At 52.9% G+C, this 56,602-nt stretch carries 59 protein-coding genes (2 of these 59 running past the window's edge); 45 read left to right on the top strand and 14 right to left on the bottom strand.

The window, feature by feature from the left end; translation table 11 throughout:
- Together EVJ29_RS07890 and EVJ29_RS07885 are read left to right on the top strand one after the other, a co-directional pair.
- Positions 1-724, top strand: partial view of a dicarboxylate/amino acid:cation symporter gene (locus tag EVJ29_RS07890; RefSeq protein ID WP_071398414.1) — the 3' portion only. The gene continues 539 nt to the left of window position 1, outside the view; only the last 724 of its 1,263 coding nucleotides appear in the window; its start codon lies beyond the left edge, outside the window; it ends in the stop codon at positions 722-724.
- Positions 725-773: 49 nt separating this feature from the next.
- On the top strand, positions 774-1,307 hold the full coding sequence (locus tag EVJ29_RS07885) for a TVP38/TMEM64 family protein (RefSeq protein WP_236633460.1): 534 nt from the start codon (positions 774-776) through the stop codon (positions 1,305-1,307).
- Here EVJ29_RS07885 and cls read toward each other — a convergent pair.
- From cls to EVJ29_RS07865, 4 genes are all read right to left on the bottom strand, one after another.
- Positions 1,283-2,776, bottom strand: a complete 1,494-nt coding sequence (cls, locus tag EVJ29_RS07880; protein WP_236633458.1) for a cardiolipin synthase — start codon at positions 2,774-2,776, stop codon at positions 1,283-1,285. The two genes, EVJ29_RS07885 and cls, sit on opposite strands and share 25 nt — an antisense overlap.
- A gap of 77 nt (positions 2,777-2,853) precedes the next feature.
- Positions 2,854-3,204, bottom strand: coding sequence for a hypothetical protein (locus tag EVJ29_RS07875; RefSeq protein ID WP_131439249.1), 351 nt, complete (start codon positions 3,202-3,204; stop codon positions 2,854-2,856).
- A gap of 65 nt (positions 3,205-3,269) precedes the next feature.
- Positions 3,270-4,454, bottom strand: a complete 1,185-nt coding sequence (locus tag EVJ29_RS07870; RefSeq protein ID WP_161567341.1) for a chloride channel protein — start codon at positions 4,452-4,454, stop codon at positions 3,270-3,272.
- Between the two features lie 97 nt (positions 4,455-4,551).
- Positions 4,552-5,502, bottom strand: a complete 951-nt coding sequence (locus EVJ29_RS07865; protein ID WP_201738999.1) for an EAL domain-containing protein — start codon at positions 5,500-5,502, stop codon at positions 4,552-4,554.
- 205 nt (positions 5,503-5,707) lie between these two features.
- Here EVJ29_RS07865 and speE point away from each other — a divergent pair, with 205 nt between their 5' ends.
- The 4 genes from speE to EVJ29_RS07845 all read left to right on the top strand — a co-directional run bounded on the left by speE (position 5,708) and on the right by EVJ29_RS07845 (position 8,945).
- Positions 5,708-6,547 (top strand): spermidine synthase, encoded by an 840-nt coding sequence (gene speE, locus EVJ29_RS07860; protein ID WP_070328241.1) that lies wholly within the window; start codon positions 5,708-5,710, stop codon positions 6,545-6,547.
- Positions 6,544-7,425, top strand: a complete 882-nt coding sequence (speB, locus tag EVJ29_RS07855; protein ID WP_131464648.1) for an agmatinase — start codon at positions 6,544-6,546, stop codon at positions 7,423-7,425. The genes speE and speB overlap by 4 nt, the downstream gene beginning before the upstream one ends.
- A 2-nt stretch (positions 7,426-7,427) precedes the next feature.
- Positions 7,428-7,796: a DUF2294 domain-containing protein gene (locus EVJ29_RS07850; RefSeq protein ID WP_131464646.1), complete on the top strand. Its 369-nt coding sequence runs from the start codon at positions 7,428-7,430 to the stop codon at positions 7,794-7,796.
- 198 nt (positions 7,797-7,994) lie between these two features.
- Positions 7,995-8,945, top strand: a complete 951-nt coding sequence (locus EVJ29_RS07845) for a sodium-dependent bicarbonate transport family permease (protein ID WP_131464644.1) — start codon at positions 7,995-7,997, stop codon at positions 8,943-8,945.
- A gap of 35 nt (positions 8,946-8,980) precedes the next feature.
- Here the strand turns inward: EVJ29_RS07845 and EVJ29_RS07840 are convergent, their stop codons facing one another.
- A complete protein-coding gene (locus EVJ29_RS07840) occupies positions 8,981-9,733 on the bottom strand; it encodes a homing endonuclease associated repeat-containing protein (RefSeq protein ID WP_131457752.1) in 753 nt (250 codons plus the stop codon).
- Positions 9,734-10,181: 448 nt separating this feature from the next.
- Here EVJ29_RS07840 and EVJ29_RS07835 point away from each other — a divergent pair, with 448 nt between their 5' ends.
- The 8 genes from EVJ29_RS07835 (at position 10,182) to EVJ29_RS07800 (ending at position 19,775) form a co-directional block, all read left to right on the top strand.
- Positions 10,182-12,095 (top strand): polysaccharide biosynthesis protein, encoded by a 1,914-nt coding sequence (locus tag EVJ29_RS07835; protein WP_131464642.1) that lies wholly within the window; start codon positions 10,182-10,184, stop codon positions 12,093-12,095.
- On the top strand, positions 12,092-13,120 hold the full coding sequence (locus EVJ29_RS07830; protein ID WP_131464640.1) for an NAD-dependent epimerase: 1,029 nt from the start codon (positions 12,092-12,094) through the stop codon (positions 13,118-13,120). The genes EVJ29_RS07835 and EVJ29_RS07830 overlap by 4 nt, the downstream gene beginning before the upstream one ends.
- A complete protein-coding gene (locus EVJ29_RS07825; RefSeq protein WP_131464638.1) occupies positions 13,120-14,463 on the top strand; it encodes a phenylacetate--CoA ligase family protein in 1,344 nt (447 codons plus the stop codon). Before EVJ29_RS07830 ends, EVJ29_RS07825 begins: the two co-directional genes overlap by 1 nt.
- A 24-nt stretch (positions 14,464-14,487) precedes the next feature.
- Positions 14,488-15,855 carry a phenylacetate--CoA ligase family protein gene (locus EVJ29_RS07820; protein WP_131490250.1) on the top strand — a complete coding sequence of 456 codons (1,368 nt, stop codon included), beginning with the start codon at positions 14,488-14,490 and terminating at the stop codon, positions 15,853-15,855.
- A 10-nt stretch (positions 15,856-15,865) separates the two neighbouring features.
- Positions 15,866-17,197 carry a nucleotide sugar dehydrogenase gene (locus EVJ29_RS07815; RefSeq protein WP_131490249.1) on the top strand — a complete coding sequence of 444 codons (1,332 nt, stop codon included), beginning with the start codon at positions 15,866-15,868 and terminating at the stop codon, positions 17,195-17,197.
- Positions 17,185-18,315, top strand: a complete 1,131-nt coding sequence (locus tag EVJ29_RS07810; protein ID WP_071398401.1) for a glycosyltransferase family 4 protein — start codon at positions 17,185-17,187, stop codon at positions 18,313-18,315. Before EVJ29_RS07815 ends, EVJ29_RS07810 begins: the two co-directional genes overlap by 13 nt.
- A 28-nt stretch (positions 18,316-18,343) precedes the next feature.
- A complete protein-coding gene (locus EVJ29_RS07805) occupies positions 18,344-19,045 on the top strand; it encodes a hypothetical protein (protein ID WP_131504946.1) in 702 nt (233 codons plus the stop codon).
- Positions 19,046-19,121: 76 nt separating this feature from the next.
- Positions 19,122-19,775, top strand: a complete 654-nt coding sequence (locus tag EVJ29_RS07800; RefSeq protein ID WP_131504945.1) for a hypothetical protein — start codon at positions 19,122-19,124, stop codon at positions 19,773-19,775.
- Positions 19,776-19,802: 27 nt separating this feature from the next.
- Here the strand turns inward: EVJ29_RS07800 and EVJ29_RS07795 are convergent, their stop codons facing one another.
- Positions 19,803-20,567 (bottom strand): MerR family transcriptional regulator, encoded by a 765-nt coding sequence (locus EVJ29_RS07795; RefSeq protein WP_131504944.1) that lies wholly within the window; start codon positions 20,565-20,567, stop codon positions 19,803-19,805.
- 48 nt (positions 20,568-20,615) lie between these two features.
- A complete protein-coding gene (locus EVJ29_RS07790) occupies positions 20,616-21,077 on the bottom strand; it encodes a GNAT family N-acetyltransferase (RefSeq protein ID WP_236633456.1) in 462 nt (153 codons plus the stop codon).
- Positions 21,078-21,297: 220 nt separating this feature from the next.
- Between EVJ29_RS07790 and EVJ29_RS07785 the strand changes: the two genes are divergently transcribed.
- The 6 genes from EVJ29_RS07785 (at position 21,298) to EVJ29_RS07760 (ending at position 27,481) form a co-directional block, all read left to right on the top strand.
- On the top strand, positions 21,298-23,001 hold the full coding sequence (locus EVJ29_RS07785) for a glycoside hydrolase family 13 protein (protein WP_131464630.1): 1,704 nt from the start codon (positions 21,298-21,300) through the stop codon (positions 22,999-23,001).
- A 127-nt stretch (positions 23,002-23,128) separates the two neighbouring features.
- A complete protein-coding gene (locus EVJ29_RS07780; protein ID WP_070328227.1) occupies positions 23,129-23,548 on the top strand; it encodes a DUF1934 domain-containing protein in 420 nt (139 codons plus the stop codon).
- Entirely contained in the window at positions 23,545-23,973 is a 429-nt protein-coding gene (locus EVJ29_RS07775; RefSeq protein WP_131464628.1) for a hypothetical protein, read from the top strand. Before EVJ29_RS07780 ends, EVJ29_RS07775 begins: the two co-directional genes overlap by 4 nt.
- A gap of 47 nt (positions 23,974-24,020) precedes the next feature.
- Positions 24,021-24,539: a GNAT family N-acetyltransferase gene (locus EVJ29_RS07770; protein ID WP_070328225.1), complete on the top strand. Its 519-nt coding sequence runs from the start codon at positions 24,021-24,023 to the stop codon at positions 24,537-24,539.
- Between the two features lie 6 nt (positions 24,540-24,545).
- Positions 24,546-25,262, top strand: coding sequence for a hypothetical protein (locus tag EVJ29_RS07765; protein ID WP_131464626.1), 717 nt, complete (start codon positions 24,546-24,548; stop codon positions 25,260-25,262).
- 89 nt (positions 25,263-25,351) lie between these two features.
- The gene (locus EVJ29_RS07760) at positions 25,352-27,481 is read left to right on the top strand and encodes a (Fe-S)-binding protein (RefSeq protein ID WP_131464624.1); all 2,130 of its coding nucleotides are present in this window, start codon (positions 25,352-25,354) and stop codon (positions 27,479-27,481) included.
- 45 nt (positions 27,482-27,526) lie between these two features.
- On the opposite strand, the gene EVJ29_RS07755 is transcribed toward EVJ29_RS07760, so the two are convergent.
- Positions 27,527-28,822 carry a protoglobin domain-containing protein gene (locus EVJ29_RS07755; RefSeq protein ID WP_070328221.1) on the bottom strand — a complete coding sequence of 432 codons (1,296 nt, stop codon included), beginning with the start codon at positions 28,820-28,822 and terminating at the stop codon, positions 27,527-27,529.
- A 214-nt stretch (positions 28,823-29,036) separates the two neighbouring features.
- On the opposite strand from EVJ29_RS07755, the gene EVJ29_RS07750 reads away from it, so the two are divergent.
- The 5 genes from EVJ29_RS07750 (at position 29,037) to EVJ29_RS07730 (ending at position 34,311) form a co-directional block, all read left to right on the top strand.
- Positions 29,037-30,347 (top strand): hypothetical protein, encoded by a 1,311-nt coding sequence (locus tag EVJ29_RS07750; protein WP_131490245.1) that lies wholly within the window; start codon positions 29,037-29,039, stop codon positions 30,345-30,347.
- Positions 30,348-30,436: 89 nt separating this feature from the next.
- Complete coding sequence (gene rpoE / locus EVJ29_RS07745; RefSeq protein ID WP_070328219.1) at positions 30,437-30,916, top strand: DNA-directed RNA polymerase subunit delta; 480 nt, start codon at positions 30,437-30,439, stop codon at positions 30,914-30,916.
- Between the two features lie 235 nt (positions 30,917-31,151).
- Positions 31,152-32,747 (top strand): CTP synthase, encoded by a 1,596-nt coding sequence (locus EVJ29_RS07740; protein ID WP_070328303.1) that lies wholly within the window; start codon positions 31,152-31,154, stop codon positions 32,745-32,747.
- Positions 32,748-32,898: 151 nt separating this feature from the next.
- Entirely contained in the window at positions 32,899-33,714 is an 816-nt protein-coding gene (locus EVJ29_RS07735; RefSeq protein WP_236633442.1) for a TVP38/TMEM64 family protein, read from the top strand.
- A gap of 42 nt (positions 33,715-33,756) precedes the next feature.
- A complete protein-coding gene (locus tag EVJ29_RS07730) occupies positions 33,757-34,311 on the top strand; it encodes a GNAT family N-acetyltransferase (protein WP_131464618.1) in 555 nt (184 codons plus the stop codon).
- Here the strand turns inward: EVJ29_RS07730 and EVJ29_RS07725 are convergent.
- The 3 genes from EVJ29_RS07725 to EVJ29_RS07715 form a co-directional block, all read right to left on the bottom strand.
- A complete protein-coding gene (locus EVJ29_RS07725; RefSeq protein ID WP_070328216.1) occupies positions 34,303-35,070 on the bottom strand; it encodes a helix-turn-helix transcriptional regulator in 768 nt (255 codons plus the stop codon). The genes EVJ29_RS07730 and EVJ29_RS07725 overlap by 9 nt on opposite strands.
- A 39-nt stretch (positions 35,071-35,109) precedes the next feature.
- The gene (locus EVJ29_RS07720; protein ID WP_070328215.1) at positions 35,110-35,322 is read right to left on the bottom strand and encodes a hypothetical protein; all 213 of its coding nucleotides are present in this window, start codon (positions 35,320-35,322) and stop codon (positions 35,110-35,112) included.
- Positions 35,323-35,586: 264 nt separating this feature from the next.
- Complete coding sequence (locus EVJ29_RS07715) at positions 35,587-36,702, bottom strand: NADH-dependent flavin oxidoreductase (RefSeq protein ID WP_070328214.1); 1,116 nt, start codon at positions 36,700-36,702, stop codon at positions 35,587-35,589.
- Positions 36,703-36,959: 257 nt separating this feature from the next.
- Between EVJ29_RS07715 and EVJ29_RS07710 the strand changes: the two genes are divergently transcribed.
- Positions 36,960-38,615 carry a glycerol-3-phosphate dehydrogenase/oxidase gene (locus tag EVJ29_RS07710; protein ID WP_070328213.1) on the top strand — a complete coding sequence of 552 codons (1,656 nt, stop codon included), beginning with the start codon at positions 36,960-36,962 and terminating at the stop codon, positions 38,613-38,615.
- Between the two features lie 44 nt (positions 38,616-38,659).
- On the opposite strand, the gene EVJ29_RS07705 is transcribed toward EVJ29_RS07710, so the two are convergent.
- Positions 38,660-39,112 (bottom strand): hypothetical protein, encoded by a 453-nt coding sequence (locus EVJ29_RS07705; protein ID WP_131468501.1) that lies wholly within the window; start codon positions 39,110-39,112, stop codon positions 38,660-38,662.
- 111 nt (positions 39,113-39,223) lie between these two features.
- Here EVJ29_RS07705 and EVJ29_RS07700 point away from each other — a divergent pair, with 111 nt between their 5' ends.
- The 9 genes from EVJ29_RS07700 (at position 39,224) to EVJ29_RS07660 (ending at position 46,512) form a co-directional block, all read left to right on the top strand.
- Entirely contained in the window at positions 39,224-39,568 is a 345-nt protein-coding gene (locus EVJ29_RS07700) for a YxeA family protein (protein ID WP_070328211.1), read from the top strand.
- A gap of 107 nt (positions 39,569-39,675) precedes the next feature.
- Complete coding sequence (locus tag EVJ29_RS07695) at positions 39,676-40,038, top strand: response regulator (protein WP_070328210.1); 363 nt, start codon at positions 39,676-39,678, stop codon at positions 40,036-40,038.
- A 155-nt stretch (positions 40,039-40,193) separates the two neighbouring features.
- A complete protein-coding gene (gene fba, locus EVJ29_RS07690; RefSeq protein ID WP_131464610.1) occupies positions 40,194-41,048 on the top strand; it encodes a class II fructose-1,6-bisphosphate aldolase in 855 nt (284 codons plus the stop codon).
- 218 nt (positions 41,049-41,266) lie between these two features.
- The gene (fsa, locus tag EVJ29_RS07685) at positions 41,267-41,917 is read left to right on the top strand and encodes a fructose-6-phosphate aldolase (RefSeq protein WP_070328208.1); all 651 of its coding nucleotides are present in this window, start codon (positions 41,267-41,269) and stop codon (positions 41,915-41,917) included.
- A gap of 26 nt (positions 41,918-41,943) precedes the next feature.
- Positions 41,944-43,197 carry a UDP-N-acetylglucosamine 1-carboxyvinyltransferase gene (gene murA / locus EVJ29_RS07680; protein WP_070328207.1) on the top strand — a complete coding sequence of 418 codons (1,254 nt, stop codon included), beginning with the start codon at positions 41,944-41,946 and terminating at the stop codon, positions 43,195-43,197.
- A 17-nt stretch (positions 43,198-43,214) separates the two neighbouring features.
- On the top strand, positions 43,215-44,183 hold the full coding sequence (gene glpX / locus EVJ29_RS07675; protein ID WP_070328206.1) for a class II fructose-bisphosphatase: 969 nt from the start codon (positions 43,215-43,217) through the stop codon (positions 44,181-44,183).
- 100 nt (positions 44,184-44,283) lie between these two features.
- Positions 44,284-45,210, top strand: a complete 927-nt coding sequence (locus EVJ29_RS07670; protein WP_131504943.1) for an ATP-binding cassette domain-containing protein — start codon at positions 44,284-44,286, stop codon at positions 45,208-45,210.
- The gene (locus EVJ29_RS07665) at positions 45,200-45,970 is read left to right on the top strand and encodes an ABC transporter permease (protein ID WP_070328204.1); all 771 of its coding nucleotides are present in this window, start codon (positions 45,200-45,202) and stop codon (positions 45,968-45,970) included. Before EVJ29_RS07670 ends, EVJ29_RS07665 begins: the two co-directional genes overlap by 11 nt.
- A gap of 56 nt (positions 45,971-46,026) precedes the next feature.
- Positions 46,027-46,512, top strand: coding sequence for a DUF421 domain-containing protein (locus EVJ29_RS07660; protein WP_070328203.1), 486 nt, complete (start codon positions 46,027-46,029; stop codon positions 46,510-46,512).
- A 47-nt stretch (positions 46,513-46,559) separates the two neighbouring features.
- Here the strand turns inward: EVJ29_RS07660 and EVJ29_RS07655 are convergent, their stop codons facing one another.
- On the bottom strand, positions 46,560-47,255 hold the full coding sequence (locus EVJ29_RS07655; protein ID WP_070328202.1) for a C40 family peptidase: 696 nt from the start codon (positions 47,253-47,255) through the stop codon (positions 46,560-46,562).
- A 378-nt stretch (positions 47,256-47,633) separates the two neighbouring features.
- On the opposite strand from EVJ29_RS07655, the gene rho reads away from it, so the two are divergent.
- From rho to EVJ29_RS07605, 10 genes are all read left to right on the top strand, one after another.
- Positions 47,634-48,974: a transcription termination factor Rho gene (gene rho / locus EVJ29_RS07650; RefSeq protein ID WP_070328201.1), complete on the top strand. Its 1,341-nt coding sequence runs from the start codon at positions 47,634-47,636 to the stop codon at positions 48,972-48,974.
- An 82-nt stretch (positions 48,975-49,056) separates the two neighbouring features.
- On the top strand, positions 49,057-49,299 hold the full coding sequence (locus tag EVJ29_RS07645; protein ID WP_021066109.1) for a type B 50S ribosomal protein L31: 243 nt from the start codon (positions 49,057-49,059) through the stop codon (positions 49,297-49,299).
- A gap of 99 nt (positions 49,300-49,398) precedes the next feature.
- On the top strand, positions 49,399-50,622 hold the full coding sequence (locus tag EVJ29_RS07640; protein WP_070328200.1) for a cation:proton antiporter: 1,224 nt from the start codon (positions 49,399-49,401) through the stop codon (positions 50,620-50,622).
- Between the two features lie 116 nt (positions 50,623-50,738).
- Positions 50,739-51,350 carry a thymidine kinase gene (locus tag EVJ29_RS07635; protein WP_070328199.1) on the top strand — a complete coding sequence of 204 codons (612 nt, stop codon included), beginning with the start codon at positions 50,739-50,741 and terminating at the stop codon, positions 51,348-51,350.
- A 112-nt stretch (positions 51,351-51,462) separates the two neighbouring features.
- Entirely contained in the window at positions 51,463-52,533 is a 1,071-nt protein-coding gene (gene prfA / locus EVJ29_RS07630) for a peptide chain release factor 1 (RefSeq protein WP_070328198.1), read from the top strand.
- Positions 52,533-53,405: a peptide chain release factor N(5)-glutamine methyltransferase gene (gene prmC, locus EVJ29_RS07625; RefSeq protein WP_131504995.1), complete on the top strand. Its 873-nt coding sequence runs from the start codon at positions 52,533-52,535 to the stop codon at positions 53,403-53,405. The genes prfA and prmC overlap by 1 nt, the downstream gene beginning before the upstream one ends.
- A complete protein-coding gene (locus tag EVJ29_RS07620; RefSeq protein ID WP_131504942.1) occupies positions 53,371-54,381 on the top strand; it encodes an L-threonylcarbamoyladenylate synthase in 1,011 nt (336 codons plus the stop codon). Before prmC ends, EVJ29_RS07620 begins: the two co-directional genes overlap by 35 nt.
- Before the next feature lie 21 nt (positions 54,382-54,402).
- Positions 54,403-54,903 carry a low molecular weight protein arginine phosphatase gene (locus EVJ29_RS07615; RefSeq protein ID WP_083274052.1) on the top strand — a complete coding sequence of 167 codons (501 nt, stop codon included), beginning with the start codon at positions 54,403-54,405 and terminating at the stop codon, positions 54,901-54,903.
- 4 nt (positions 54,904-54,907) lie between these two features.
- Positions 54,908-55,348, top strand: coding sequence for a ribose 5-phosphate isomerase B (gene rpiB, locus EVJ29_RS07610; RefSeq protein WP_070328195.1), 441 nt, complete (start codon positions 54,908-54,910; stop codon positions 55,346-55,348).
- A complete protein-coding gene (locus EVJ29_RS07605; protein WP_370252014.1) occupies positions 55,345-55,887 on the top strand; it encodes a TIGR01440 family protein in 543 nt (180 codons plus the stop codon). Before rpiB ends, EVJ29_RS07605 begins: the two co-directional genes overlap by 4 nt.
- A gap of 38 nt (positions 55,888-55,925) precedes the next feature.
- Here the strand turns inward: EVJ29_RS07605 and EVJ29_RS07600 are convergent, their stop codons facing one another.
- Positions 55,926-56,602, bottom strand: partial view of an alpha/beta hydrolase gene (locus EVJ29_RS07600; protein ID WP_131504941.1) — the 3' portion only. It continues 109 nt past the right edge of the window; 677 of the gene's 786 nt are visible here — the last part of the coding sequence; its start codon lies off the right edge, out of view; its stop codon occupies positions 55,926-55,928.

Below are 56,602 nucleotides of genomic sequence, written 5' to 3'. Positions count from 1 at the left end.
GGATCGCATCATGATGCATCTCATTCACTTGGTCATGAAGCTCGCCCCATACGGTGCCTTCGCGTTGATCGCCTCGGCCATCGGCGGTATCGGACTTGATGCTGTTGTCGCTATGGCATGGTACATGTTTGCCGTCGTCTTGACGTTGTTCTTACATGCGACCATCGTCTACGGCGGAGCGCTCATCTTGCTCGGTAAGATGAGTCCGGTCTTCTTCTTTAAAAACTTCTATGAAGCGATCACGCTCGCGTTCTCGACGTCGTCTTCAAACGCGACGCTCCCTGTGTCGATGGAGCTCGCCCAGACGAAGCTCGGCGTCCCGCGTTCGATCTCGTCATTCGTCCAACCGCTCGGTGCGACGGTGAACATGGACGGAACGGCCATCATGCAAGGGGTCGCGACCATCTTTATCGCCCAAGTGTTCGCCGCTGACTTGACGATCACTGAGCTCGTGACGGTCGTCATCACGGCGGTGCTCGCCTCGATCGGGACGGCTGGCGTGCCGGGTGTCGGGCTCATCATGCTCGCGCTCGTCTTACAGTCGGTCAACTTGCCGGTCGAAGGGATCGCCCTCATCATCGGGGTCGACCGTATCCTCGACATGCTCCGTACATCCGTCAACATCACGGGTGATGCGACATGTGCGGTCGTTGTAGCGAAGCTTGAAGAGAAACACCTTCCACCTGTCGACGAAGACGCGTGGGATGAAGTCGAAGCGAAATAAAACAAAGGCTGACCTCGCGGGGTCAGCCTTTTGAAATGGGGTTTGAATGATGGAATGGGAACTGCTCCCGATCCCGCTGTTTGTCGTCATCAGCATCGTCTTAAACAGTGCCATCGCCGTCGCTGGCGTGTTACCGAGCGCGTTTTTGACGGCGCTGAACGTAAAGGTTCTCGGTTTCGGTCTCGGCGTCACTGTCTCGATCATCGGTGAGGCGGTCGGAGCGGTCATCAGTTTCGTACTGTACCGACGTGCGCTACAAACGTATACGTCACCGAACGGAAAGCGCTTCAAGCGTCTCCGCGAGGCGAGCGGGGTTGAGGCGTGGTTCCTCGTCCTCGGGATGCGACTCATGCCGTTCGTCCCGTCCGGACTCGTCACGTTATCGGCCGCGTTCAGTCGGATGACGCTAACGTCGTTCGCCACGGCGAGCACGATTGGGAAAGTGCCGGCGCTCCTCATCGAGGCGCTCGCGGTCACGGCCGTGATGCGTATTGCGACCGGTTGGCAATTCGTGTTGATCGCGCTCCTCGTGCTCATCTATCTCCTCTGGCGTGTGTTTCAAAGCAACGGCGAGAAGATATGACAGAACGCCTCGATGAACCGTTTGCCGTTCGATTTTTTTCGGAGCATCGACCAGTCGACGAGAATCGACTCGTCGAAGTCTTTCAAAAACGCGTCATGCAGTTGACCGATTGATGACGTCTCGAACTGGGCGATCGTCATCTCATGATTCAAATACATGCTGCGGAAATCAAAGTTAGCCGTCCCAACGAGCGCAATCTTGCCGTCGATGAGGACGGTTTTTGCATGGATGAAATGACGATTGTATTTATAAATGCGGATGTTCCGTTTCAGCAGCTGCTCGAAATAATATTCGGTCGCATGGAAACTGAACCATTCGTCGCCTTGTCCTGGGACGACGATGCGAACGTCGATGCCGCTCTTCCCTGCTACTTCGAGCACGGCGAGCAGTTCGGGCGGTGGGATCAAGTAAGGGGTCGTGATCCAAATCGACTCTTTCGCTTCCATCAACAGACGCATCATCCCATCCCGGATCGTGACGTCCTTACCGGGAGACGTCACAAGTAGTTGTGTCGCCCCGTTCGCGTCTTGCGGTTCGTTAATGAAGTATTCCGGAAGATGTTTAGCGTCGGCGAACAGGTCCCACGTCTCGCTCTCTTCTTCGTGACCGGCGTAAAGCCAATTCTCGATGAACAGACGCTGAAGCTCCCGGACGAGCGGTCCTTCGACACGCAAATGCGTATCTCGCCAAAAACCGAGCTTCTTATGTCTGCCGAGATATTCATCGCCGACATTAAGCCCACCAGTGTAGGCGATCCGTCCGTCGAGCACGATGAGTTTTTGATGATTTCGGAAGTTGGCGTTAAAGACGAGCAGCGGATGCAGGACCGGATCGAACGCTTCGACGTGCACCCGCGACTTGCGGAGCGGCTCGAGGAAATCTTCGCTGATCTCTTGGCTGCCGAGACCGTCATAAAGAAAACGGACGGTGACGTTTTCATTGGCTCTTTTGATTAAGGCGTCGCGAATCTTCAGGGAGATCTCATCGGTCCGGAACAAATAATATTGGACGTGGATATGGTGCGTCGCTTGCTCGATGTCTTTGAGCACAGCGTCGTACTTTTCATCTCCGTTGACGAGCAGTTTCGTCGCCGTATGGCCGTCGGCACCGGTCGCGCCCATTTTTTCGAGCGCTCTCGTGAGAGGGAACCGGTCGGATACTTCATTCGTCGTCTCGACGCGGTCGGCTTCGATCGCTTGCCGGAACATGCGAATCTCGGACGATGTTCGTTTGATCCGGCGGTGGCGTTTCGGTGTCCGGCCGAACAGCACCCAGGCGAGAGCGCCGAGAAACGGGATGAACAAGACGGTGAGCAGCCAAGCGAGCTTCGCTTGCGGTTGAACTTGGTCAAATAAAATATTCCAACCGACGATGAGCGGGGCGAAAACCCCGATTAAAATTAAAAACGGAGTGAGCGTGTCAACCCAAAACAAAAAAACTAATAGTAAAACGAGACTGACTATCATCATGATCAGTTGAATGACTCGTCGCTTCAACAAAGGCACCTACTTTCTAAAACGTTTAAAACGAGGGGAGTCCCCTCGTCTTAATACAAGCTGTTTAATACGGCGTTGATCTCATTCGCGTAGCGTATGAAGAAGTACAGGTTGACAACGAGTGAGAACAAAACGAGGAAGAGAGCGAATTGTGCTTTCGTTCGATTACGGTTCCAGTAGTAAAAGACGGAAAATAAAACGGCGATACCAACGAATAGAGCGACAATTTCAACAATTCCCCAAAGGATGTCTTTCGATAAAAACATATCGACGATTGTCATGACGACAAAAAAGAATACGACAATCCCCATGAGGACCACCAAAATGGCTAAGATGATACTAATCCAATCTGAACTGACTGCATCAACTAAATTTTCAATTGCGACGTTGTATTCGTTCATAAACGATCCTCCTTTCCAGGCACTGCATAACTATTCATCCAATACCCTTTTTTTTCATACTGAAATCAATTGTGTACATTAGGATGGATGAACGCGGGAAGGGGGATTTTTGATACAATCGCCACGACTCCAAATACATAAACCCAGCTGTTCGGAGGAAAGAACAAGACGAGCAGGACGATAATCGCCAACGGTTGGCGCATAGTAGTCGCAAGCAGGGTACTCGTCGCTAAAACGACGGCAAAAGTTGGATCGAGGTCGAATGATCCGCTGAAAAAGTAGCCGAGGGTGAAAGCAGAGAAAAGCAATGGATAAATATGTCCACCACGCCAGCCGGTGGCGAGACAAAAGGCGGTAAAAAATAGCTTTAAAAAGCTAAACCATAATAGTGTATACAGCGGAATACGCTCCCAATCATTAAAATACTCTAAAATGGTCTCTTCCCCAGAGAATAAGAGGTCTGGATAAATGAGAGCCATCGTACCGATTCCGATTCCACCTGTGATTGTCAAAAACAAGATAGGTACTTGAGAGGTTAGACTCATCAAAGCATGCTCTGCTAGTAAATAAAGCCAACCAAAAACCATGCCAATCAGGATGATGAATAAAATCGACCAGTCAAGCTGAATTGACTCGATGGCGGGGAACTTGACGACAAAAGGTGGACGTTCGTCCAATCGGTTGAGGAGATAAAACGTCCCGACTCCAGCAAGAGTTGCCAGTAAGTTCAGCATCGATTGCTTTTTATGTTCAGTTTCTTCGGCTGCGAGCGCTCCAAACAATGGTGCGTTGAAAACAATCCCGAGAACGACCGCGTGCCCGACTTCTTGCAATTCACTCAGCTCGTGCCGGACATAACGGAGTCGTTCGGCAAACCAAGTCGTAAGCCCGCCGACGATTCCGATGAGAGCCGCCTCGGGACCGAGACTAGCACCACCAATCAAGACGAGAAGAGCGGTGAGCGTCGTGAATCCGATGTAGCGGTAGGTAATCCGTCCTGAGGTCTTCCTGTCTTCTAAAATTTCTGGCATCAGGCGCGGCATCGGCCCGTATCGCCGTTGTAATAGTCCGATCAAGACTCCGGCTACGAGCGGTACGAAAAAGATGTAAAAAGGGCTTTCGACTCGTTCGGGTACGGTATGCCAGACAAAGTGAATTCCTTTATAGACGACTGATAAAAAAATCCAGCTAATGAATCCAATCAATATACCGAGTATGCCTGCATAGACACTTACGATGATGGATTTCACTGATCTCCCACCTTTTTGCCCGTATCGATAAAAACTTCTGTTAGTTATCCTATCTCCCGAACGTTCTTCTCTAAAACCTAAAAAAGATGCTACTCTGTTATAAGAGTGGCATCGATTTAAGCGAAGTAACATCATCTGGTGCAGCTGGTTTTCCGAAAAAGTAGCCTTGGCCGAGATCATAACCGAGTTCGCGACAGACGTCGACCTCTTCGGCGCGTTCGATCCCTTCGGCGAGGATTGTAATGCCCATCGAGCGCGTCAATTGACGGACGTTCTTCAAGAAGGCCCGCTTCTCAGCATCTTGGTCACAGAACGAAATATACGACCGATCGATTTTGACGTAATCGGGCTCGAGCCGCTGTAACATGTCAAGCGTCGAGAAGCCGGCACCGACATCGTCGAGCGCGACTTTCATGCCGCGTTTTTTATATGTCGCGAACACGTGCTGCAAATGAGCGACGTCTTGGACTTTCTCCGTCTCGACGACTTCAAAGATGAACCGGTCGGCACTAAGCCCGTAGCGGTCGATGACTTCGAACGTGTGTTGCAGACAGTAGTCCGGGTTGTAGATCGTCGACGGCAAGAAGTTGATGAACGTCTTCTCGTGAGGTGCGACGGCGTGATACGTCGCTTTGATCGCCTCGGACCGGGCGCGTTGGTCGAGCTTCGAATGAAGTCCGAACCGGTTGGCGGCGCGGAACAGCTCTCCAGGCGAGATATTGTTCTGACTGCGGAGGAGCGCCTCGTAACCGAACCGTTCACCTGTGTCGAGATGGATGATCGGTTGCAGGTGACTTTCGAACTCCCCGTGTTGGATCAGCTCGATCGTGTCACGGTTGGCGATCTGTTCGAGCAAATCGACTGCTGGTAGAATCGGTGTTTGCTGTTTCGTGGCAGGGTTGACACAATATACATTGTCCTCGACCGAAGATAGCTTAGTCTTGAGTTCATCAAATGATTCGTATGGCTGAGGTTGGTCGTTGACGACCAACAAGCCCCGTTCAAAGAGCGGGATTGTCGTGGAGCAGGCCACGCAAGGAGACCACATAGGATCCCTCCTTTCCTGTTATAAAATACATCTATATCCAGTTTATCGGCTAAACCTCATGGAAAACTCACACATCTGGACGAATAAATAAAAAAATCGTGCAAAATGCGGACAGTTTTTGTATACTTCCTATCGTATGAATAAGAAGCGCCTCAAAACGCCACTCGCATACGAACAACTTTTTGAACAGAAAGGGGTTCTATCGATGGACCAAAAATTAAAGTTATGGTTTACGGAGCACCAGACAGAAGATTACGGGATCACGTTCCGGGTTAACCACGTTTATGAGAGCGAACAAACGGAGTTTCAACGACTAGAGATGGTCGAAACGGACGAGTTCGGTACAATGTTGTTGCTTGACGGAATGGTCATGACGACGGATAAAGACGAATTCGTCTATCACGAGATGGTGGCGCACGTGCCACTGTTCACGCACCCTAACCCGAAACACGTTCTCGTGGTCGGCGGCGGCGACGGTGGTGTCATCCGTGAGATTATGAAACACCCAACAGTCGAGAAAGCGGTTCTTGTCGACATCGACGGGAAAGTCATTGAATATTCGAAGAAATACTTGCCAAATATTGCGGGTGAGCTCGACAACCCACGCGTCGAAGTCATCGTCGGAGACGGCTTCATGCACATCGCGAAATCGGAAAACGAGTACGACGTCATCATGGTCGATTCGACTGAACCGGTCGGACCGGCAGCGAACTTGTTCACGAAAGGGTTCTACGCAGGAATCTCGAAAGCGCTCAAAGACGATGGAATTTTCGTCGCGCAGTCGGATAACCCGTGGTTCACACCAGAACTCATCCAAACGGTACAGCGTGACGTGAAAGAGATCTTCCCGATCACGAAGCTGTACACAGCCAACGTGCCGACGTACCCGAGCGGCTTGTGGACGTTCACGATCGGCTCGAAGAAGTACGACCCGCTTCAAGTACCGGCTGAGCGGTTCCACGATATCGAGACGAAATACTACACGCCAGCGCTTCACTCGGCGGCGTTCGTACTTCCTAAATTCGTGGAGGACTTGACGAAATGATCAAACGATTCGATGAAGCCTACTCAGGAAAAGTGTTTATCGCGAGCCTACCGGAAGTGACGGATGCGAAGACGGTCCTTTACGGCATGCCGATGGACTGGACGGTCAGTTTCCGTCCGGGCTCACGTTTCGGTCCGAACCGCATCCGTGAAGTCTCGATCGGACTCGAAGAATACAGCCCGTACCTTGACGGGGACTTGAACGAAGCGGCCGTCTATGACGCAGGGGACATCCCGCTTCCGTTCGGCAACGCCCAAAAGTCGCTCGACATGATCGAGTCGTTCGTCAAAGACGTCATCAAAGAAGGGAAGTTCCCGCTCGGTATGGGTGGTGAACACCTCGTCACGTGGCCGGTCATCAAGGCGATGCATGACGCGTACGGGGACGACTTCGTCATCTTGCACCTCGACGCGCACACCGACCTTCGTGACGATTACGAAGGCGAGCCGCTCTCGCACTCGACACCGCTCAAAAAAGCGGCCAACTTGATTGGGCCGTCGAACTGCTACTCGTTCGGGATTCGTTCGGGGATGAAAGAAGAGTTCGACTGGGCAAAAGAAGTCGGCTACAACTTGTACAAGTATGAAGTGCTCGAACCGCTCAAGCGCGTCCTACCGACGCTCGCCGGCAAAAAAGTGTACGTCACGATCGACATCGACGTCCTTGACCCGTCGGCCGCACCAGGAACCGGCACGCAAGAGATCGGCGGCATCACGACGAAAGAGTTGCTCGAGTCGGTCCATGCCATCGCCAACGCTGACCTCGATATCATCGGTGCCGACCTCGTCGAAGTGTCACCGGCGTATGATCAGTCAGACATGACGGCGATCGCCGCCGCGAAGATCCTTCGCGAGATGATGATCGGGTTCGTGAAGTAACGATGCCGAAAAAAGGTCAGCTCGAGATGGAACTGAGCGCCCGGATCACCCAATGGGAGAAAGAGTATCTCGGGCGCGGTTCATTAACGTGTAAGAGTGACCTGCTCCGCGATTTGGCCATCGTGACGCTGCAAGGCGTCTTGACCCCGGCCGAATATGAACTCGCCGCGAAGTCGAGTGGTCGCGAACAGTTAAAGAAATACCGCAACAACCTCGTCGAATCCGGCCGGGTCCAACTCGAGACGATCATTCATGACGTGCTCGGGAGACGGCTCGTGTCGCTCCATACGGACATCAGCACGAAGACAGGCGAACGCCTCATCGTCTTTCGGTTGGATGCACCGTGGGACGATGTGATTGACAAGGCGTGACGACATTTTTACACTAGAAGCAGAGACGCGTCAGGATTGGTGGAGAATGCCTACGGGAACTTTCCACCGCCGTCCTGAAACGGAGCTGTCAAAAACTACCCCGACAGTTGTCGGCTAGACGGAACGACCGTGTTCGAGCCGTCGGCATGCAGCGCACACCTTTCTTTGGTGTGCGCTTTTGTCGTCTAGGAGGAAACAATGGAACTATTGACGTTTTTATTGACGAGCGCCCCGGTGCTCCTGTTCGTGACGGGCGTGATTGCCGCCCTCGGAAAGTCGAATTTAAGAATCCCCGAATCGCTCAGTGTGACGCTTAACATTTATCTGCTACTCGCCATCGGGTTAAAAGGCGGCATGGGGCTCGCCGCTGTCTCGCTTGACGAGCTTGCGGCACCGCTCGCCGTGACACTCGTCCTCGGGATGGTTTTACCGCTCGTCGCTTTTGGACTCGGTCGTCTGCTCAAGTTCAGCTTTCACGAACGGATCGCCATGGCGGCGACGTTCGGTTCGGTCTCGCTCGTGACGTATGTCGCTGCGACCGCCCAGCTCGAGCGGATCGGTATCAGCTATGAACCGTTTATGACGACGCTCGTCGTCGTCCTCGAGATTCCCGGTCTCGTCGTCGCGCTCTTACTGTACAACCAGACGCGTGTGCTCGGTATCACGGCCGCCCCGAGTCAGTCGTTCACCGTCATCCGGGACAGTATGCTTTCAAAGAGCATCCTCTTGCTCATCGCCGGCCTTGTCGTCGGATTCGTCACGCCGGACACGTCGGCGCTGACACCATTCTTCGTCGACTTGTTCCCGGGCGTCTTACTCTTATTCTTACTGAGCCTTGGGGTCAAGGTCGGCCATCAGCTGAAAGACGTCCCGGCGTACGGCATGAAGTTTTTGATTGTCGGGACGATGTTCCCGCTCATCGGGGCCGTTGTCGGCTATTTTGCCGCCGGACTGGCCGGTTTGTCTGACGGGGGTACGATCTTGCTCATGACGCTCGCGGCAAGCGGCTCTTACATCGCGGCGCCGGCGATGCTCCAGGCGTCCGTCCCGGAAGCCGAGCCGTCGTTTTATTTGACGCTCGCCCTCGCTGTCACGTTCCCGTTCAATTTGCTCGTCGGTATCCCGCTGTTCATCACGATCGTCACATGACAAAAGCGCCGTCTCATCGAGAGACGGCGCTTTTGTCATGTGATGACTTGCTGTTGTTCCATACATTTCAAAGCGGCGGTCCAGCTGCCGAACAAGGCGTTGATCGTCGACGTGCTCGGCACGTTTCGTCCTTCGGCCCATTTGCGGTAGTGAAGGATGCTGAAATGGTTTAATTCATCTTTAGCGACCCGGAGCGCCTCGATGACGTCCTCCTCGTCCCATTTCCGTTTCGGTGGGGCGATATCGAGGACGAACAAGGCGTAGCTCCAGGAGCCGTACTTCCGGGCAATCGTTGCCACGGTCGGATATCCCTTCTCCTGCGCCCAGACAGCGTAGTGCTGTGAAGTGAGACGTGTCAGTTCGGCGGACGCCTCGATGAGTGCCTGAATGATGCGCTCCTCGTTATTGCGGGCCGTCGTCGTCTGCAATTTCGCTTCGCGAAGTGCGTTCGACCACGAGCCGAACCGACTGCTGATCAGCGTGAGCGACGGGGCTTGTGCGACTTTGGCCCACTCCCGATACGTTTGGCTCGTAAAGATGTCGAGCTCTTCGGCGGCCTCGTTTAACGCGGTTAAAATATCTTCGTCCGAATAATAGCGGTACATCATTTTGATTTCAGCGGCCTGAACGGCTTCGCGCCAAGAACCGAATTTGTAAATCACGGTCGAGAGGGAAGGAACGTCTTTGCTGCGGGCCCAGAGTGTGTATTGTTTCGTATCGAATTCTTTGAGTTCATTCGCTGCTTGTTGTAGGCATGAGATGATTTGCTGCTCTGTCCATCTTTTCATCGTGATGTCTCTCCTTTTTAGAAGCGCTTGATTGCTTCAAAGGTCATGGTGTGGTTGAACGATGATGGTCCTCAAGGAAAGCCCAAACGGTCGAGGGCGCGACTGCGGTTGACAACGAACATAAAAGACTCGTGACTGACGGTGTAAGCAAGTCGTGAAGAGGTCATGTGACGAGCATGCATATTTACTTACTTCTAAATTCCCCTCCTTATTGACAATTTACACCTAATTCACGACTCATATACTTTCAATATTACCCATTTAGTGCGGAAATATTCACAAACAAAAAGAAATGGCCATCATACATTCGTAAAACTGTTTGATGGCTAAATTTCGTTGCTATGAAAAAGCTATGGTTTTCTTTCAGATTGTGAATCTCGAACGGGTACTAATCTAGCATCAGCGAATAACCCGTTTACATTCGGCAATCTTTAAAGGTGGTGACAGGATGACTATTCGATTCAATCATTATCCGATGGACCGAAAAAACACGATGCTTATGATGCTCGACGTGACGATCGCGGCGGCGGCCATCTTTCTCACGTTCAAACTGTTGTTCGCTCATGACACGACCGTCTCCGGGGACACGACGAAGTTGATGACGATTTTAGCGCTGAAGAGTACAGCTCTGCTCGTCCTCGGGTGGATGACACGCGTTTATCGGATTGACTGGCGTTACGGTTCGATGCGTGAGCTACAATTGCTCGCCCTCGTGTTGCTCACGAGTGATTTAATTGTTCTCGGTGCTGCCTTGATCGTGTTAGAGAACATGTCGTATCAAGCGCTGTTCGTCCAGAGCCTGCTCGCGTTCAACGGGATGCTGTTCATCCGGATCGTGGCGAGAACCCGGTCTTTCTTCCGATTCCGGAACGCACCGCCGAGCGGGAAAGCGACACTCATCATCGGCGGTGGGGACTCAGGACAAAAGATCACGAAAGAGTTGAAAGAACATCGGACGAACGTGTTAAACGTCGTCGGTATTTTAGACGACAATCCGTTCCTGCAACGGCTCTATATCCATGGGACACCGGTCATCGGCCCGATTGATGCGCTCGAGCGGAAAATTGAAGAGCTCGGGATCGAAGTCGTTGTTCTCGCAATCCCGTCCCTGCCTTACAGCAAACGGCTGCAACTGCTCAAGCGAATCGAGAAGACGGGCGTCGAATCACACGCGTTACCGATGCTCTCAGAGCTTGCGTCCGGAAAAGTATCGATGAATGAGATCAGGGAAGTGGCGATCGAGGACTTGCTCGGACGAGAGCCGGTCCAACTCGACGTATCCGAGATCTCACATAAGCTAAAAGGCACGACCATTTTGATTTCAGGCGCTGGCGGATCGATTGGGTCTGAGCTATGCCGGCAGTTAATCAAATTCGAACCCGGTCGTCTCGTCTTGTTCGGGCATGGCGAGAACAGCATTTATTCGATTGACCGTGAACTTAAAGACTTACAAACGGAAACGGAGATTTGTCCGATCATTGGGGACGTCCAAGACCGGGCGCGGTTGATGGAAGTGTTCGAACAGTTCGAGCCTGAGATCGTCTATCATGCGGCGGCCCATAAACACGTCCCGCTCATGGAAGGGAACCCGAAAGAGGCCGTGAAGAACAACATCTATGGTACGAAAAATATGGTCGAAACCGCTGATTTGTTCAACGTCGAACGTTTCGTCATGATCTCGACAGACAAGGCGGTCAATCCGACGAACGTGATGGGCGCGACGAAACGGGTCGCCGAGATGATTGTTCAGCAACAAGCGCGTCATAGTGCGACGACGTTCTCGGTCGTTCGGTTCGGTAACGTCCTCGGCAGTCGCGGCTCGGTCGTCCCGTTGTTCAAAGAACAGATTGAACGCGGTGGTCCGATCACGGTGACACATCCCGAGATGACGCGTTACTTTATGACCATCCCCGAGGCGAGTCGGCTCGTCGTTCAAGCAAGTGTTCGCGCGAATGGCGGTGAGGTGTTCGTCCTTGATATGGGACAGCCGGTCAAAATCGTCGACTTGGCCCGACGGATGATCACGCTCAGCGGCTTCACGCTTGAGCAAATTTCGATTGAATACAGCGGAATCCGGCCGGGCGAGAAATTGTATGAGGAGCTGCTTGCCACGAGCGAACGCAGCGAAAATCAAGTGTACGACAAAATTTTTGTCGGCTGTACGCGACCGTTCAAATCGGTCGAACCAATTTTACGTACGATTGAACATCTGCTTGACCAACAAAGCGCATTGACGTCCTTCCTCTTGTTCGTCGCCAATAGCGAAATCCCGGAAGAAGTGATGGCAGATATGTTCGCGCCTCAGATCGAGCCCGTTCGGATTCGTTCGAGCGACCCCACCCAAAGGAGGAAGACGTTATGAAAAAGACTGTGCTCGTCACAGGTGTCGCAGGGTTCATCGGCTTTCATTTGGCGCGCCGGCTGTTGCGAGAAGGGCACCACGTCGTCGGCATTGATGAAGTGAATGATTACTATGATCCTCATTTGAAAGAGGCGCGTCTCTACGTCTTGACGCACCCGAACTTCAAACTGTATCGGGACTCGCTCGAGAACAAAATGGCCGTCACACGGGTGTTTGAGAAACGGAGTCCTGATATCGTTGTCAACTTGGCTGCGCAAGCAGGCGTCCGCTACAGTCTTGAAAATCCGGACGCTTATATCCAATCGAATATCGTCGGATTTTTAAACATCCTTGAGGCGTGCCGGAACTTCCCGGTCGAGCAATTGATTTATGCATCATCAAGTTCCGTGTACGGCTCGAACCAAAAGATGCCGTTCTCTGAACAGCATCCGGTCGATCATCCGCTCTCGTTATATGCGGCTTCGAAGAAAGCGAATGAACTGATGGCCCACACGTATAGCCATCTGTTCGGTCTAAAGACGACCGGACTACGATTTTTTAGCGTCTACGGACCGTGGGGAAGACCAGATATGGCGCTGTACAAATTTACAGAAGCCATCATTAAAGGTGAACCGATCGACGTCTATAACTATGGGCAAATGGCCCGTGACTTCACTTATGTCGACGACGTGATTGAGTCGATCGTCCGCTTGATGGACATTCAACCGTTCGCTGACGAAGAGTTTGACTATCACGACCCGCTCCCGGACCGAAGCGACGTCCCGTTCCGTGTTTACAACGTCGGGAATCATAGCCCCGTCCAACTGATGGATTTTATTCGGATCATCGAGAAAAAACTAGGGAAGCGAGCAATCGTGAACGAACTCCCGCTGCAGCCGGGTGACGTACCGGAAAGTTTTGCCGATTCATCGGAATTGTATGGAGCGATTGATTTTCAACCACAGACCCCGATTGAACAAGGGGTGCATGAGTTTATCGATTGGTATATCGCGTATCACCATGCATTGAAGGAGGGAATCGAGTGATGATGTCACTTCAAGACAAAATCTATGCCAACTCTCCGTTGCCGGTTCAAAACTGGCTCATCTCGCTATACGGGTTGAAGTTATACCATGAGCGTTACGGTCCCTATTACGAAAAAGAGTTGACCAAGCTTCGAAGTCGACGGCTCGTCGATCCGCAAACAGCCCAACTGAATCGGCTCAATCGGTTCCTCAAGTTCTGTCAGACGCATAATAGCTACTATCGGGACTTGTTTGACCGCCATCACGTGGAGCTGCCGCTTCTGCAACTGAGCGATTTGAAACAAATTCCAGTGCTTGAGAAAGAGACACTCCGTACCGAACCGACTATTTTCTCGGATGTTAAAGCACCAATCGTCGGGTGTACGGGTGGAACGACCGGGACGGCACTCCAAGTCCGGTTCACGGTCGAAGATTACCAAGCCCGCATGGCCCATTTGGATTACTTTAAAGAGCAGCACGGCTTTACAAAAGGGATGAAACGAGCAAGTTTCACCGATCGGATGATTTGTCCGCGCGGCCAGGAAGAGCCGGTCTATTGGCGTTATAACGCTCCGATGAAACAGATGCTCTACTCGGTCGTTCACTTTCATCCGAAAACGATCCCGGCCTACGTCGAATCATTGAACGACTTTCAACCTGACGCCCTCGACGGTTCGCCGTCCGCGATGATCGAAGTCGCCAAGTATTTAAAAGACACGGATATGCGCTTAACGTTCAAGCCAATCGCCATCTTTCCGACGTCGGAAACGTTGTCGCCATGGGGACGCGCATTGCTCGAGGAGGTTTTTGACGCCCCGGTATACGACCAATACGCTTCTTCAGAAGGCGCACCGCTCGTCACCGAATGTCAGCATGGACGGATGCACCTCCATCCGGAGACCGGCATCATTGAGGCCGGAGAGAACGGAGAAGTGCTCGTCACGAGCTTCACGACCCATGGCACGCCGCTCGTCCGTTATCGAATCGGAGATCGGATGACACTCAGCGATGAGACGTGTCCGTGCGGCCAGACCGGTACGGTCATCTCGTCGATCGATGGCCGTCAAATGAATTACGTCGAGACACCGGAAGGTTATAAAGTGTTCGAAGGCGACTTGACGGCGACCGTCGCCGTGCTGCCGAACTCGGTACTTCAAGTCCAAGTGCTCCAACATGAGATCGACCAGATTGAAATGTTGTATGTCAAAGATGAGGACCGGTTCGAAAACGAACATGAGACGATATTAAAGCAAGAAGTGGAACGACTGTTCACACCGAATATGCGAATCCGTCTTAAAAATGTGCCGGCCATCAAAAAAGAACCAAACGGAAAAATTCGGGTCGTGAAGAGACTTCACGTCTGACCCATACAAAAGGGGAGTTCGATCATGGCGATCTTCGCGTTGCGGGACGTATATTTTAAGGCGCCGATCCGCCTTCAAAACTGGATGACGTCACTTTATGGCTTGAAGTTGTCACAAGAGCGTTACGGGAAAGCGTACGAGCAGGAGCTTGCCGCACTACGCAACCGTCCGACGGATGACGCGGCCGTTCGAGCAGACCAGCTTCGACGACTCAATGACTTTTTAGCATTTTGCGAAGCGAACAATGACTATTACCGTCAGTTATTCGACGAGGCCGGCGTATCGCTCCCGCTCCACTCGATTGAAGATCTAAAACAGATTCCGATACTCGAGAAGGAAACGGTCCGCTCGACCCCGGCCATCTACTCGCACGTGAAGACAGACATTATCGGCAAGACAGGCGGGACGACCGGTGCGTCGCTCCAAGTGAAATTCACAGCAGAAGATTATCAGATCCGGATGGCCCATTTGGATTATTTTAAAGAACAACACGGCTTTAAAAAAGGGATGAAACGAGCCAGTTTCACGGGACGCGTCATTTGTGAACCGGATCAAGCGGCACCCGTGTTTTGGCGGTATAATCGTCCGATGAATCAACTACTGCTGTCGTTGTTCCATCTGACCGAGGAGAATATCCCGCACTATATCGCAGAACTGAATCGGTTCAAACCAAGCGTTCTCGATAGCGCCCCGTCCGCCATGATCGACCTGGCCTCATACATTAAAGCGCACAACATCAAACTCGACTTCCAACTGATCGCCTTGTTCCCGACGTCAGAGACGATCACGGCGTTTGGACGGTCGTTGCTTGAAGAAGCGTTCAACGCGCCCGTATTCGACCAATACGCCTCGTCCGAAGGGGCACCGATTTTGAGCGAATGCAGTCATGGACGGATGCACCTTCATCACGAGACAGGGGTCATCGAGCCTTATGGGGAGGACGGCGAAATTCTCGTCACGTGCTTTACGACCCACGGCACACCGCTCGTCCGCTACCGGATCGGGGACCGGATGAAGTTTGGGGGAGGGACTTGTCCGTGCGGTCAAGGCGGGACGTATGTCGAGTCGATCGAGGGACGGCAATCGAATTTCATCGTCACGCCAAAAGGACTCAAAGTCTATGAAGGGGATTTGACGACGATCGTCAGCGAGCTCCCGAACTCGGTCATTCAAGTCCAGTTTCGGCAGTTCGATTTGCATCACATCGAGATGCGCTACATCAAAGACCCAAATCGCTTTACCTCGTCGCATGAACAAGTGCTTCGACGGGGGTTGAAAGAGCTCGTCGGAGACGGCGTCGAGATTACGTTGACGCCGGTCAAACAAATTCCTCGAGGCCCGAACGGAAAAGTCATCGTCGTCGAAAAGTTGATGAATCAAATTTCACAATAACTGGAGGCAGATGGACATGGACAAACTCATCTCAGAATCACGGACAGCACGAAGAACCATTGCCAATCGCCATATCGCCGTCGTCGGACTCGGGTACGTCGGTCTCCCGGTCGCGGTCGCGCTCGGAGAAGTCGGAGACGTCATCGGATTTGATATTAATGAGGCCCGCATCAACGAACTGAACGGTCATCTCGACAGCACGCGAGAAGTCGAGCGGGAATCGCTTGAAATCGCCTCAGTCGCATATACGACCGACGCGTCACAGCTTGAAGAGACGGATTTTATCATCATCGCCGTACCGACGCCGATCAACGAACAAAATCAGCCGGACCTCGGTCCGATCTGTAGCGCGACGCGAACCGTCGGCAAGCACCTACGGCCGGGGGCGATTGTCGTCTACGAGTCGACCGTTTACCCTGGACTGACGGAAGAAGAATGCATCCCGCTGCTCGAACGAGAGTCGGGTCTACGGGCCGGGATCGATTTTAAAGTCGGCTATTCGCCAGAGCGTATCAATCCAGGGGACCGGGTCAACACATTCCGGACGATCAAGAAAGTCGTCGCCGCCGAGGATGAGGAGACGCTTGATATCGTCGCAGCCGTATATGAGACGGTCGTCGATGCCGGTGTGCATCGCGCTTCGTCCATCAAAGTCGCCGAAGCCGCGAAAGTGATCGAGAATACGCAGCGGGACTTGAACATCGCATTGATGAATGAACTCGCGATCATCTTCGAGCGGATGAACATCGATACGCTTGAAGTGTTAGAAGCGGCCGGTACGAAATGGAACTTCCTGAACTTCCGGCCTGGACTCGTCGGTGGCCATTGTATCGGGGTCGACCCGTTCTATTTGACGATGAAGTCTGAGATGCTCGGCTATCACCCTGAGGTCATTTTAGCCGGACGGCGCATCAACGAGACGATGGGCAGTTTCATCGCCACGTCGCTCATTAAAACGATGATCCGTCAAAACATGCCGGTACTCGGCTCACGGGTCACCGTGCTCGGCATGTCGTTCAAAGAGAACGTCAGTGATATCCGTAATTCAAAAGTCGCGACACTCGTGCGGGAAATCGAGGAGTTCGGCCTTGAGGTGCAAGTGTACGACCCGCTCGTCCACCATGAGGAAGTCGAACAAGAATACGGGATCCAAGTAAAATCGTACCATGAGCTCAAGCCGGCGGAAGTCGTCATCTACGCCGTCTCACACGATGAATTCGTGAGTGCCGGTTGGAAAATTGCCGAACGTCAGTTGAAGATGGGACGAGGGATCGTCATGGATTTAAAAGGTATCTTAAACCGAGCGACGAAGCCAGAGGAGGTCCACTTATGGCGCCTTTAAAGATCCTTCAATTCTGCGCGGTCGACGTGACCGCTGACGTCCTGTTGCGTCCGCTCATCGAGTCGCTGAAAGCCGAAGGGCACCAAGTTGATGTCGCCTGTGCCTACGGTGACCGGACGGACCGGTTGCGGGCGGAAGGTTGGGTCATCCATACGCTGCCGATCGATCGCAAATTCCATCCGAAGCGGAACGTGCAGACGATTCAAGGGCTCGTCGCCTTGCTCAGACGGGAGAAGTATGACGCGATCCATGTCCATACGCCGGTTGCGGCCGCGCTCGGACGGGTTGCGGCCCGAATCGCCCGCACCCCGCACATTCTGTACACGGCCCATGGCTTTTACTTCCATGAACGGATGAGCCGGGTCGCCTATGAACTCGTGTTTTGGCTCGAAAAATCGCTTGCCGCACTCGCGACCGACTGGCTGCTGCTCCAAAGTGAGGAAGATTATTCGCTTGCCAAGACCCGACAATTTAAAAGCGATGACCGTCTGCTTCATCTCGGGAACGGGATTGATTTGACTCGATTCCAACCGCTTGAAAAAACAGTTGACCCGAAGCAGTTAAAGTTTCTGTTCGTCGGTCGCCTCGTCAAAGAAAAGGGGATCCTCGATCTACTCGAGGCGTTTCAGGAAGTGTCTGCGCGTCATCCGGGAGCGACACTCACGATTGCCGGAGAGTTGCTGTCGAATGAGCGGGATCAAGAGACCGCCAAACTCGTTGAAGCTCACTTGGTAGACAATCCGAACGTTCATTACGTCGGATACGTCATAGACACCCCGTCTTTGTTCAACCGTCATGACGTCTTTCTGTTACCGTCTTATCGGGAAGGGCTCCCCCGTTCCATTTTAGAGGCGATGGCGTCAGGTCTTCCGGTCATCGCGACGAACATCCGCGGTTGTCGAGAAGAAGTCATTGACGGAGAGACGGGATACCTCGTCCCGGTGGCCCGTCCGCAAGCGCTCGCGGAGGCGATGGAGTCGTTCATCGAGCATTCAGATCGGATCGAATCATACGGTCGCCGAGGTCGCGAAGTCGTCGAGGAACGGTTCGATGAATCGAAAATTTTGACACGGCAAATCAATTTATTTGCGCAAATTAGCGCTCGTGAAGTGGGATGAGTCGTCGCATATAAAAGGGGGAGGCGGCATGGAAGAGAAACAAGTGATTCACCAGTTGAGGACGGCCGCCGATGACGGTCGTCTCACAATCCATATGTACCAGCAATGGCAACAAGCGAACGGCGGACCGACCGTACTCGAACTGTTAGAGGTGTATGGTTCGTGGGCGAACGTGCTGCGGCTCGTCGGGTTTGAAAACCAGATGCCGCGTTTCACGAAGTCGGAAATGTTGCGAACGCTTCGCCGGGCAGCGAAGGATCTTGGCTCGATCAATAGTGCCGATTACCGAAAATGGGCGCATGACCATGATGCTCCGACGCTCACGGAAGTTGTCATCCAGTTTGGGTCTTGGAAGGTCGCATTGATCGAGGCCGATCTACTCGGGATGATGGCAAAAGACCAAAAGATTGAAATTATTCAAGCGTTGCTCGATGCGAGCGATGAAATCGAACCATTTAATTCAACGACGTATGCGAAATGGGCGAAAGCGAACCAACGTCCGAGTATCACAAAAGTCGTTCGGCGCTTCGGGTCTTGGACGCAAGCACTTGAAGAAATCGGATTGTCGACGCGTAAAGCGTTCACGGAACAAGATATTCTATCGGCGTTGAAAGAAGCGAGTGAGGATTTGGCCGTCCTCTCGCCATGGGGTTATGAAATATGGCAAAAAAAGACGGTAAAGGACCGGCGCTTAAAGATATCCAACAGATGTTCGGTTCTTTTGACATAGCGCTTTCGGCGATGGGGCCAGAATTTACAGACCAGACAGACGATGACGCTTCAAAGAGAGGGAAGGAGGAGGGCTTATGACGCGTCCGATCGTCTTATGTATCGGCGAGGATCCGACTTCGACTTATGTGTACCAGGCGATCCGGAATCTCGGGGTGACCCATGTGATCAAAGAAGACGGTCCGGCTGAAGTGCGGCCCGACTCGATCAACGAGTGGATGCGTCAATCATACGTTCGCTTTATGTCACCGCTCATGTGCCGATTCAGTCGTCAGCGCGTCCGAGAGTTACAAGCACGTTATCCGCTGAACGACAATCCGATTCCATCGCATCATCTGTTGCGTGTCACGTCACTGAATGACGCCCGAACGATGATGTGGCTTGATCGCTTACAACCACAACTCGTGATCTTGCACGAGACCGGACCCGTCGACATGAGCCGACTGCACCGTCGTGACTGTCCGATTTTAACGGTCAGCCCTTCGATGGCCAAAGGACAACTTGAAGCGTACTGGGCGTTTCGCGCTAAGCCTGACGTCTGTGAAGTGAGAATCGAACAATGGGGCGACAGAGGCTGGACTGTACTCGATCGGTCCGTCCTGTATGTCGGTGGCACCGATAACTTTGCGACGTATCCTTACCTTCAACTTGTGACGGCACTGCCGCTTTTGCGTCGTCAAATTGAATCGATGCTCGAAGAGGACGTATATGATCGACGGACGGCAGAGTAAAGGCCAAAGCGAGTTCGCTTTGGCCTTTCAGCTATTTTTGATGCAGTAATGTTGGATTGCGTCGTTATAGTAGACGGCAAGCCCGGTCGCGTACTTGTCGTAAAACATCGTGAACCGCTCATCCATGACATACATGTGCCCGAGTCCACTGAACATGTCGAATGAACAGTCATAGAAATTAGCATTGATGAACTGATGGTTCGCCTTGACGACGGCTTGGACACGTTCGTCTTCAATCGGTACGTCCGCTCGGAACAGGTCGACGAGCGGTTTGACGAGATTCATCTGTTCTTGGCTGAGTGTTTCCCAATCATCTTTCGAGCGTTGGTTGGCACGCTCGAAAGATGATTGGTACGCCTCGCTGTCGCCCCAACGGTCTTGTACTTCAGTCTCATGTTTTGCTTCGTGTGCCTTGAGTTCGTCAAACGACAGTCCGTTGAACAATGCGTTGTCTTCCATGGGAAGTCCTCCTTTGAGTGAGGTGAGTGTCGCCTCGGCCGTGTCGGCGAGCATATCAAAATAAGCCGCTTTCTCGCGCAACGCTGTGACTTGGCGCTCGAGCGTCTGAGCCCGGTCGAACGAATCGGCTTCAAGTAAGTGTTTGATCGCGTCGAGTGAGAAGTCGAGCGACCGATAGAACAGAACCGTCTGCAAACGGTCGACGTCATGTTTTGCATAGCGGCGATATCCATTGTCGTCGCGCAGCGGTACAAGCAGACCGATCGCGTCATAATGCCTTAGTGTCCGTTGCGTCGTCCCGGCGAGCTTCGCGAGCTGCTGAATCGAATACATAAGCCTCACCTCCTTGAATTCAGCGTAAAGCGTGACGTCACGTCAAGGTCAAGCTTGTTTTTCAAATAAGGAAAAACCGTCGCGTTCGCCGACGTAGCTGAAGCCGAAGCGAAGATAATAGTCGTTCAAAAATCCGTTCGTCGCGACACAGTCGAGCCGGATCCGTTTTGCCCCGGCCATTGCCTGACGCATCAATTGAGTACCGATTTGTTTTCCTTTATGGCGCGAGTCGACGACGAGGCGATGCACGTAGACGGCTGTGTCGGCGTCGTTCCATAAGTTCTCGTCCCACGACGTCGGCGGGATCAGACTGACCGCCCCGATGATGGTGTCGTTCTCTTCATATACGTACACCGTCCCGTTCGTGACGTCATACGTCACAGTATCGGTCCGACTCGGCTTTAAATATTTTTGCCATTGCGTTTTTCCGGCTGCTTTAAACTCCATCGCTTTCGTTAGAATAAGCGTATCGATGGGAGATACATCGGCCACGGTGGCCAAACGAATCATATGAGTCGCCTCGCTTTCAATTGGTTTTCAAATCGTGTAGGGTACACGGTGAGCAAGCTATTTAAAACTTCTTTGTGTCGGCGAATGATTTTTGGTAAGATAAACTTACTGTAATCGTGCAAACGATTGCGCTAGCCGTAAGAAGAAAAAATAGCACTGATATTAGGATAAGTATATAGGATGCGCAGTAAGTTTAGAGACAAGGGAGTCTTATTGAGATATGCAACTTTTACAACGTGACCAACAGACAAAAACTTTAAAACGAAATTGGTGGAAAGAAGCCGTCGCCTATCAAATCTATCCGCGCAGTTTTTACGACGCGAACGGTGACGGGATCGGTGACATTCAAGGCATCATCGACAAACTCGATTATTTGAAAGACCTCGGCGTCGACGTCATCTGGATTTGCCCGATGTACAAGTCGCCGAACGACGACAACGGTTATGACATTAGTGACTATGAGGACATCATGGACGAGTTCGGGACGATGGCAGACTTTGACCGTCTCTTGGAAGAAGTCCATGCGCGCGGCATGAAGCTGCTCTTGGACCTCGTCGTCAACCACACGTCAGACGAGCATCCGTGGTTCATCGAATCGAAGAGCTCGAAAGACAATCCGAAGCGTGACTGGTACATTTGGCGCGACGGGAAGCCCGACGGTTCGAAGCCGAACAACTGGGAGTCGATCTTTGGCGGCTCGGCTTGGGAGTTCGACGAGACGACCGAACAGTATTTCTTGCACGTCTTCTCGAAGAAACAGCCGGACCTCAACTGGGAGAACGCTGAGATGCGCCAGACGATATACAACATGATCAACTGGTGGCTCGAGAAAGGCATCGACGGTTTCCGCGTCGACGCCATCAGCCATATCCGTAAACACCCGTCGTTCGGCGATCTTCCGAACCCGGAAGGCCTCGACTTCGTGCCGTCGTTCGAGATGCACATGAACGTCGACGGTATTCACGGCTACCTGGAAGAACTCCGTGACGAGACGTTCAACAAACACGACATCATGACGGTCGGTGAAGCGAACGGCGTCTCGCCTGACGACGCCCACCTTTGGGTCGGTGAGAAGGACGGCAAGATGAACATGGTGTTCCAATTCGAGCATATGGGTCTTTGGCGTGAAGACGCCGAGTCGAAACTCGACGTCGTCCATTTGAAGAACGTCTTGACGAAATGGCAAAAAGGCCTCGAGGCAGACGGCTGGAACGCCTTGTATGTCGAGAACCACGACCAGACACGGACCGTGTCGTCATGGGGCGACGATGAGCGTTACTGGAAAGAGAGCGCCAAGTCGATCGCGATGATGTATTTCCTCATGCAAGGGACACCGTTCATCTATCAAGGCCAAGAGATCGGGATGACGAACGTGAAGTTCGATTCGATCGACCAGTACGACGACATCGCGACACGTAACCGTTACTATATCGGACGTGAGCACGGCAAGAGCCATGAAGAGATGATGGAGATCACGTGGAACTCGTCACGTGACAACACACGGACGCCAATGCAATGGAGCGACGCCGCGAATGCCGGCTTCACGTTCGCCGAGAAACCGTGGTTCGGCATCAACCCGAACTATCCGGACATCAACGTCGACGCGCAGCTCGAGGACGAGGATTCGATCCTCAACTTCTATAAAGAGATGATCCGTCTCCGGAAAGACGACGAGACGTTCGTCTACGGCAAGTACGATATCGTCTTGCCGGAACATCCGGAGATTTACGCCTACACACGGACGCTCGGTGACACGCAATACCTCGTCATGTCGAACTTGACGGGCAAAGAAGCGATCTTCGCGACGGATATCATGCTTCGTTCAGACGACGTCGTCTTGAAGAACATGCCGCTCGACGCGCATGATGAGACGATGCTCCTCCACTTGAAGCCGTTCGAAGGACGCGTCTACAAGTTGAGCTGACTCAAAGACAGGGGAAACCCTGTCTTTTTTGTGGTGTGAGGCGCGCGCGAACCGGGAAAGAAAAAGTTAGCGATTCCGGACCGTTTAGGAGATATGGTACGATGAGACAGCGGAAAGGGGAATCACCATGGCAATTGAACCACGACGGGTCCGTGTCCGGCAGACGACGAAAGTCAGTGAGGTCGATGAACCGATCGAGCTCCATGCCGACGGTCTCTACTATGAATTAAAGACCGGCTTCATCTTGACGTTCGACCAAGAGCGTGAGGACGGCATCGTACCGACGACGTTGAAATATACGACTGGGCGGCTCGCCCTCATCTGTAAAGGACCGATCGAGATGAACCATTCCTTCATTGAAGGACGGCTGACACAAAGCCTATACAAAAATCCATATATGTCGATGACGATGGCGACGACAACGGTGCGGCTCGATGTCCGGGACGGCCGCTGCCGTTTCCATTACGAGTTGGCAATGAACGACGACTTGGCGGGCGACTATGAAGTCGACGTCGCTTGGACGTTTGAAGGAGGAGAAACGACATGAATTTTACAGAACGTGTGAAAAAAATTGAAGAGATGTTGAACGAGGATTGGTTCGAGATGCTCGAGACGAACGAGGAAGAGTATGAGGAATGGCGAGGCCGCCTCGAAGACCATGCCGAACAAGTCATCGGTCATTATGACAATGAGACCGGCGTCGATATGGACGCGGTCGACAAGTTGCTCCAATTGAACGACGAGTTCCCGCTCCTGTACGGAGAAGACACGGTCCGGCTCTATATCGCGTTGATCGAGGCGCGATCGGAAGATAAATCGGTGTACGACCGCTATATCGACTACTTGGCGGCAATCGGTGACGCTGAGCATGAGGAATTCTTGCGGTTCCACACACTCGTCGAAGCCGGTCGCTTAGACGAAGCGAAACAACTCGCACCCGTGATGCCAAAACGATTAGGACTCGAAGACTAAGGCCGCATTGCGGTCTTTTCTATACATATAATTAGGGGGGAAATGCTATGTTACGGCTCGTGAAGACGTCAGTCGAACAGCAAGACCAAGTTCTTGCCCTGTTAAGCGAATGGAAAGAGGACGGAAGCAACATCGTCCCGACGACGATTAATAAAGATACAAGCGATTTTGACGCCTACGTCAAACGACTACTTGACGCAGAAGACCGTGAAAAGATTGAGGACGGTTGGGTGCCGAGCACGACGTATTGGTTGACGGACGGGGACGAGTTGCTCGGGGCGGCGAATATTCGCCATGAGTTAAACGCCCATCTGTTGAACTTCGGGGGACATATCGGCTACGGCATCAAGCCGAGTGCGCGCGGACGCGGTTTGGCGACAGAACAGCTACGTCTCGCGCTCGAGAAAGCGAAGGAACTCGGGATTGAGCGGGCGCTCATCACGTGTGACCGAGAGAACGTCGCCTCTCGCCAAGTCATTTTGAACAACGGGGGTGTCGCCGACACACCGTATACCGAAGAAGATGGAACCGTCGTCGAGCGATTTTGGATTGAACTGAAAGGGTGACATGGGATGGCGAACTGGATTGTCGTGTATTTAGTGCTCATCAATTTCTTTGGGATTTATTTGTTTCCACGCGACCGGGTACCGTCTAAAAAATGGTTCTCATTTTCGAGCGGGATCGCCATCACGTATTTTTTCATGTATTTATTGCCATCGCTCAACAAGCGCCAAGATACGCTTCAAGTCAACTGGCTCGACCTTGCCTTGCCGTCAGAGATTTACGTCGTCAGTCTGCTCGGTTTCACCGTCTTCTACGGGACGATGCGGTTCGTGCGGACACCGTACTTTCAAGACGAGACGATTGACCGAAACGTGTCGTATTGGCTTCAAGTGACGCTTCTGACGGCATACATGTCGTTCTCGGCTTACGTCGTCACGGCGACATCGGTCACGTTTGTGGCACGTAGTTTTTATGCGACCGCGCTCGGTGTCCATTTCCTCGCTGTCGGTCACGACTTGTACCGTCACTACGGGGAACGTTATTTGACGCAAGGCCGTTATTTTTTAAGCGGCGGGATTCTCGTTGGCGGCTTGTTCGCTCGTTTCATCGATCTCGCGACGCACGTCGAGGCGCTCCTGTTCGCGTTCGTCGCCGGGGCGATGATCCTCAATATCGTCAAGTTCGAGCTGCCGGCCGACCGCAACCTCCACTTCCGGACGTTCGTGCTCGCCGTTTTCGGCTACGGCGGCATCTTGTTGTTCTTGAAACATGTGCTCGACTTTTGATTCCAACAAGAAAATGAATGACTGTTCATTCACTTTTTGTTATACTGAACTCAAGATTGAATCCGTTTTCATAAGGGGGAGTTTTGGGGATGTCGACATTTTTAATCGTCAACTGGATTCTATTCTTGCTCGTTCTTGGCTATGGACTGTATTTGTTCGCGACGCTCGTCTATCAGCGTTATACGTTCATCAAGCTTGGGAAGAAGGCAGAATGGAGCCAAACGAATAAGGAACGGCTCGAACAAGTCATGATCAACGTGTTCGGTCAAAAGAAACTACTGAAGGATAAGAAGAGCGGGATCATCCACGTCATGATGTTCTATGGGTTCATCCTCGTCCAATTCGGGGCCATCGACTTCATCTGGAAAGGGCTCGCCGTCGGAACCCGTTTCCCGCACGTGCCGCTCGGTCCGCTCTATCCGATTTTCACATTCATGCAAGAAATCGTCATGCTCATGATTCTCGTCGCGGTCGTTTGGGGATTCTACCGCCGTTACGTCGAGAAACTTGTGCGCTTGAAGCGGAACTTTATGGCCGGCCTCGCCCTCATCTTCATCGGCGGGCTCATGGTATCGGTCTTGTTCGGCAACGGGTTCTATCTCGTCTATAAAGAAGAGCTGCCGATGTGGGGCGAACCGGTCGCGACACTGATCGGTTCAGCGTTCGCTTGGGTACCTGGGGGCGTCGCTTTCGCCTTGTTCGTCGTCTTCTGGTGGCTACACCTCATGTTCTTGCTCAGCTTCATGATTTACATCCCGCAAGGCAAGCACGCCCACTTGATCGCCGGCACGTTAAACGTCTGGCTCGGCCGGACGCACAAAGTCGGCCGTCTCGCGCCGGTCGATTTCTCGGCGATGGAAGACGCGGAAGAGTCGGACGAAGAAGTCGTCTTCGGTGTCAACAAAATCGAGGACTTCAACCAGAAGCAACTCGTCGACTTGTACGCTTGTGTCGAGTGTGGGCGCTGTACGAACGTCTGTCCGGCGACCGGTACCGGCAAGATGCTGTCGCCGATGGATCTCATCGTCAAGCTGCGTGACCATATGAACATGAAAGGGGCGGCCATCACGCGGAAATCACCGTGGGCACCGGCCCTCATGTTCCAAAACACGCAAGGTGCGGAGATCGCGGCCGCGGCCCAAAACGGGCACATGCTCGTCGCCGATGAGTTGATCGGCAACGTCATCACGGAAGAAGAGATTTGGGCGTGCACGACATGCCGAAACTGTGAAGACCAATGTCCGGTCATGAACGAGCACGTCGATAAAATCATCGACCTTCGCCGTTACCTCGTCATGATGGAAGGGAAGATGGACCCTGAGGCGCAACGTACGGTCGCGAACATCGAGCGCCAAGGCAACCCGTGGGGCATGAACCGGAAAGAGCGCGAAAACTGGCGCAAAGACCGGGAAGAGCTCGTCATCCCGACTGCCAAAGAGAAGAAGAAAGCGGGAGAAGAGTTCGAATTTCTCTTCTGGGTCGGGGCGATGGGCTCTTACGACAGCCGTAGCCAAAAAGTCGCCCAAAGCTTCGCGAGTGTCTTAAACAAGGCCGGTGTCTCGTTCGCCATCCTCGGAAACGAGGAGAAGAACTCAGGGGACACGCCGCGCCGAATCGGGAACGAACTATTGTTCCAAGAACTCGCCGAAGCGAACATCAAACTGTTCGAGAAATACGGCGTCACGAAAATCGTCACAGTCGACCCGCACGCGTACAACACGTTCAAAAACGAGTATCCGGACTTCGGGCTGACTGGTGTGAAAGTGTACCATCATACCGAGCTGCTCGCCGAACTGCTCGATACGGGACGGGTCAAGCCGGACTTCGCCGTGAACGAACGCGTCGTCTACCATGACTCGTGCTATCTCGGCCGCTATAACAACGTCTATGACGCACCGCGTTTCGTCCTCGAACGGATTCCAGGTGTCGAGCTCGTCGAGGCGGCACGTAACCGCGAGAACGGCATGTGTTGTGGAGCCGGTGGCGGACTCATGTGGCAAGAAGAGAAAGTCGGGACGCGTGTCAACGTCGCTCGGACCGAGCAGTTGCTCGAGACGAAGCCGACGGTCATCGGTTCGGCATGTCCGTACTGCTTGACGATGCTCTCGGACGGTACGAAAGCGAAAGAAGTCGATGAGACGGTCGGAACGTTCGACGTCGTCGAGCTGCTCGATCGCTCACTGAAGCCGATCGAAGTACCCGAACCAATCTTACAATGAAACAAATCCGGGCTTGGTCAGCGACCAGGCCCGGATTTCGTTTACTTACATTTCGGATTTTGTGAGCAGTGAAGACGTGAGGTGAGACAGTCCTTGCGTCGTCTCGTTGATGGCTGAGATCGTCTCGACCATCTGTCCGAGGTCTTGCTTGTTGCGCTCGAATGAGAGAACGTAGTTGCCCATCTCGTCTTTCACGGTCGAGAAGCCGACTTTGACCGCATTCAACTGACGCATCGCCTCGTCGTTCGTCCGATGCATTTGTCCCATCTGGTCGAGCAGGGCTGCGATGTTCGTCTCGTTCTCGTGGATGAGTACGTTAATCTGGCTGCTGAGCTGTTTGGCGTTCTCGGCGAGCGTCCGGACTTCGGTCGCGACGACGGCGAAGCCTTTGCCGTGCTCACCGGCCCGGGCCGCTTCGATTGAGGCGTTCAACGCGAGCAAGTTCGTTTGGTTGGCGATCTGTTCGATGCTGCGGGTCATGCTGACGATCTCTTGCGAGCCGTCTTTGAGTGCTGTGATGCGCTCGAGCGAGGCGTCGACGTATGTCGCCGATTGCGTGAACTCCGTCTCCATCTGCTCGATCTGTTTGCCGTTCGTTTGCGTCAGTTCCATCAAGTGACGGCTCATCTTCTCCGTCTGTTCGGTTTCAGACAACACTTGGTGGGCCCGGTCGCTCGTCTCGGACATGGCGGCGCCGGTCCGTTCCATCGTCGTCGCGACTTCTGTGCTGACACGACCGATATCGGTCAACAAGTCGGTCCGGGCCGCGTTTGCCGATTCGATTTCACCGAGTCTGGCGTCGACGTACTGCTCGGTCACGATTTGAGCGTCTAAATTCATCGCGTGAGACAACGCGAGCAACGACTCGGTCATCGCCGCCGGGTCGTGTTGATAGTGCTCGACGATTTTCGGGACGAGCAACGTGTTGAAGGCAGAATACGTCGCGAGGAACCAGACGACCGGTACCGAGAAATTATGGTGTGTCTGTCCCATGCGTTTACGCATGGCGAGAAACTTCTCATCGATCCGACCCGTCAACAAGCTGCGGAAGTAGTCGGCGAATACTTTTTTCAAACGCTCGCGCGTCGATGAAGCGTTGGCGATCTTGACCATGTCAGGCTGCAACATCAAATGGTCGAGTACGCTTTCTAACACGTCATCAAGCACGGATTCGACGAGTGGGGCCATCGCTTGAAGTCGTTCGACTTGAGTCGACGTATAGCCCATATAATGCGCGCGTCCGCTCAGGCGTTTGTCTGATGGTTGTGCGATGGTCGTTGCGTCAGGGAAAGCGATTGATGCGGTATAATCAGGTTTTTTCGGTTTACGGAAGAGTGTCATTCAAAAATCTCCTTTTTCATCATATGTAGAATAGAGGTGTCTCCTTTATATCGGCTAAGTTGTGAAAAAAGTAAGGGGTGGATGTGTAATCGCTTTATTCTTAGCGACTAAGCGAACTGGATAATTTTGAGTCATTGTTATTCAGTCGCGAAACCGGGGAAAAGATTCAAAGAAGCATTTGTGTAAGTGTTCGCTAAGAAAGAAGGGGACGCACATGAAAAACGTTATTGTTTTGTTGACCATCGTGAGTGCGCTCAGCAGCCAAATCCTCCCGCAAATTTTGTATTTGTCAGTCATGGCATTAGAAGAAGGCGCCGGGGGTTTAATCCCATTCATGATTTTTTATGTCGCGAGTATGTCGGGTCTATTGTTGTGGGTTTATGTCATCGGTCGTCTCGGGTCGAAACAGACGTTTTTGATTGCTTTATGGGTACTGGTCGGCGGACTGATCTGCTTTTTGTTGCCGTTTGAATGGGCCGTTGAGTTGAGTGCATTTTTAGTCGGCGTCGGCTCAATTGGCGTCGGGTCGATCATGACGACGATTTTGTCCCAACTGAGTGAACTGTCTGTACCAAAAGAACCGACGGAGGACAAAGGGAGTTCATTGCCGCTCGTATTGGCACTCGTTGCGTGGATCGCCGCATTCTCATACACGCTCACCCAATCTTACAACGGGGCCGTCATCTTATTCCTTGTCAGCCTCGTCCTGCCATGGTTATTCGTGAGAAAATTGCCACTCCAAAAAACGGCAACTTGGACATTGACGACGGTAAAGTTTGTGGGCGCCTTCATCGCCGTCACATTATTTACGTTAGTGAGCCGTCTTCTTAGTTTGTTAGAAGGAACGAGAGGCTACATTGAAATATTTTTGTTGATGGTCATTTTACTAGGATATGTGGGCTGGGTTCTGTTCCAAGAACGGACGAGAACATACGTCAGCGCGACTAGGACGCGACAAGTCCAATTGCTTGCGTTCGTCGTCGGCTTGTTCGGGGGATGGACATTGATCGGTGCCGTATTCGTCAGTCTCGCCCTATATTCGTTTCAAGTACTCCTCTTCTATGTATTTGTCCCATTTTTGGCAGGGGTTATCGGTTGGGTATTGATTAGTCGCGTTTTCGAGTTGGCTCGCCGTCCTTATCTCGTCCTGTTCGTCTCATCTCTGGTGTTTTTCTTAGGTTTCATCGAACCGCTCGTGTTCATTCCCGTCCTGTTCGTGAGCGGTTACGTTCAAACGATGTACTCAAGTGCCGGGCACGTCTACTTATATGAATACTATGGAGACAACAAAGAGTTTGCTTCGTTACTGCTTCAACTATGGAAACGATTTGGCATGGTCGTCGCCTATTCCGCTTTGATGGTCGGAATATTAAGCTATGGTCTCTACGTTGGACAGACAGTCAATGCCGAGCTGTCGTTTCAAATTCCTCGCGGCTGGATGATGGGGGTACTCGGTCTGACTTGGTTGTTTAACGTTGGATTGATTACAATCTATTGGCAACGCGTCAATAAAAATCAAGCGTAACCGAAATAATTTCCTCTAGCTTTTTTATATCGGTTTTGTTTATAATGAGGAGTGATGTTTAACTAGTGACGGAAAAGGAGTGTCCTTTAATGAATAAATCGTTGATCGATTTTGTTTACGAAATTCTTCAAAAGACTGGGGAGCAACCAGTTTCATTTGATGAAATCCGCGAGCAGATCAGACAAAACTATACGTTCACAAGTGAAGAGGAAGAGCTCGAGAAAATCGCGCAACTCTACACGGACATGAACATCGACGGACTATTCGTCAACTTGGGAGCTAACCGTTGGGCGCTTCGTGTTTGGTATCCGTTCGATAAGTCAGACGAAGATCTCGTCATCGAGGCACGCCAACGCGGCGAGCTCGACGAGTTTGAGGAAGATCTCGATGAGACGGACGAAGGCATCGTCGACATCGAAGACGACCTTGACGTCTTTGCTAAAGGTGAAGATTTCGATGCATCTGAATTTGATGCGGATGATGAAACTGAAAAAGTACCAGACCTTGACGAGTTCAAGGACGACGACTTAGACGACGACCTCGACCTTGAAGACGAGGACGACTTATAAGAGACCGCAAAAAGCCGGGCATTTGTCCCGGCTAGGCGTGTCTCTTTTTCTTTTTTGGCACACGTGACCAAGAAAAAAATAATAACTTGACGACTGCATCGTCTCTGACGTAAATTAGTCATGGGCTAGTTTAGCACGTACGATGCAGCAAAAGTGTCCCCCATGTCAGTGGGGGCACTTTTGCTTTTTTTGTTTTTCGTTTCCCGATGTGGGCATTCAAGAGAGGAGAATGATGATGACAAAGTATATTTTCGTAACAGGTGGGGTAGTATCTTCACTCGGTAAAGGGATCACAGCCGCTTCACTCGCACGTCTGCTTAAAAACCGAGGTTTGAACGTAACGATTCAAAAGTTTGACCCATATATCAATATCGACCCAGGGACGATGAGCCCATACCAGCACGGTGAGGTGTTCGTCACGGACGACGGCGCCGAGACCGATCTTGACCTCGGACATTACGAGCGTTTCATCGACATCAACTTGTCGCAAAACGCGAACGTGACGTCGGGGCGCATCTACTCGACGGTATTGAAAAAAGAACGTCGCGGTGACTATAACGGGGGGACGGTCCAAGTCATCCCGCATATCACGAACGAGATTAAAGACCGCGTCTTCCGTGCCGGCCGCGAGACGAACGCGGACGTCGTCATCACAGAGATTGGTGGAACAGTCGGGGACATCGAGTCGCTTCCGTTCATTGAGGCCATTCGACAAGTGAAGAACGACATCGGCAAAGAGAACGTCATGTATGTTCACTGTACGCTCGTCCCATACCTTCGCGCAGCTGGCGAGATGAAGACGAAACCGACACAACACAGCGTCAAAGAGCTCCGCAGTTACGGAATCCAGCCGGACATCATCGTGCTCCGTACCGAGTATGATATCCCGGAAGAGATGCGTGAAAAGATCGCCCTCTTCTGCGACACACGCAAAGAAGCGGTCATCGAGGCACAAGACGCGTCGACGTTGTATGAAGTGCCGCTCAACCTTCAAAAACAAGGCATGGACCAGCTCGTCAACGACTACTTCGGCTTCAACACGCCACCGGCTGACATGACGGCTTGGAAAAACCTTGTCCATACGGTCACGCACCTCGAGAAGAAAGTGAAGATCGCGCTCGTCGGAAAATACGTCGAACTCCGCGACGCTTATATCTCGGTCGCCGAATCGCTCAAACATGCCGGTTACGCGTTCAACGCCGACATCGACATCGACTGGGTCAACGCAGAAGAGGTGACGGCTGAAAACGTCGATGCGCTTCTCGGCGACGCCGACGGTATTCTCGTCCCGGGCGGCTTCGGCGAGCGTGGGATTGAAGGGAAGATTGAAGCGACGCGTTATGCGCGTGAGAACAACGTCCCGTTCTTCGGGATCTGTCTCGGGATGCAACTCGCGACGGTTGAGTTTGCCCGTAACGTCTTGAAGTTAGACGGCGCCCACTCGGCGGAGATCGATCCGACGACGAACTACCCGATTATCGACCTTCTTCCTGAGCAAAAAGATATCGAGGACCTCGGCGGTACGCTCCGCCTCGGCCTTTACCCTTGTAAACTTGAGCCGGGCACGAAAGCGCACGCCGCTTACAACCAAGAGCTCGTCTATGAGCGTCATCGCCATCGCTACGAGTTCAACAACGAGTACCGTGAAGCGTTCGAAGCGGAAGGATTCAAGTTCTCGGGGACGAGCCCGGACGGCCGTCTCGTCGAGATCATCGAGATTCCAGAACACAAGTGGTTCGTCGCGTCACAGTTCCACCCAGAATTGATTTCGCGTCCTGAGCGCCCGCAGCGCTTGTTCCACGATTTCATCCAAGCAGCACTCGCAGAGTGAGGGAGAGGTCACGACCGTTTTCGGTCGTGGCCTTTTTTCTCGGGCAAAAGACTGACCGCTTCAACAGCTTAGGATGGATACATGTTCACCTAAATCCGGGTAAACTAAGAGTAGAACGGGGAGAGGGCGATGTCACATGGGGGAACGAAACATGATTTACTGGGGGTATGGGGTCGCATTAGTCGCGTTGAGCATATTGCCGTTCGTCGTCTTGCCAACACTCTTATTGCCGTATCAACTCGGATGGACCGGGGTTGTCCTGTTGGCTCTATCGATCGGTCTGTTGCGGTCGATCCGTGAAGGGTCGAGCGTCTATTTGAAGCAGATGTTGAAAGTGACATTCACGTTGTTTTTATTATTTGTCTTGATCTATTACGTCTCATTCGGTCTCATCTTATACGATACGTATGGGCTCGATCGTCTGCTCGAACGTTATGAGGCTCATGCGGTCTGGGTGTTCGCCGCCTTCAGTTTCCTGCAGCCGATCGCGTTGCCGGTCCCGGAAGCGATCAGCGTCCCGATCGGCAGTGTCGCCCTCGGTCCGTTGCGCGCGGCCATGATCGGCAGTGTCGCGACGACGCTCGGCATCCTTGTCATGTACGGGCTCGCGCGGTTCGGACGGGAGCGGGTCATGCACTTGATTGATGCGGATAAGCTCGCGACGTATGACCGTTATGTCGGCAAGTACGGTCTCGGTGTCTTGCTCGTTTTGTTCATCATCCCGATCTTACCGGACGAAGTCATTTGTTTGGCGGCCGGATTCAGCCGCGTACCGTTCGGACGTTTCGTGATGATCGCAGCCGGAGCGAAGCTCGTCACGTCGTTCGGATTAGCTTATTCGGTCACGCTCGGTGAATTGTTCGTGACCGGTACGAGCCCGTTCGCGGTCGTCTCGGTGACGGCGAGCTTGATCCTCGTCATCTTGGCGCTCGTCTGGCGCAAACGTAGAAAAGGGAATTCGAACTGACGTCTCGAATGAGTGAAGAGCATATACGGAGAGGAAGAGATTATGTATCGAGATGAGAACCTGATCATTCGACCGATCGAGGCGCGCGACTTGGGACGGTTATGGGAATTGATTTACAAAGAAGCGGCGCCCGAATGGAAACGGTGGGACGCACCGTATTTTGAACATCGCGCGCAAAGTTATGATGCGTATCAGGAGGAGGCGGACCGCCACGTCGGACGTGACGACATGTGGGTCGTCGAAGTCGATGGGACGGTATTCGGTACGGTGTCCTACTATTATGAGGACGCCGGGAAGGAATGGCTCGAAGTCGGGATCATCCTTCATCAGTCAGACCGCTGGAATCAAGGTGTCGGGACGAGGGCGCTCAAACTTTGGATCGACCATCTGTTTAACACGCTCTCGACGGTCCGGGTCGGATTGACGACGTGGTCAGGGAACGAGCGCATGGTGCGCGTCGCTGAAAAGATCGGCATGCAGCTCGAAGGTCGGATGCGGCGCGTCCGCGTCGTCCGTGGTGAGCGTTACGATTCGATTCGGATGGGCATGCTTCGGGAAGAATGGGAAGACGAACAAAAGCGCGACGTCTCAAGTTGAGGCGTCGCGCTTTTTAGACGTGAGAAACAATTGGCGGTATTGGAGCGGGGTCATCTGCTTGTACGTCTTGAACGTGGTAATATACGCCGTGCAAGAGGTAAAACAGTATTTTTCGCCGATGGCACAAATCGGCAGATTCGTACCGAGCAGGTCGGCTATCGACGCATCGATCCGTCGCCTGCGAATCCGTTCTGGCACACTTTCCCCGACTTCTTGTTTGAACAGGGCCGACAGATAGTTGTTCGACATACCGATTCGTTGGGCGATCCAAGGGAGCGATAACGCCGGTTCTTGCAGATGGTCCTCGATCAAGTGGATGATCGTCGTCACGTTCGGATTGGTCGATACGGGTGGAGACAAGAAAGCCATCATCTTCGTCAAGGAATCGACGATGACCGGGACGGCATAGATGAAGTCGAGCGTCGTCGTCAGTTCGTCGATCAAGATGAGGAGCGCACTCGTATAAGTGAGCGCGGTCTGGACGTTCGGGTTGTCGACCGGGATCATGCGGATGACGTGATAGACGAGTCCGCGATAGTAGAAGCGGACACTCCTATATTCATCCGTGACCGGAAGTTTCAAAAGGTCGAACGTCAACGTTTCAAGCAATTGCTCGGCCCGGACCGGATGGGCGCTCCGGAGCGCACTCACAATCTGTTGGTCGAGCGCATAAAAGTTATCGAGCAGCTGAAAGTCAGCAAATAAGTTTTTGTCGCGCTGCAAGTGGTTCATAAATTGGCGTTCGATTTTGTTTTCCACCGGTCAAGTCACTTCTTTCATCGTACCATCGGGAATCGTTCATTTGTCTCGTTGAGCGTTTCGCATCGTCGCCTGCTTCAGCTCGGCGATTTCTTTGGCGAGTGCTTCTTCTCGGGAACGTGTGGATGATTCGAGGTGGTGTTCGAGTTCTTTGCTTTTGTTGCGATACGTTTCAGCCGCTTGTTTTGTGCGCTGGTGATGTTGATTAAGCTGTTTGTTGTGTACATCGAGATCAAACGGCTTTTTTGTCATATATATGCCCCTTTCAAAACAAGGTCAAACAGACAGACGGAACGAATGATTGGTCTCGAGCCGCGGTCTCAATGAGGAAACGCTTCCTGTCCTTAGCTTACGAATGGGGCGAATGCTTGGAAAGTTAGGTCAACACGAAAGGAGTGGTGAAAAAGATGATAAATGTGACGGAATTGTGTCTGAAGAGACTTATTTGTGTCACATTCCGGTCTCGTCTCCGAACGCAATAAAAAATCCGCAGACTTATGTCTGCGGACAGCTTGCTTATTTGACTGCTTCGTCTTTGATTGGGAACCAGCCGGCACGTGTCGTGATGGCGTTCCAAAGTGGGGCCGGGACAGCGAGTTCGGCTTGCTTGTTCAAGTCGAGCGCCGTTTCGATTTCATCTTCACGATCCGTTTGCACTTTTTCAAGCCAGTCAGGGTCGATGATGAGTTCACGGCCGAGCGCGGCCAGGTCGATGACGTTCAAAGCGTCTTCGACTTGACCAGGGCGCTGAAGTTGTCCGACTCCGATGAGCGGGACGGCACCGTTGATGCGTTTCGCGATCCGGTCGATCGAGCGCTCCATCACGTTCTCGTTGCGCATCGAACCGATATTGAAGTTCCAAAGCGAGGCGTGGAGGTAGTCGAGTCCTTCCTCGAGCAACATGTCGATCAATACGTCCGTGTCGTCGAGCGTGATACCTGGCTCTTCGACTTCTTCTGGTGAGAAGCGATAGCCGATCAAGAAATCGTCAGCGTCTTTCGCCGCGGCTTTCACAGAACGGATGACTTCACGCGGGAACGTGAGACGCGCCTGTACGTCGCCTCCGAAGCGGTCGTCTCGGCGGTTTGAGTGCGGTGAGAAGAACTGCTGGATCAAGTACGTGTTCGCTCCGTGAATCTCGACGCCGTCAAATCCGGCTTCGATGGCACGGCGTGTCGCTTCACCGAATGCTTCGATGATTGCCTCGACTTCTTCTGTCTCGAGGGCACGCGGTGTGGCGGCACCTTCACGGACGGGTGCGACCGCACTTGCGCTCACGGGTTGTTCGTTCGGGACGAGCTCTGGAGGAGACATGCGCCCAGCGTGGAAGATTTGCAGAATGGCTTTGGCACCTTCCGCCTTCAAACTTTCAGCGAGTTGACGGAGACCGGTGATGAAGTGATCGTCGCTCGCGCCAAACGCGTTCGGGAATCCTTTACCGTCTTCTGTCACATAGGCACACGCCGTGATGGCGAGACCGACATTTTTCGCTCGCTTCCGATAGTAGGCGAGTTCGTGCTCCGAAACCTCACCTGTCGGCTCGGACGAATAATGGGTCATCGGCGCAAGGACGAGCCGGTTATGAAGCTCGACGCCGTTTTTAAATTGAAAAGATTGTAACATGCGTTTCATGAAAACTCCTCCTTCGTAGTGATACTTTGAAGTCTAGTCTTCTGAATTTCAAATTGCGAGCGTGACGCTTTCGGTCGGGCAGGTTGCGTGTCTAGTGAGCCGGTCGATGGTTGAAGAATGGAGAATAGGGTATAATACAGGAGAAAAGTTGATAACCGGTTGGAGATTACAGAGAGACCACGACATAGAGGGCGAAGCCTTGTTTTGTTGTGGTCTCTTTGTTTATACGAACCGGATTCATTATAGGAGGGAATAAGATGGAAATCAGAAACTTCTCAGCAAAAGAACGTGCCAAGCGATACGAACAATTGACGAGTGAGCGTCATGACATCCTCGTCGTCGGTGGGGGCATCACCGGTGCCGGGATCGCCCTCGACGCCGCTTCAAGGGGAATGAAGACGGCGGTTCTTGAAATGCAAGACTTCGCGGCTGGAACATCGAGCCGCTCGACGAAACTTGTCCATGGTGGCTTGCGCTATTTGAAACAGTTCGAAGTCGCACTCGTCGCCGAGGTCGGGAAAGAACGCGCCATCGTCTATGAGAACGGACCGCACGTCACGACGCCAGAGCGCATGCTTCTACCGATGCACAAAGGCGGCACGTTCGGACCGCTGTCGACAGCGCTCGGGCTGATGGTGTATGACTTGTTGGCCGGCGTCAAACGAGCGGAGCGCCGTTTGATGTTGACGCCGGAAGAGGTGATCGAGAAGTCACCGCTCGTCAAAAAAGACGGGCTCGTCGGTGGCGGTTATTACGTCGAGTATCGGACGGACGATGCGCGCATGACGATCGAAGTCGCGAAAGAAGCGGCGAACCATGGCGCACTCCTCTTAAACTACTCGAAAGTGACCGGTCTCATTTACGAGCAAGGCAAAGTCGTCGGCGTGAACGTCGAAGATCAAATCGACGGGAAGACGTATGAAATTTATGCGAAAAAAGTCATCAACGCGACCGGCCCATGGGTCGACGTGCTCCGTGAGCAGGACGGCTCGAATAAAGGCAAGATGCTTCGTCTGACGAAAGGGATTCATCTCGTCATCGATCAATCGAAGTTCCCGCTCAAACAAGCGACTTACTTCGATACACCAGATGGCCGAATGGTGTTCGCCATCCCGCGTGACGGCAAAGCGTACGTCGGGACGACCGACACGTTCTTCGATAAGGATAAGGCGCATCCGCGCATGACGACAGAAGACCGCGACTATATCTTGGGCGCGATCCACTATATGTTCCCGGATGTGTCGTTGACGGAAGATGACGTCGAGTCAAGCTGGGCCGGCATCCGTCCGCTCATCTATGAGGAAGGCAAAGACCCGTCCGAGATCTCACGAAAAGATGAGATTTGGCAATCGGAAAGCGGCCTGATCACAATCGCCGGTGGTAAGTTGACAGGCTACCGGAAGATGTCTGAGACGGTCGTCGATCTCGTCGCGAAGCTACTCAAACAAGAAGAGGGCATCGTCTTCCTCGCTTCACGGACGAAACATATGCCGATGTCGGGTGGACATGTGGGCGGTTCGAACGGCTTTGACGACTTCTTGACGAAGAAGAAAGACGAGCTGAAAAACCTTGGTTTCGATGACGTGAAAGCGGAGCAGTTAGTCCGTCTCTACGGATCGAACATCGATCGCGTCGTCGAGCGGATGGATACGAACGCTTATGACCTGCCCGAGATCGTCTACGCGCAGTTGATGTACGGCATCGAAGAAGAGTCGGTCGTCCGTGCCATCGACTTCCTCGTCCGTCGGACAGGGGCGATGTTCTTCGACATCGACTTCGTCAGAGACTATAAAGACGGTGTCTTGCGCTGTATGGCCGATGTCTTCAAATGGTCGGATGCACGTCTCGCCGAGGAGCGGGAAGAAGTCGAGAAAGAGATCGACCTCGCCGTCGTCCCGGTCACGATCGACTAAACGTAAACCAAAAGGAACTTCGCTCAAGCGAGCGAAGTTCCTTTTCATATGCCTAATTCTTCATAGTACGCTGTGATCCGATCATCGATTGCGAAGACCATCTCCTCGTCGCCCGAAAAATAGAAGACAATATACGTTCCGTCCTCGCGATACACTTCCGCTTCGACGATGAGCGTTGTCGGCTGTCCGTCATACGTGACTTCAAGTTCACCGAGCGGATGCACGGTCGCCTCGTCTAAATCTGGATTGGAGACGAGTAGATGCATGCGCTCGACGTCTTCTGCTGAAATCGGTTCGTCGAAAACCTCGGAGATGAGTTTGAACGTCTCGGGCACGTCTTCTAATTCCGCATCTATTGAAGTAGCGAGCGGTATATCGTCTTCATAAACATCTTCATACGCGTCGGCGGACGGCTCTTCTCCGAACGTCCCAGCCGTGATGGCGACACCTCCGGCAAGCGTCACTAAAAAAAGTAAAAATCCGAATAAATGCTTCATGTCGTGTCTCCCATCATGTCTTGTACGTCGAGTATAACAAGAAGCGTTGCGTTTAGGAATCGTTCATATATGGTATTGGAAGATAGCGATCAATAGAAGTGAGGGATGCACATGCAACGGAACCGAGTACTCATCGTCACAGTCTGTCTCGCAGTCTTTGCCGGATGGTTGGTCATCGATTTGGACCGTCTGTTCGCGGATACATATTATGTGAAAATCCCGAAGGCGGAGACGGCGGAGCGAGATGGGACGGACTATGTGTATACGACAATCGGCTATGATGAGGAACGAAAAAAGCGTTCGCTCACATTCACGTCTGACTCACGGCTCGCAGAAGGTGATTTTTTGCAATTGTACGTGAAAGATGAAGGGACGGTGACGTCGTATGAAATCGCCGACGAACGAGACGTTCCCTTTGAATTGAAAATGGAGCAAGCGGGGGAGGCGGGGACCTGAGCCTCGTTTCCATCTTTTAGAAAATGACGCGTCGCCAAACGAAAACGATTTTGGTATGGTTATATTATCGCACAAAGCTATAGAAGCTACGGAAAGAAGGTAACTAGATGTCACGCATGTTAATCGCAGACGACCAAGATGGAATTCGCTTGATGCTCGCCCAAGTGTTTAAAAACCTCGGTATCGAGGTCGACACGGCCCAGGACGGCTTGAGCGCTTGGGAACAGCTAGAACAAAGTACTTACGATTTGGTGCTGCTCGATATGAACATGCCGCGCATGTTCGGGCATGAAGTGTTACGGAACATGCGGAACAACGACATCGACACACCGGTCATGATCATGACCGCATTTGGGGAAAAATCGACAATCGAAGAAGTGCGCCGCCTTGGGATCACGGCTCAGTTCGAGAAGCCGTTCGATATTTACGGCATGATCGAGAAAGTGAAAGAAGTGCTCGGCATTCAGTGAATCGTCACGAAGATGACATATGTAAACGCTTGCGCGGGGCCATTTCTATATGCGAATAGCATAGGCACAAGTTTTGACGTGTGTTATAATGGGAACGAATTGCACAGGGTCACTTTTCCCACAGTGCACAACAGCGAACAGAGGAGGACATCATTATGCCATTAGTATCAATGACAGAAATGCTTAACAAAGCATTCGAAGGCAAGTATGCAGTCGGCCAATTCAACATCAACAACCTCGAGTGGACGCAAGCGATTCTTCGCGCTGCGGAAGACGAGAAATCACCAGTTATCCTCGGTGTATCAGAAGGTGCAGCAAAATACATGGGGGGCTTCACAACAGTTGTTAAAATGACTGAAGGTCTCATGCACGACTACAACATCACTGTTCCAGTTGCAATCCACCTCGACCACGGTTCTTCATTCGACAAGTGTAAAGCAGCGATCGACGCTGGTTTCACGTCTGTTATGATCGACGGTTCACACCACCCGATCGAAGAAAACATCGAAATGACGAAACAAGTCGTTGAATACGCACACGCTAAAGGCGCTTCAGTTGAAGCGGAAGTTGGCACAGTCGGCGGCGAAGAAGACGGCGTCGTTGGCGGCGTACAATACGCTGACCTCGACGAGTGTGTCCGTGTTGTTAAAGAAGCGAAAGTTGACGCTCTTGCAGCGGCACTCGGTTCTGTACACGGAGAATACGCAGGCGAGCCAAACCTCGGCTTCAAAGAGATGGAAGAAATCGCAGCAGCGACGAAAACGCCACTCGTTCTTCACGGCGGTTCAGGAATCCCTGAGCACCAAATCAAAAAAGCAATCGAGCTCGGTCACAGCAAAATCAACGTCAACACAGAGTGCCAACAAGAATGGACTCGTGCGGTACGTGAGAAGCTTAACACTGACTCGAAAGTATATGACCCACGTAAAGTCATCGGACCTGGTATCGAAGCGATCTACAACGTCGTTTCTGGTAAAATGCGTGAGTTTGGTTCAAGCAACCAAGCGTAATCTTGTCACATCAGTCGGTTCTCCTCGTGAGAACTGGCTTTTTTGTTGAAAAAAATTATAGGAAGTCATGGGCCGTCGGGACGCTCGCCGGGATGATCTTGCTTGCCGCTTCGATGCTCGGCATCGCCGCGCTGACGTAAAGGGTATAGCAATTCCGTGTCGATTTCCTCATAATAAGAGAGTAAGCGATTACAATCCGATTCGAGGAGGACATGTACATGCGTTTTTTCATTGACACGGCAAATGTGGAAGACATCAAGAAAGCCCACCAAATGGGCGTCATCGGGGGCGTGACGACGAATCCGTCGCTCGTCGCGAAAGAAGGCGTCGATTTCCATACGCGGCTCCGTGAGATTTGTGAGGTCGTCGGGGACCTTTCAGTCAGTGCGGAAGTTATTGCACTCGACGCAGAGGGTATGGTCAAAGAAGGAAAGGAACTCGCGGCGATCGCGCCGAATATTACAGTTAAGGTGCCAATGACAGCAGCCGGTATGATCGCTGTCAATGAGCTTTCGAAGCTCGGCATTAAGACGAACGTGACGCTCATCTTTAACGCCAACCAAGCGCTCTTAGCAGCTCGGGCGGGTGCGTCATACGTCTCGCCGTTCATCGGACGCCTTGACGACATCGGTCACGATGGTCTCGACCTCGTCGAGACGATTGCGAATATCTTTGCCATCCATGGCATCGATACGGAAATCATCGCCGCGTCCGTTCGCCATCCGGTCCACGTGACGAAAGCAGCCCTGCTTGGTGCTAATATCGCCACGGTACCGTACAAAGTCATCGAACAGATGATGAATCATCCGCTCACTGACAAAGGGATTGAGCAGTTCTTAGCGGATTGGAATAACGCTCAATCCAAATAAGTTCGTCGTAGAAAGGTTTGATCATCGTGGAAATTCTCCATATCGTTGGACAGCAGAAACTTGAAGGAACAGTTGACATTAGTGGCGCCAAACAGAGTGCCTTGCCTTGTCTCGTCGCAGCACTTCTTACCGAAGAACCGGTGACAATCGAGAACGTCCCCGTCATCGAAGATGTTGAAGTGATGCTCAGCCTATTACAAGAACTCGGGGTGACAATCGAGCGGGACGGGGAGCGGATGACGCTTCATGCAAAAGATGCCGTCGCCATGCCGCTGCTCGGCTCAGAAACTCGGAAAGTCCGGGCCGCTGTCTACTTACTTGGTGTGTTCGCAGCTCGTTTTGGGAAAGGGGCCGTTGGATTACCAGGGGGATATGCGATTGGTCCACGACCGATCGATTTACATTTAAAAGCGCTAGAACGTCTCGGCATCAAAGTCGAGAACGAGTCGGGTCTCTATCACGTCAACGCCGACAAGTTGGCCGGCAATCGGATCTACCTCGACCTTCGCTCATTCGGGGCGACGGTGAGCGCGATGCTCGCCGCGGTCCTTGCCGAAGGGACGACCGTCATTGAAAACGCCGCGACTGATCCGGAAGTCGTCGACGTCGCGACGATGCTGACATCGATGGGCGCATACGTCATCGGCGCCGGGACTGATGAGATTCGAATTAAAGGAGTCGAACGCTTGCACGGCTGTACACATACGCTCATACCAGACCGCCTTGAAGCCGGAACGTTTATGATTTACGGTGCGGTTGCAGGGGAAGTGACGGTTCGAAACGTTATTCCGACCCATTTAGAAGGGGTCATCCAAAAATTAGTTGATTACGGTGCTGAAGTCGAGGTCGGGGAAGAAGCGATCACGGTTCGGGCGAAAGCTTTTGAGCCGATTGATATTCGCGTCTTCCACTACTCGGGTTATCCGACCGATTTGCAACCGATCATGTCAGCCGCTTTGTTGAAAGCGAACGGGACGAGCGTCGTGACGGATAAGCTATACGTCCAACGTTTCCGTCATATCGCCGAAATGCGGCGGATGAACGCGCAAATCACGCTTGAAGATTCGTCGGCCGTCATTCGTGGCGGGACGACGCTTGCGAACGCTGAGATGGAGTCTGCCGATGCGCGGAGCGCCGCGGCACTCGTCTTGGCCGGTTTGCAGGCAACGGGAGAGTCGACGGTTCTCTATGCGGAACGTCTGAACGACTCGTACGTCGACTTCGTCGGCAAACTAAAACAACTCGGCGCCCTCGTCTGGGTCGATGAGATGTCCGAGTAACAAAGGGGAGAATTCGGGTGGAACGTAGTTTATCAATGGAATTGGTCCGGGTCACAGAAGCGGCAGCGCTGTCTTCGGCCCGCTGGATGGGGAAAGGCTTGAAAGAACAAGCGGACGACGCAGCCACAACAGCGATGCGCGAAGTGTTCGATACGATTCCGATGAAAGGGATCGTCGTCATCGGGGAAGGTGAGATGGACGAGGCACCGATGCTCTACATCGGCGAGAAAGTCGGGAACGGTTACGGCTCACGCCTCGACGTCGCCGTCGATCCGCTCGAAGGGACGAGCATCGTCGCGACGGGAACATGGGGCGCGCTCGCGGTGCTCGCGGTCGCGGACGCAGGTGATCTCCTTCACGCGCCAGACATGTATATGGATAAGATTGCGGTCGGTCCAGAAGCGGCGGGACTGATCAGCCTCGACAACTCGATCGAAGAAAACATCGCGATCGTCGCCAAGGCGAAGGGCAAGAACGTCGAAGACGTCGTCGTCACGATTTTGCACCGTGACCGTCATGAAGAGATGATTCAACGAGTCCGGGCAACGGGAGCTCGTATCAAGTTGATTCCGGACGGCGATGTCGCGGCGGCCATCAACACGGCGTTCCCGAAAACCGGTGTCGATCTCTTGCTAGGCTCGGGCGGGGCGCCGGAAGGCGTCATCGCAGCCGTCGCCATGAAGTGCCTCGGTGGTGACTTCCAGGGACGGTTGTTGCCGGAAGACGCGGCCCAGGAAAAACGATGCCAAGATATGGGCATCGCTGACACGGGACGCATCCTGCTTCTTGACGATCTCGTCAAAGGCGAGGATTGTATCTTCGCGGCGACGGGTGTGACAGACGGTGAACTGCTCCGTGGTGTCCAATTCACGGGTCAGGGCGGTCAGACACACTCGGTCGTCATGCGCGCCAAATCGGGTACGGTCCGTTTCGTCGAAGGGATTCATTCATTGAAGAAAAAACCGAAAATGGTCATGAAACCTTAATTCTCTCGAGCTGCAGATTCTCTCTGCAGCTTTTTTGATGCGTTCTTTCATATTTAAAATATGAATAGAACGGGAATGAGTAAGGCAGGAGGTGGGGTCGATGATCGAAGTAGAGTCACTCGTCAAGACGTTCGGGGATGTTCCGGCCGTCGACGGAATATCGTTTTCAGTAAAACAAGGAGAAATCTTTGCGTTCCTTGGTCCGAACGGGGCCGGGAAATCGACGGCTATACAGATGTTGACGACACTCATTCGACCGACGAGCGGGTCGGCGCGCGTGAACGGGTTTGATATCGTCAAGCGGGAGAAGGACGTCCGGTTATCCATCGGTGTCGCCCTCCAGGAGACGGGCATCGATAAAGTGTTGACCGGCCGGGAATTGCTCGTCCTTCAAGGTCGGCTGTTCAAAATGACGAAACGTGAAGCAGAAGCACGGGCCGAGGAACTGCTGTCGGTCGTCTCACTCGCGGATGCGGCTGACCGAAAGAGTGGCACGTATTCCGGCGGGATGCGGCGTCGGCTTGATTTGGCGCTCACGCTCGTCCATCGTCCGATCGTACTGTTTTTAGATGAACCGACGACCGGGCTCGACCCGGCGAGTCGAATCGAGATTTGGAAAGAGGTACGGCGTCTCAATCAAGAGTTCGGGACGACCATCTTTTTGACGACCCAATATTTAGAGGAGGCGGACGAGCTGGCCGATCGCATCGCCATCATCCATCACGGTAAGATTGTCGTCGAAGGGACAGCAGAAGAATTGAAGCAGACCGTCGGAGGCGAGTCGATTTCTCTAGTGTTTCATACCGATGCAGAAGCACGAGCCGCCGCTGAGCTGTTCGGACAAGCCGCGACCGGACCGAGCCTCGTCTTCGAACTTCGCGACTACACGTTGACCGACGTCGTCCGGAAACTCGATGAGCAGGCGTTACAGCCGGAGCGGCTCACGGTGAAACAGCCGTCACTTGACGACGTATTCTTGAAAGTGACGGGCGAATCGTACGAAGGAGGTGTGCCGAGTGTGGACTGAAACGTGGTTGTTTACAAAGCGGAGTCTAATGACGACGATCCGCAACCCATTTTCATTTATCCCGAACTTGATGATTTCTGTCTTTTTCTTGCTCGTCTATACGAGCGGGCTGTCGAGTGTGGCCGCATTGCCGCAGTTCGGCGGCGGCGACTACTTGAATTTCATCTTGCCGGTATCGATCGTCTCAGGTGCTGTCGGCGGGGCCGGGGGTGCCGGCCAAGCGTTAGTGCGTGACATCGAGAGCGGCTATTTCGCCCGGTTGCTGCTCACACCTTCGACGCGGACTGCCATCGTGCTCGGACCGATGATTGCCGGGATGTTGCAACTGTTCGTTCAAACGTTGCTTATCTTTGCCGTCGCGTTCTTACTCGGGTTATCGATTCCGGTCGGTGTGGTCGGCTTCTTGTTCACGGTTTTGCTCGCTCTCGGATTCGGACTCGCTTTTGCCGGATATTCGGTCGGGGTCGCCTTGAAGACACGGAACGCCCAAGCCGCACAGGCCGGGACACTTCTCTTCTTCCCGCTCATCTTCTTGTCGACGACGTTCGTCCCGAAAGAGTTGATCGAGGCGGAATGGCTCAAAGTGGCGGCGACGTTCAATCCGACGACGTATATCTTTGAAGGGATGCGGGCCGTGTTGACCCAACCGACGATTGACTGGGGCGCTTTGTCGGCCGGCCTTGCCGTGGCTGGAGGGATGAGTGTCATCATGGTCGTCTTCGCGGCGACGAACGCGCGGGGTGCCTTGAAACAAAAATGATGAACGACGAGTACGCTTTCGAAGTGATTGTTCAAAAACAGAAAAGGGGGGAGACGATGGATCAACTCAAAACGATGGTGCAAATCATCTTGACAGGGATCGGGGCTTACTTCTCGATCATTTTCATATTACGTGTATCAGGAAAACGGACGCTCTCGAAAATGAACGCATTCGATTTTATCGTGACCGTTGCGCTCGGTTCGATCTTAGCGACGACGCTCACGAGCCGACAGACACCGCTACTGAATGGGCTCGTCGCTTTTGCCACGCTCGTCGCGTTGCAATACGTCATGGCGAAGCTGGCCAATCGGTCAAAACGAGTGAACGAGCTGATCAAATCGACACCGACGATGCTATATTATCGGGGGAGTTACTTAGAAGCGGAGATGCGTAAAGAACGCGTGCTCGAGATCGAAGTGCTCCAAGCCATCCGCTCGAGCGGGACCGCTCACGATAAAGTCGAGGCGGTCGTCCTTGAGACAGACGGGACGTTCTCGGTGTTGACGAGCACGGAAGCCGTTTTGCAAAATGTTCGTAAATAAAAAACGACTCGGTTCCGCTGAACCGAGTCGTTTGAGGTTTTATTGAATTAGAGGTACGTTCCAGCACCGACGTAACGTGGTGCCCAGTAACCTGATGTGAAGCTCGCGTATTTAACGCCGCCTGTTTCTGAGTTGATCATTTGTGTCTTGCTGATTGCCATACCGACGTGTTGGATCGTGCCGCCGTTATGTGAGAAGAATACGAGGTCGCCTGCTTGAATCGCTGACTTCGACAATTTTTTCGAGCTTGAGTATTGTGAGCGTGAATCACGTGGGATTGACTTGTTGATCGCTTTCTTGTAAACATGTCCTGTGTAACCAGAGCAGTCAAATCCAGCTGTTGTCGTTCCGCCGTAACGGTACGGTGTGCCAAGGTATTTCTTCGACTCGGCGACAAGTTTCGTACGAGCGCTTGAAGAAGAAGTCGTTGTCACTTTAGTAGCCGTTGCTGTGTTTGCTTTCAAGTACGTGTAAGTCGATGACGCTGAGATGTAACGGTGAGTCCCTTTGTAGTTGATCTTGTAGAACGAGCCAACTTTACCGAGGTATGTATAGCGTTGACCTTTATTCATCTTCGTAACGACTGACGAGCTGAGTGATGCTGATGTCCGAATGTTCAAGCCGTTGACTTTCGAGTAAGCGAATGTTCCAGTAGCTGCTTCTGCTTGTTCACCTGTTGTGAATGCAAGACCCGAGAAAGCGATAGTGGCGGCGACGATGATAGATGCGAAACGCTTTAACATAGTATAATTCCCTCCGTTTTTTAAAATAAAACCCTGTGAGTGTATATGATCGATGTGTGTTTACGATAGTTGAGCAAAAGTCGAGTTTGTTACCCGGTTTCCTCTGCAAATAAACTATATCATGCGTAAGACCGATGGCATTTTTCAATCACAAGTCAAAAATAGTTTTCTTGTAACATATTTGAAACAATATGGAGGCATAGAGACCTTTTTGTTACATAAGGAAGAGTACCGGACGTTAACTTTTAAAAATCAAGGGAATAGACTGATATGTAGCCGTTTATATAAAGTGACGGCATGATTGAATTGTGATTAGATGAATAAGAACTTTACAATTACTTTTCAAATATAGAATCACAAGAAAGACAGGTGACGTTTATGACGCAAAGTACAGAACCAGCTAAAAACTATACGCTTCGTGAACTCGAGACGAAGACGTTGAAAGAATTGTATGAAATCGCAAAAGAAGTGAATGTGCCTCAATATCGGGAAGCACGGAAACGTGAACTCATGTTCCGAATCTTAAAATCGCAAGCCGAATCGAAGGACCTCTACTTCCTCGAAGGCGTCCTTGAGATCATCCCTCCGAACCCGCAGTCACAAAATGAAGGTGGCTTCGGTTTCCTCCGACCGATCAACTACTCCCAATCGTCCGAAGACATCTATATCGCCGCTTCACAGATCCGCCGCTTTAGTTTGCGGAACGGGGATCTCGTCACCGGGAAAGTCCGGAAACCGAAAGAAAATGAACGTTTCCAAGGGCTCTTGAGCGTCGAGGCGGTCAACGGGGAAACGACCGATTCGACCCGGAACCGCGACTATTTCCCTGCGCTCACGCCGATCTATCCGGAAAAGCAAATGGTGCTCGAGACGGAGCCGAACCATCTATCGGTCCGTGTCATGGATATGATCGCACCGGTCGGCTTCGGACAACGTGGTTTGATCGTCGCCCCACCGAAAGCCGGGAAGACGTCTCTATTGAAGGAAGTCGCTAATTCAATCACGACGAACCACCCGAACGTCGAACTGATCATCCTATTGATCGACGAACGTCCGGAAGAAGTGACGGACATCCAACGTTCGGTGCCGGGGGCAGACGTCGCCTATTCCACGTTTGACGAGACACCGGAAAATCACACTCGCATCTCGGAGCTCGTGCTAGAGCGGGCGATGCGCCTCGTCGAACATAAGAAAGACGTCGTCATCTTGCTCGACTCGATCACTCGGTTGACGCGTGCCTATAACCTGTCCGTCCCGCCGAGCGGGCGTACGCTCTCGGGCGGGATCGATCCGGCAGCGTTCCACAAACCGAAGAAATTCTTCGGGGCGGCCCGGAACATCGAGGACGGCGGCAGTTTGACGATTCTCGGGACGGCGCTCATCGATACCGGTTCGCGGATGGATGACGTCATCTATGAAGAGTTCAAAGGAACCGGCAACATGGAGCTCCATCTCGACCGGAAGCTCGCGGAACGCCGTATCTTCCCGGCCATCGATATCCGTCGTTCGGGTACGCGAAAAGAAGAACTCCTCCTCGGCAAGGATGAGCTCGACTCACTTTGGACGATTCGTCGCACGATGAACGAGTCGCCGGACTTCGTCGATCAGTTCTTGCGTCGTGTGCGTGAAACGCAAACAAATCTCGACTTTTTTGCGGCGCTCGAGGCCGATAAGAAAAAGAGTCGCCGCCCGGTGAAAAAAACGAAAACGGACTTGTAAATACGTGAACTGGGTGCTATTATATTCTAGTGAACTTTCTCTAGGTTGAAAGAATACTTAGGGCAGAAGGAGTTGAAAAGCAATGAAACAAGGAATCCACCCAGAATACCGTAAAGTCGTATTCATGGACTCAACGACTGAGTTTAAATTCATCAGTGGTTCGACTCGTTACTCTAACGAAACGATCACGATGGAAGATGGTAACGAATACCCACTCATCCGTGTCGATGTATCTTCTGATTCGCACCCGTTCTACACAGGTCGCCAGAAATTCGCATCTGCGGACGGTCGTATCGAGCGCTTCAACAAGAAGTACCAACGTTAATAGTCAAGTTGTATGCACACCGCCTAGGGATTGCCCTTGGCGGTTTTTTGTTGTCCAAGCGAGGGTAAAGAGACGGAAGACTGACATGAGGGGGCTTCCATGGAGTATATATTGATTAGCATCAGCTTGTTGGTTGGCGTCGGGATCGTCTCGCAATGGTTGGCGTGGCGCTACCAAATTCCGGCGATTATCATCATGACGGTTGCCGGCGTGTTGGCCGGTCCGATCTTTGGTTTGTTTGAACCGCGAGAGTTGCTCGGTAATTTGTACAGCCCGATCATCTCGTTTGCGGTCGCGATCATATTATTTGAAGGTAGTTTAGGGCTTCATTTCAGCGAGATCAACCAATTCCGGCGTTCGATCGTCCGCATCGTGACAGCGGGTGTGACGTTGTCGTTCGTTGGGGCTTCGCTGTTGATTCAATACGTCGGCGGTCTCCATTGGGTCGTCGCTTGGACGATGGGAGCGCTATTCGTCGTCACCGGCCCGACGGTCGTCATCCCGTTGCTCAGGCAAGCCCATCTGAAAGATCGGGTCGGTGCCATCTTAAAGTGGGAAGGGATCATTGTCGACCCGGTCGGTGCGTTGCTCGGCCTGTTCGTGATTCGAATCGGCTACATCGTCTATGAAGGCATGGACTTGTGGGTACAATTGCTCTTTGCGGGAGCTTGTCTCGTCGGTATCGGTCTCGGTTACGTGTTCGGTCACGTCTTGATGGGCTGGTTCGTAGGTGAGAAGATTCCGCGGTACTTACGCGCTTCGGTGACGCTTACGGCCGTCTTGATCTTATTCTCTTTGAGCGAGTTTATGATGCATGAAGTCGGTCTCCTTGCCGTGACGGCGATGGGGATGACGATGGCGAACACGAAACTTCGCGATGAACAGATCATCGAGGAACTGCAGTCGTTCAAGGAAGACATCTCGATTTTGCTGATCTCATCCGTATTCATCTTGCTGACGGCGTCGCTGTCGCGTGAAGAACTATTGAATATCTTCCAGTGGCCATTGCTGTTGACGATTGCCGGCATCTTGTTTCTCGTTCGACCACTGGCAATCTATGTATCGACGCTTGGTGTGGGGCTTCCGCTCAAGGAGCGTGGGTTCATCGGCTGGATCGCGCCACGCGGCATCGTCGCGATGACGGTCGCAGGTTTTTTCGCGGAGGAAGTGGCTGGTCTCGGGATTGAGGATGCGTCACAGATGCTACCGCTCACGATCGGACTCGTCTTTACCTCGGTGACGTTGCACGGGCTGACGATTCGACCGCTCGCGCGCAAATTGAACTTGATCGATTATAAAAAAGAAGAAGAAGCGGAAGAGTGAAGAGAAATCGGGACGGGATGATGCCGTTCCGATTTTTGTTAGAAGTCAACCCTTTTCCTATGACTGAAAGATGGTTATAATCGGAAAGCGATTAACGATGGAGAGGGCGAAGTAGAATGATGCATGTGACGAACCGTTACGGTTGGATAGAAGTGATTTGTGGCAGTATGTTTTCTGGGAAGTCGGAGGAATTGATCCGCCGTGTCCGTCGGGCGCACTACGGTAAGATCCCGGTCCAAGTGTTCAAGCCGGCCATCGATGACCGCTACCACGAAGAGAACGTCGTCTCCCATAGCGGCAACTCGGTCGTGGCCGTCCCGACTCGAACGAGTCAAGATGTGTACGATGCGGTGCGCGAAGAGACGCAAGTCATCGCCATCGACGAGGTGCAGTTCTTTGACGAGGGGATCGTCGACGTCATCGAGCAGTTGGCGTCAGAAGACAAACGTGTCATCTGCGCCGGACTCGATATGGACTTCCGTGGCGAACCGTTCACGATGATGCCGGAGCTCTTGTCGCGTGCCGAGTTCGTCACGAAGCTGCAGGCGATCTGTCTGTCGTGCGGCGCCCCGGCGTCTCGGACGCAGCGCTTGATCAACGGAGAACCGGCTCGCTTTGAGGACCCGGTCATCTTAGTCGGTGCCGCTGAGTCGTACGAACCGCGTTGCCGCCATTGTCATGACGTCCCGAACAAACCACGCCCGATCCGTCATACAGTAGCGGATTGAGGATTTTGTCGGTTCGCTCTAAGTATTCAATTTGTCGACGAACCGAGCTAGCTCGGTTCGTTTTTTGGTATAATGAAGAGAACGATTTGGTGAACAGAAAGGACGGATCATGATGTTTGACCGTTTAAGCGTTTTAGAAGAACGATATATGCAATTGAATGAGATGCTCGCTGACCCGGAAGTGCTCAGCGACTCGAATAAACTGCGTCAATATTCAAAAGAACAGTCTCAACTCGAGGAGACGGTACAAGCGTATCGACGCTATAAAGAGACGAGTACGGCCTACAAAGAAGCAAAAGCGATGTTAGAAGACCGAACGCTCGAATCCGATATGCGCGAACTCGCGAAAGAAGAGATGGCGCTGCTCGAACCAGTTGTGAAAGCGCTCGAAGCGAAGCTGCGCGTCCTGCTCATCCCAAAAGACCCGAACGACGACAAGAACGTCATCGTCGAGATTCGCGGGGCGGCCGGTGGTGATGAGGCGGCACTGTTCGCGGTCGACTTGTATAAGATGTACACCCGATTCGCCGAGCGTCAAAACTGGAAAGCCGAGCTGATCGACGCCAACTATACGGAACTCGGCGGCTTTAAAGAAGTGACGTTTTTGATCAACGGTGCCGGTGCCTACTCGAAACTGAAATTCGAGAATGGGGCACACCGTGTGCAACGCGTCCCGTCGACGGAGTCGGGTGGACGGATACACACGTCGACAGCCACCGTCGCGGTCTTGCCGGAAGCCGAAGACGTCGAAGTGCACATCGACATGAAAGACGTCCGCGTCGACACGTTCACGTCGTCAGGGCCGGGTGGTCAATCGGTCAACACGACCCAGTCGGCCGTGCGGTTGACACACATCCCGTCAGGACTCGTCGTGTCATGCCAAGACGAGAAATCACAGCATAAAAATAAAGATCGGGCGATGAAAGTCTTGCGGGCCCGCCTGTACGACAAGATGCAGCGCGAACACCTCGAAGAACTGTCGGCGCAGCGGAAGTCGGCCGTCGGGACGGGCGACCGTTCGGAGCGGATCCGGACGTATAACTTCCCGCAAAGCCGCGTGACCGACCATCGTATCGGCCTCACGCTTCAAAAACTCGACCGGGTGCTCGCCGGGGAGCTTGAAGACATCATTGATGCGCTCGTCATGGAAGATCAGGCCGGCTTGATGGAGGGTATGGAGTGATGCGGATTGCCGCAAGGTTGAAACAAGCGGAACGCATGCTCGTTGACGCGGGTCGTGACCCGTCGACTGCCGAATGGTGGCTCATGCACGTGCTCGGCGTCGACCGGACGGGTCTGATCGTTCGGTTATCCGAAGAACTCTCGGACGACGAAACAACTGCGTTCGAGTCCGGGCTCGAGCGACTGCTTGCCGGTGAGCCGGTCCAACATTTGATTGGTCAGGCCCCGTTCTACGGTCGGTCATTCGCTGTGAACCGGGATGTACTTATCCCGCGACCGGAGACCGAAGAGTTGATCGAATGGGTCGTTGAGCACGTCGGACCGATTGAAGACGACGCGATCGTCGACGTCGGCACGGGCAGTGGCGCCATCGCCATCACGCTCAGTCTCGAGCTCGGTGTCCGCGTCCAAACGGTCGATATTTCCCGGGAAGCGATTGCGGTGGCAAAACGTAACGCGGAAGTGCTTCGTGCCGATGTGACGTTTCATGAAGGGGATTGCCTCGGTCCGGTCGCGGACGACTCGATTCGGGTGCTCGTCTCAAATCCGCCTTACATCGAAGCTGATGAACTGCTCGATGAGACGGTCGCAGGGTACGAACCGCATCTCGCATTATTCGGGGGGGCGGACGGTCTCGAGTTCTACCGGAAAATCATCGCGGACTCAACACGCGTGCTACGTGCCGATTGGCAATTGATTGTGTTTGAAATCGGGTATAATCAAGGACAAGTTGTGAAATCGTACCTGTCCGAACGTTATCCTGAAGCAGAAACGGGTATTTTAAAAGATATAAACGGTAAAGACCGAATTGTCTACGCCGTGAGGGAAGGGATTGCGCATGGAAACGAAATGGATCAAGCCAACAGAAGTTGAGGAAGGGGTTCGTCTCTTGAAGATGGGCGAGGTGATCGCGATTCCGACAGAGACGGTGTACGGCCTCGCCGGGGATGCGACGAACGATATCGCCATCCGTAAGATTTTCGAGGCGAAAGGAAGACCATCGGACAACCCGCTCATCGTCCACGTGGCTACGGTCGAACAGGCCGAACATTTCGCGCAAACCATCCCGCCGGTAGCCAAACGCTTGATGGAAGCGTTTTGGCCCGGTGCCTTGACGATCATCTTACCGTCGAACGGTCGAGCGTCGTCACTCGTGACGGCCGGGCTCGACTCGATCGGCCTCCGCATGCCGGACCATCCGGCCGCACTCGAACTCATCCGCACGTCCGGTCTCGGTCTCGCGGCGCCGAGTGCGAACCGTTCAGGACGACCGTCACCGACATCGGCACAGCACGTAGCCGATGATTTGACCGGTCGGATCGCGGGTATTATGGATGGGGGACCGACAGGCATCGGCGTCGAGTCGACTGTGATCGACTGTACGACGGAACCGGTGACGATTTTGCGTCCCGGTGGCGTGACGAAAGAAGCGATCGAGGCCGTCATCGGGCCAGTTGCGCTCGATGCGAATTTGAGCGATGAAGCGGCCGCGCCCAGATCACCAGGAATGAAGTACACCCACTATGCCCCGACTGCACCTTTGTATTTAGTCGATGGCGGACGCGATGATCTCGTCCGTGCCATCACGATGCGGCAGGCGGCGGGCAAACGGATCGGCGCGCTCGTATTTGATGAAGCAACGACCCCGGCTGACGTCACGCTTTCTCTCGGTGACACGATGGAGATGGCGGCCCAGCGACTTTACGAGGCGTTGCGCAAATTCGATGAGACAGATGTAGAAGAGATTTACGTGAATCGGATTGAACCGACGGGAGTCGCTCTTGCCGTATATAATCGCTTGTATAAAGCGGCAGGCGGGAAGGTCATCCGTCTAGAGGAAGAGGCTTAAGGACATGAGGAGGATCACGCGATGTCAATGAAACGCGTATTATTCATATGTAGTGGGAACACATGCCGAAGCCCGATGGCGATGGCCCTGCTCCGCTCGAAAGTGACAGGCGACGAATTTGATATTCGTTCGGCTGGAGTTCGGACGATGCAAGGGTTTGATGCCTCAGAAAACGCTCTTCAAGTATTACGTGAACGAGGGATTGAACTCGAACACGTGACGCAGACGTTCGACGACGTACTCGGACGTTGGGCAGACATCATTTTGACGATGACGCGGGCACACCGCGAACAGATTCGGGATACGTATCCGGATTTGGCCGATCGTACGTTCACATTATATGAGTTCGTGACCGGGCTCGAACGTGACATTAACGACCCGTTCGGAGGCTCGATGAACGTCTATCGCCAAGTCCGAAACGAACTCGAACCACTCGTCAATCGACTTGTGCTAAAATTGACGAATGACGGGTCAAAGGTGACGAAACCACCGAGACGCCTACCAAAGAAGACGGGGGAATGAACACATGAAAATTGCAATCGGCGCCGACCACGGCGGATTCAACTTAAAAAAAGACATCATTGGATTACTAGAAGAGCTTGGCCACGAGTATAAAGATTTCGGGACACACTCGGCCGAGTCGATCGATTATCCAGACGTAGCCATCCCGGTCGCTGAGGCTGTCGCTGCCGGCGAGTTCGACCGCGGCATCTTGATTTGCGGCACAGGGATCGGTATCGGCATTGCGGCGAACAAAGTTAAAGGGATCCGCGCAGCACTCGTTCACGACTCGTTCAGCGCCAAGGCGACACGTCAACACAACGACTCGAACATCATGACGATGGGCGAGCGTGTCGTCGGACCGGGGCTCGCGATTGACTTGGTGGCGACGTGGCTCGATACAGATTTCGAGGGCGGACGTCACTCGAACCGTGTCGACAAAATGAGCGCTTACGAAACGAAGTGACCGTGATGAAAGCTGAACTTTCGAACCTGCTGTTGGAGCTGCACGAACGCTTTCCGCTCGATGAGGACAAGATCCTCATCATCGGCTGTTCGACGAGCGAAGTCATCGGCAAGACGATTGGGAAAGCCGGATCGATCGATGTGGCGTCGGAATTCATCGAAGCGTTTCTCGCGTTTCGTGACAAGACGGGCGTCCATCTGGCGTTTCAAGGGTGCGAGCACATTAACCGTGCCCTCACCGTCGAGCGTCGGACGCAGAAGCAGTTCGGTCTGACCGAAGTGACCGTCGTCCCGGTCCGCTCAGCGGGTGGGGCGATGGCGGAGAAAGCGTATGAGCGCCTCAACGCGCCGTGCGTCGTCGAATCGATTCAAGCGGACGCTGGGATCGACATCGGATCGACGTTGATCGGCATGCACTTGAAGCCGGTCGCGATCCCGGTCCGGTTATCGGCGAAACAGCTCGGCGAGGCGTACGTCACGTTCGCCGTCACAAGACCGAAACTAATCGGTGGCCCTCGGGCGCACTATCCAGCGAAATAACAAAGACAGCCGGTCATAGCGACCGGCTGTCTTTTGCGTTATACGTCTTCACTGAACAGATACGATACGACCATCGGGAAACGTTCGCGCCAGGCGAGTTCGTTGTGCACACCTTCTTCGATGACTTCGAAACGCAAGTGATCGACTTTGTCGCGTAGTAAGGCGTAGACGCGCTCGCTCGACTCGAGATACATCTCGTTCGTCGGCCCATCCTCTGACGGCTGCTCGACTTCTTTACGGCCGACGTCCATATATAGACGCTCGATACCTTTCAAATCACTCGACTCGATCAACTGCTCGAGTTCGGTCTGGTTGAACCAGAACGCTGACGACAAGGAAGCGACGCGTTTGAAGATGTCTGGATAGACGCAAGCGGCATAGACTGAGATGAGGCCGCCCATCGAACTGCCAATCATCCCGGCCTCGTCCGGTTTCGTCCGATACGCGTCGTCAATCATCGGCTTCAGCTCTTGGGCGATATATTCGATGTAGGCCGAGCCTTGGCCGCCTAGTGTCAATTCTCGACCATAGAGCGCTTCCCCGACGAACGGATTTTCCCAAGGGCCGTATTCGTCGAGTCGCATCTCACCCGGTGCGCTATCGATGGCGACGACGATCAAGTCGCGCTTTGAGGCGTCCAAATACTCTCCGACGCGCCAGCTCATATTGTAGCTCGCGTCCGCGTCGTCGAACGCGTTCTGTCCGTCGTGCATGT

Source organism: Exiguobacterium sp. SH4S7 (assembly GCF_004336795.1).
Classification (GTDB): Bacteria; Bacillota; Bacilli; order Exiguobacteriales; family Exiguobacteriaceae; genus Exiguobacterium; species Exiguobacterium aurantiacum_A.
Note: the sequence above shows the minus strand (reverse complement) of the source record. Positions and strands in the feature narration are given on the sequence as shown.

Excerpts from the sequence above, each read along its gene's own strand:
- EVJ29_RS07885 (WP_236633460.1), top strand. The coding sequence starts at position 774 with ATGGAATGGGAACTGCTCCCGATCCCGCTGTTTGTCGTCATCAGCATC.
- cls (WP_236633458.1), bottom strand. The coding sequence starts at position 2,776 with ATGATGATAGTCAGTCTCGTTTTACTATTAGTTTTTTTGTTTTGGGTT.
- EVJ29_RS07875 (WP_131439249.1), bottom strand. The coding sequence starts at position 3,204 with ATGAACGAATACAACGTCGCAATTGAAAATTTAGTTGATGCAGTCAGT.
- EVJ29_RS07865 (WP_201738999.1), bottom strand. The coding sequence starts at position 5,502 with ATGTGGTCTCCTTGCGTGGCCTGCTCCACGACAATCCCGCTCTTTGAA.
- speE (WP_070328241.1), top strand. The coding sequence starts at position 5,708 with ATGGACCAAAAATTAAAGTTATGGTTTACGGAGCACCAGACAGAAGAT.
- speB (WP_131464648.1), top strand. The coding sequence starts at position 6,544 with ATGATCAAACGATTCGATGAAGCCTACTCAGGAAAAGTGTTTATCGCG.
- EVJ29_RS07850 (WP_131464646.1), top strand. The coding sequence starts at position 7,428 with ATGCCGAAAAAAGGTCAGCTCGAGATGGAACTGAGCGCCCGGATCACC.
- EVJ29_RS07845 (WP_131464644.1), top strand. The coding sequence starts at position 7,995 with ATGGAACTATTGACGTTTTTATTGACGAGCGCCCCGGTGCTCCTGTTC.
- EVJ29_RS07840 (WP_131457752.1), bottom strand. The coding sequence starts at position 9,733 with ATGAAAAGATGGACAGAGCAGCAAATCATCTCATGCCTACAACAAGCA.
- EVJ29_RS07835 (WP_131464642.1), top strand. The coding sequence starts at position 10,182 with ATGACTATTCGATTCAATCATTATCCGATGGACCGAAAAAACACGATG.
- EVJ29_RS07830 (WP_131464640.1), top strand. The coding sequence starts at position 12,092 with ATGAAAAAGACTGTGCTCGTCACAGGTGTCGCAGGGTTCATCGGCTTT.
- EVJ29_RS07825 (WP_131464638.1), top strand. The coding sequence starts at position 13,120 with ATGATGTCACTTCAAGACAAAATCTATGCCAACTCTCCGTTGCCGGTT.
- EVJ29_RS07820 (WP_131490250.1), top strand. The coding sequence starts at position 14,488 with ATGGCGATCTTCGCGTTGCGGGACGTATATTTTAAGGCGCCGATCCGC.
- EVJ29_RS07815 (WP_131490249.1), top strand. The coding sequence starts at position 15,866 with ATGGACATGGACAAACTCATCTCAGAATCACGGACAGCACGAAGAACC.
- EVJ29_RS07810 (WP_071398401.1), top strand. The coding sequence starts at position 17,185 with ATGGCGCCTTTAAAGATCCTTCAATTCTGCGCGGTCGACGTGACCGCT.
- EVJ29_RS07805 (WP_131504946.1), top strand. The coding sequence starts at position 18,344 with ATGGAAGAGAAACAAGTGATTCACCAGTTGAGGACGGCCGCCGATGAC.
- EVJ29_RS07800 (WP_131504945.1), top strand. The coding sequence starts at position 19,122 with ATGACGCGTCCGATCGTCTTATGTATCGGCGAGGATCCGACTTCGACT.
- EVJ29_RS07795 (WP_131504944.1), bottom strand. The coding sequence starts at position 20,567 with ATGTATTCGATTCAGCAGCTCGCGAAGCTCGCCGGGACGACGCAACGG.
- EVJ29_RS07790 (WP_236633456.1), bottom strand. The coding sequence starts at position 21,077 with ATGATTCGTTTGGCCACCGTGGCCGATGTATCTCCCATCGATACGCTT.
- EVJ29_RS07785 (WP_131464630.1), top strand. The coding sequence starts at position 21,298 with ATGCAACTTTTACAACGTGACCAACAGACAAAAACTTTAAAACGAAAT.
- EVJ29_RS07780 (WP_070328227.1), top strand. The coding sequence starts at position 23,129 with ATGGCAATTGAACCACGACGGGTCCGTGTCCGGCAGACGACGAAAGTC.
- EVJ29_RS07775 (WP_131464628.1), top strand. The coding sequence starts at position 23,545 with ATGAATTTTACAGAACGTGTGAAAAAAATTGAAGAGATGTTGAACGAG.
- EVJ29_RS07770 (WP_070328225.1), top strand. The coding sequence starts at position 24,021 with ATGTTACGGCTCGTGAAGACGTCAGTCGAACAGCAAGACCAAGTTCTT.
- EVJ29_RS07765 (WP_131464626.1), top strand. The coding sequence starts at position 24,546 with ATGGCGAACTGGATTGTCGTGTATTTAGTGCTCATCAATTTCTTTGGG.
- EVJ29_RS07760 (WP_131464624.1), top strand. The coding sequence starts at position 25,352 with ATGTCGACATTTTTAATCGTCAACTGGATTCTATTCTTGCTCGTTCTT.
- EVJ29_RS07755 (WP_070328221.1), bottom strand. The coding sequence starts at position 28,822 with ATGACACTCTTCCGTAAACCGAAAAAACCTGATTATACCGCATCAATC.
- EVJ29_RS07750 (WP_131490245.1), top strand. The coding sequence starts at position 29,037 with ATGAAAAACGTTATTGTTTTGTTGACCATCGTGAGTGCGCTCAGCAGC.
- rpoE (WP_070328219.1), top strand. The coding sequence starts at position 30,437 with ATGAATAAATCGTTGATCGATTTTGTTTACGAAATTCTTCAAAAGACT.
- EVJ29_RS07740 (WP_070328303.1), top strand. The coding sequence starts at position 31,152 with ATGACAAAGTATATTTTCGTAACAGGTGGGGTAGTATCTTCACTCGGT.
- EVJ29_RS07735 (WP_236633442.1), top strand. The coding sequence starts at position 32,899 with ATGATTTACTGGGGGTATGGGGTCGCATTAGTCGCGTTGAGCATATTG.
- EVJ29_RS07730 (WP_131464618.1), top strand. The coding sequence starts at position 33,757 with ATGTATCGAGATGAGAACCTGATCATTCGACCGATCGAGGCGCGCGAC.
- EVJ29_RS07720 (WP_070328215.1), bottom strand. The coding sequence starts at position 35,322 with ATGACAAAAAAGCCGTTTGATCTCGATGTACACAACAAACAGCTTAAT.
- EVJ29_RS07715 (WP_070328214.1), bottom strand. The coding sequence starts at position 36,702 with ATGAAACGCATGTTACAATCTTTTCAATTTAAAAACGGCGTCGAGCTT.
- EVJ29_RS07710 (WP_070328213.1), top strand. The coding sequence starts at position 36,960 with ATGGAAATCAGAAACTTCTCAGCAAAAGAACGTGCCAAGCGATACGAA.
- EVJ29_RS07705 (WP_131468501.1), bottom strand. The coding sequence starts at position 39,112 with ATGAAGCATTTATTCGGATTTTTACTTTTTTTAGTGACGCTTGCCGGA.
- EVJ29_RS07700 (WP_070328211.1), top strand. The coding sequence starts at position 39,224 with ATGCAACGGAACCGAGTACTCATCGTCACAGTCTGTCTCGCAGTCTTT.
- EVJ29_RS07695 (WP_070328210.1), top strand. The coding sequence starts at position 39,676 with ATGTCACGCATGTTAATCGCAGACGACCAAGATGGAATTCGCTTGATG.
- fba (WP_131464610.1), top strand. The coding sequence starts at position 40,194 with ATGCCATTAGTATCAATGACAGAAATGCTTAACAAAGCATTCGAAGGC.
- fsa (WP_070328208.1), top strand. The coding sequence starts at position 41,267 with ATGCGTTTTTTCATTGACACGGCAAATGTGGAAGACATCAAGAAAGCC.
- EVJ29_RS07670 (WP_131504943.1), top strand. The coding sequence starts at position 44,284 with ATGATCGAAGTAGAGTCACTCGTCAAGACGTTCGGGGATGTTCCGGCC.
- EVJ29_RS07660 (WP_070328203.1), top strand. The coding sequence starts at position 46,027 with ATGGATCAACTCAAAACGATGGTGCAAATCATCTTGACAGGGATCGGG.
- EVJ29_RS07655 (WP_070328202.1), bottom strand. The coding sequence starts at position 47,255 with ATGTTAAAGCGTTTCGCATCTATCATCGTCGCCGCCACTATCGCTTTC.
- rho (WP_070328201.1), top strand. The coding sequence starts at position 47,634 with ATGACGCAAAGTACAGAACCAGCTAAAAACTATACGCTTCGTGAACTC.
- EVJ29_RS07645 (WP_021066109.1), top strand. The coding sequence starts at position 49,057 with ATGAAACAAGGAATCCACCCAGAATACCGTAAAGTCGTATTCATGGAC.
- EVJ29_RS07640 (WP_070328200.1), top strand. The coding sequence starts at position 49,399 with ATGGAGTATATATTGATTAGCATCAGCTTGTTGGTTGGCGTCGGGATC.
- EVJ29_RS07635 (WP_070328199.1), top strand. The coding sequence starts at position 50,739 with ATGATGCATGTGACGAACCGTTACGGTTGGATAGAAGTGATTTGTGGC.
- prfA (WP_070328198.1), top strand. The coding sequence starts at position 51,463 with ATGTTTGACCGTTTAAGCGTTTTAGAAGAACGATATATGCAATTGAAT.
- prmC (WP_131504995.1), top strand. The coding sequence starts at position 52,533 with ATGCGGATTGCCGCAAGGTTGAAACAAGCGGAACGCATGCTCGTTGAC.
- EVJ29_RS07620 (WP_131504942.1), top strand. The coding sequence starts at position 53,371 with ATGGAAACGAAATGGATCAAGCCAACAGAAGTTGAGGAAGGGGTTCGT.
- EVJ29_RS07615 (WP_083274052.1), top strand. The coding sequence starts at position 54,403 with ATGTCAATGAAACGCGTATTATTCATATGTAGTGGGAACACATGCCGA.
- rpiB (WP_070328195.1), top strand. The coding sequence starts at position 54,908 with ATGAAAATTGCAATCGGCGCCGACCACGGCGGATTCAACTTAAAAAAA.